This window comes from Micromonospora echinofusca (assembly GCF_017614955.1).
Classification (GTDB): Bacteria; Actinomycetota; Actinomycetes; order Mycobacteriales; family Micromonosporaceae; genus Micromonospora; species Micromonospora echinofusca_A.
In genome coordinates, this window is the sequence record NZ_WVUH01000002.1 from 1 (window position 1) to 57,671 (window position 57,671).

Below are 57,671 nucleotides of genomic sequence, written 5' to 3' on the forward strand. Positions count from 1 at the left end.
ACCGGTACCCCGCCCCCGACCCGGCCGGCCGGTACCCGACATCCGACCCGACCGACCGGTACCACCGTCCCGGCGCCGGCTACGGGACGACCCCGAGCCGTCGACGAGCGGTGGAACGGGGTCAACGGGCGCCGGCCGACGGTTACCTGCCCTCCTGGGCCTCCGGAGCCGACACCGCCGGTCGTGCCGCCGGTCCGGGGTCGTCGAGGGCCGACGGCGTCGACGGCCGTCCCCGCGCCACCGACCGCGCCGCCGACCGGGCCACCGACCGGGCCGGCTCCGCTCCCGAGGCGGGCTGGTGGCAGCGGCACGGTCCCGACTGGGCAGACAGCGACCCGACCGAGGAGGCCCCGGGGTGGTTCGACAAGGGTTCCACCCGGCTGACCGCCGAGACCACCGACGGTTGGCAGAACGTCAGCGGGACCACCGGTTGGGGTGGACCGTCCACCGCTCCAGGTGGTCGGCGTGCCGACCACACCGCTGAGTGGCGGATCGCCGCCCGGCACGCCGGACACCTACCGTCGTCCGGGGAGGCCGAGCCGGGTTCGTCGACGTCGGACGGGTGGGAGGCGCCGACGCCGGTCGACTGGCAGGACCGGACCAGCGGGGACGGGCGGTGGGACCGCCACCCGGACACCGGCCCGTGGCGCGACGGCACCGGCCCGGCCGGGCGGTACGACGACAGCGACGGGCGGCTGGTGCCGTGGAGTGACCGGACGGACACCTTCTGGTCCGGTACCCGGCTGGCCGGCGACGACCCCAGGTGGATGGCGACACCGGCCTCCGCACCCCGTTCCCCGGTGGTCAGTTGGCCGCTCCCGGAGGAGCCTCCCGCACCGGAGGCGGTGTCCGGTGTGCCGGGCCGCGCCGGGCCCGTCGTCGCCCCGGAGCGGTCCACCCGACCGGGTCCGCGTCCGGCATCCGGTTCGTCCGGAGGCGGGCGGCGGGGTACCCCGGAGCCGTCCGACGAGGAACCGACCGGTGGGGTACTCGCTGCGGTGCTCTACACGGTCGCCTGTTACCTGCTGCCGGTGGTACTCCTCGTAGGTTGGTTGTTCACCCTGGACGCCCGGGTGCCGACGGGCTGCGTGACGGATGTGACCGGCGGTGGCTGCGCGTCCCCCCGGGCCTTTGCGGTGGAGTCCATGCTGGGCGGTGCGCAGCAGTTCGGGTTGGCTCTGCTCACCAGCCTGCTGACGGCGGTGGTGTTGCGCTGGTTGAGCACGGGCTGGCGGGCGGGAAGTGTCGGCCTGGCCGCTGCGGTGGTCGGCGGTGGCATCTCCACCCTGCTGTACAGCGCGATCAGCGGTCAGCCGCTCGGTTGACGCGGCGCACCATCGCCGGTCGCTCCAGAAGGACAGCAGGGGCCGCACCCGACGGTGCGGCCCCTGCTGGTGGTGCGGGTGTTACTTGCCCTGGACGACGTTCAGGTCGAACTTGGCGGTGACCTCCGGGTGCAGCTTGACGCGCACCGCGTGGGCACCGATCGACTTGATGTGGCCGGGCAGTTCCAGCCGGCGCCGGTCGAGGGCGGGACCGCCGGCGGCCTTCACCGCGTCGACGATCTCGGCCGGGGTGACCGAGCCGAAGAGCCGGCCACCCTCGCCGGCCCGGGCCTTCAAGCTGACCTTGAGGGCTTCGAGCTGGGTCTTGACCTCGTTGGCGTGGCCGAGGTCGCGGATCTCCCGGGCGGAACGCGCCCGCTTGATCAGCGTGACCTGCTTCTCGGCGCCCTTGGTCCAGGCGATCGCGAAGCCCTGCGGGAGCAGGTAGTTCCGGCCGTAACCGTTCTTGACCTCGACGATGTCGCCGGGGGCACCGAGACCGGATACTTCCTGGGTGAGGATGATCTTCATTCCGGTGCCTCCTCTCAGCGGGCCGTGGCCGTGTACGGCAGGAGCGCCATCTCACGGGCGTTCTTGACCGCGCGGGCGATCTGCCGCTGCTGCTGCGAGGTGACGCCGGTCACCCGCCGAGCGCGGATCTTGCCGCGGTCGGAGATGAACTTGCGCAGCAGCGCGGTGTCCTTGTAGTCGATGTAGGTGATCCCGTCCTTGTCGAGCGGGTTCACCTTCTTCTTCGGCTTGCGAAGTGCCGCAGCCTTTGCCATTGCTCTTGCTCCTGGTTTGCGATCTCGGGCGCTGGGTGCCATCAGAACGGGGGCTCTTCGTCGAAGTTTCCGCCGCCCGAACCGGACCGCGAGGAGGCCGGGGCCGCAGAGGCCCAGGGGTCGTCGAAGTTACCGCCGCCGCCCTGACCGCCGCCGGAGGCACCGAAGCCTCCGCCACCGGAGCGCGACATCTTCTGAACCTTGGCCGTGGCATAGCGCAACGACGGGCCGATCTCGTCGACCTCCAGCTCGATGACGGTGCGCTTCTCACCCTCGCGGGTTTCGTAGGACCGCTGGCGCAGCCGGCCCGACACGATCACCCGGGCACCCCGCTGCAACGACTCGGCAACGTTCTCGGCGGCCTGCCGCCAAACGGTGCACGAGAGGAACAGCGGCTCGCCGTCCTTCCACTCGCCGGAGGCCTTGTCCATGAACCGGGGCGTCGAAGCGACCCGGAACTTGGCGACCGCAGCGCCGGAGGGGGTGAACCGCAACTCGGGGTCATCGGTCAGGTTGCCGATGACCGTGATGGTGGTGTCTCCTGCCATGACCATCTCCTCGCGCACTCATCAGTCTCTGCCGGTCAGGCTGCCAGAGCCGTACGACAGGGACGATGAGGCTGATCCGGGCGTGCCGGGTAGGCGCGGTTAGCGCGTCTCCGGCCGGATGACCTTGGTGCGCAGCACGGACTCGTTGAGTCGCAGCTGACGGTCCAGCTCGGCCACCGCCGCAGGCGTGGCCTGCAGGTCGATGACGGCGTAGATGCCCTCGGCCTTCTTGTTGATCTCGAACGAGAGGCGCCGGCGGCCCCACACGTCGAGCTTCTCCACCGAGCCACCCGCGGTCCGGATCACGTTCAGGTACGTGTCGAGCGACGGGGCGACGGTGCGCTCCTCGAGACTGGGGTCGAGGATCACCATGATCTCGTAATGACGCAAGACGTTCTCACCTCCTATGGGCTGGCGGCCACGGTCCTTCCGTGGCAGGAGGTCGTGCGTCGTGGTCCGACCGACCGTGGGGGAACCCAGGCGGACTCGGACAACCCGGCAAGGATACCCGGCGCAAACGATCACTCTCAGTCGGGCGGTCGAACCGGCGGGTACGACCGGTCACGGCCACCGGTTCCCCACCCCACGGGGTACGACGGAGGGCTCCCGGCCCGCCGTGAGCGGGGCGCGGAAGCCCTCCGGTACCCGGAGCCGCGGGGCGTCCCGTCCGCATTCGTTGGGTGGGACCTGGGGAGGAACGACCACACCGATGAGGTTGGACCGGGGACGCCCCGCGGAGCTTATCGTGTTGTTATTTCACGCTACTACGAATCTGGGGGCAGTTAGGGCTAATCACCGTAATTGTCCAAACTGATCCGGAAGGGTGGTGCCCTCCGCCGCACCGGGCCGCACGGCGGAGGGTCGTCCGGGCACAGCGCCCGGATCCACCAGGACCATCCGCAGCCGGACCGTCGCGGCCGGGAACTCCCCGGTCCCCGGTACCGCCGCCAGCGGCGCGTTCCCCCTGCCGAACCCGGTGCAGTCGGTGTCGGCGCGGCGTCGTAGTGGCGACAGCGGCACGTCCGTCTCCCGGGCTCGGCGTCGATGGTCCCCTGCCGGCCCGCCAAGAGCAGGCCGTCGATCTCACCCGGGGTAACGACGGCAGGCGGCTGCGGTGACGCCGCCCGGCCATCGGGCGTGCTCCGTACCCCCGATGGTCGGGCCGGGGACGTAGGCTCGCGGGCATGCGCATCGGAGCCCACGTCGATTCAGCCGACCCGCTCGCCGAGGCGTCAGCCAGAGCGGCGGACGCCGTGCAGTTCTTCCTTTCCGACCCGAAGGGTTGGAAGGCGCCGCAGCCCCGGGACGACGCAGACCGGCTGCGTGCCGCCGAGGTCGATGTCTACGTGCACGCGCCGTACGTGATCAACGTGGCGACGCCCAACAACCGGATCCGGATCCCCAGCCGGAAGCTGCTGGTCGCCCATGCCGCAGCCGCTGCGGAGATCGGCGCCCGTGGGTTGATCGTGCACGGCGGGCACGTCAACGCGGGCGACGACCTGACGGTCGGGTTCGACAACTGGCGGAAGACGTTCGCCTACGCGGCGGAGTCGGGCGGCTTCGCCACGCCGGTGCTCATCGAGAACACCGCCGGCGGCGAGAACGCCTGCGCCCGCCGGCTGGACGCCCTGGCCCGGCTCTGGGACGTGGTCGGTGAGTACGGGGCCGGGTTCTGCCTGGACACGTGCCATGCCCACGCCGGTGGCGAGGAGTTGCTCGACCTGGTCGACCGGGTCAAGGCGATCACCGGACGGATCGACCTGGTACACGCCAACAACTCCCGGGACGGGTTCGGCTCCGGTGCGGACCGGCACGACAACCTGGACAGCGGCACCATCGACCCGGAACTGCTCCTGGCGGTCATCCGGGGTGCCGGCGCCCCGGTCATCGTGGAAACCCCCGGCGGGGCCACCGGACAGGCCGCCGACATCACCTTCCTGCGCGGTCAGACCGGCATCGGGGACCGGCTGGCATGACGACCGAGGAGAAGCCGGCCAGCCGCGATCTGGCCGGAGAGAAGCCCGGCCCGGAGCCGACCAGCCCGGAGCCGACCGGCGCTGCCACCACGGGTGACCAGGCCACCAGGGACGGATCCGGGGCCGGCCAGGACACGACCGGTAACGGCGGGGCCGGCAAGAACGAGACCGGCAAGGGTGAAGCCGGCAAGGACGGGGCCGACAGCACCGGAGCCGGCACCAGCAACGACACTTCCGTCGACGACAAGCAGGAGACGAAGGAGAAGAAGGAGAAGAAGGACGGAGCCGCGAAGGAGACGGCCACCGATGCGGACCCGTGGGCGGCGTTCGCGCCCGCCCCCGAGCCGGTTCCGACCCGACTGCGACGCGTCGGCCGCGCCCTGGGCCGTTTCCTGATCCACGAGTGGACCCTCGCCGTCGTCGGGGCACTGGTCCTCGCGGTACTGATGACCTGGCCCACGCTGCGTTACCCGCTCTACACGATCCCGCAGGACTACTGGGACCCGACGCTCCAGGCGTGGCAGGTGGCCTGGTCGGGGCACATCCTGCTGACCGACCCCAACCAGCTCTGGCAGGCGAACACCTTCTACCCGGAGCGGTGGAGTTTCGCCTTCTCCGACACCCTGCTCGGGTACGCACCGGCGGGCATGATCGGCACCGGCCCCGAGGCCGCCGTCCTGCGCTACAACATCCTCTTCGTACTCGCGCACGCCCTGGCCACGCTCGGGGCGTACGCGCTCGCCCGGCAACTCGGCGCGGGCCGGATCGGCGGCGCGGTGGCCGGGGTCAGCTTCGCCTACGCGCCCTGGTTGCTCGCCCAGGCGGGTCACCTGCACGTACTGTCCAACGGGGGCATCCCGCTGGCGCTGGCCATGCTGGCCCGGGGCCACGGCTACTCGTTCCGGTACGGCTACCGCCCCGCCCGGCGGCACGCCGGCTGGGCGTTCACCGGTTGGCTGGTCGCCGCCTGGCAGCTCAGTCTCGGATTCGGGATCGGACTGCCGTTCGCCTACGTACTCGGGCTGCTCACCCTCGTGGCGGTCGTCACCTGGTACGTCCGGCGGTTCTTCCTCCGGACGGGCCGGCGGCCGTTCGGGGTACGACTGCTGCTGGCCGACGTCTTCGGTGGGCTGGCGTTCGCGGCGACCGGTGCCCTGCTGGCAGTCCCCTACTTCAAGGTCACCGAACTGCACCCGTACGCCCGGCGGACCCTCGGGGACATCGACATGTTCTCGCCCCCGGCCAGCGGGTTCCTCACCGCTCCGGGCGAGTCCCGGGTGTGGGGTTCGCTGCACGAGGGCGCCCGGGCCGGCCTGCCCTGGTCGCCGGAGATGACCCTGCTGCCCGGCTTCGCGCTCTACGCGTTGGCTGCCGGTGGGCTGTTCTTCTCGGTCTGGAAGCTGCGGCACCGGCTGTTCCTGCTGGCCGGCGTGCTGGTGACCGGGATCCTCGCGATGGGTACCAGGTTCTTCGGCGGCACCTTCACCTACGTGCCGCTCTTCGAGCATCTGCCCGGCTGGGACGGGCTGCGTACCCCCGGCCGGCTGATGCTCTGGACGACCCTGCTGCTCGGTCTGCTCGCCGCCGGTGCGCTCACCGCCTTCGCAATGCGGGTACGGGAACTGGCCGCCGAACGGATCCCGCCGTGGCCCGGCCCGTGGCTGCGCCTGGCCACCCTGCTGCCGCTGATGCTGGTCCTGGTCGAAGGGCTGAACAACACCCCGCATCCGGTGGTGCCGCAGCAGCCGGCGGCGATGCGGTCGGTGGAGGGGCCGATGCTGGTGCTGCCGAGCAACGGGAGCCTCGACCAGCCGGTGATGCTCTGGACGACCAGCCGGTTCCAGGATGTCGTCAACGGCGGCAGCGGCTTCACCCCGCAGCAGCTCAGCGACGTCCGCCGGGTCACCCAGTCGTTCCCCGACCCGACCAGCGTCGAGTACCTGCGGACGCTCGGCGTACGCAACGTGGTGCTGCTCCGGGACCACCTGGGCGGTACGCCGTGGGAGGCCACGGTCAACCTGCCGGTGGACGGGATGGGCATCACCCGCGAGGACATGGGCCAGGCCGTGGTCTACCGGCTGATGCCGTAGTAGCTGACTTTTCCCTGCAGACAATTTCAGATACAACTAAGAAAATTGTCATCCCTCATTCGAGCAAGAAACGGACACAACAACGCCAGGCGCTGACCCACCTCATGGCTAGCGACCGCCTGGCACCTCAATCTGCAAAAGGCCAAGGCGGCCGAATGCATAGAAGCACGGAAGCAAGCGGCTACGCGACCAAATCGGGCAAAGCAACAAAGGCCCGCTTGAAGGATGCTTACCAGTGGCGATTACATGTTGACACCACTCGACGGCATTGAGTAATGTCTATGCTGACACCAAGGCATCTTTTGTGAGCTTCCTGCTCACCTCACGCCATGGAGGCATGATCGACGTGCGCATCCGACAGACGCTCGCCCGGCTGACAGCAGTGGCAGTTTGCTCAACGGCCATCGCGGCAACTGCAGCTTCTCCCGCCATGGCAACAGACACCTATTTCTACGAGGAATACGTTCACCTCAGCTCCGGCGCCTCTGCAATCCAAGCCTCCGGCAACATCAACTGGCTCAACAGATCTGTCACCTTCAGTGGCATCACAATGTGGCTGAGGGCTGGAGAATGCGGCAGAATTGCGTTCACCGCCTACCAGTACGACGACGCTGACTCGGATTTCTTGGATGTTACCACAAGTCGGTGGTGCAATAGCACGACCTCAGGAAAGTATGTATACCCCGGAGACGTCACTCTGGATGGAAGCAGCATTGTCGGAGGAATTCCGGTAGTTACGATTCTCGTGGCAGATGAAACTCACGGCGAGGTGTGGCAGGAACAGACTTGCCAGACAGCTTGCAGGTACTACAGGCACTAACGGGTTCCTAGTTGGGTGTCGGCGCTCTACCGGCACCCTGCAACATCTTCCCAGAGCTATCTGCTACGACTGATGAATAGCGACAGCCTGCTGTGATGACTCCATGGCGCGTCTGGGGCGCCGTCGAGTACGCCCCCGTCGGGGTCGTCGGAATAGGTGGCGCGTACCGCGTCCTGCTCCGGGTGCAGGATCTCCCGGATCACCAGCACGCAGAGCACGACCACGGTGGTCAGCCGGAGCGTGGCGGCCAGCACGAAGACCCCCTCCGGGAAGACCGGTTTGCCCGTGCCGGCGCCGAGCAGTTCGCCGTAGAAGGCGACGAAGTAGCAGATCTCGGCGAACTGCCAGGCGAGGAACGCGCCCCACTTCGGCCGGGCCAGCACGATGAGCGGCAGCAGCCAGAGGTTGAACTGCTGGGACCACACCTTGCTGAAGATCAGGAACGCGGCGACCACCAGGAAGGCGAGCTGGGCGACGCGGGGGCGGCGGGGGGCGAGCCAGGCGAGCGCGGCCACGCCGAGGCAGGCCAGCCCGAACAGTGCGTACGACAGGTAGTTGAGTGTGGGGTCGACGTGCCCGTCGAGCCACTGGAACGGACCCTGGCTGCCCGGCTCACCGAAAATGTTGATCTTCCCATCGAGGTACCGCCCGATGTACCAGAGCGTGCCCCAGTCGATGGGCCGGGTGGTGTTCAGTTCGAAGAACCGGTCCCAGTTCTCCCGGTACGGCAGCGCCACCGGCAGATTCACCAGGATCACCGTCGCCGCTGCGGTGCCGAGCGCGGTCAGCGCGGCCCGGAGTTTGTTGGCGCGTACCGCCAGCACGAGGATCGGACCGAGGATGAACAGCGGCCACATCTTGGCCGCGCCGGCTATGCCGAGCAGGATGCCGGCGGCGGCGGGTCGTCGACGGGCCCAGGCGTAGAGGCCGAAGGCGGCGAAGCCGATCGCCAGCAGATCCCAGTTGACGGTGGCGGTGACCACGAGGGCCGGGGAGAGCGCGAAGAGCGCCGCGTCCCAGGGGCGCCGGCGCCGCAGTGACAGGATCACCGCGACCGTCGCCACCGCCAGCGCGGAGAGCACCAGGGCGTTCAGGTTGTAGAACCACATGCCCTGGTTCAGCTCGGGGCGGGACTCGCCGAGGCTGTGCACGGGCAGGCCGAGCGCACCCATGAAGTAGCCGGTCACCACCGGGTACTCGACCGGGTGGTCCCGGTAGGGGACCTTGCCCTCGTTGAGCCCTTCCGCGTAGTAGAGCGCCAGCACGTCGGTGTAGCAGAACCGGGTGTACTGGACGTTGTTCTGCCAGGCACCGTCCTGGCAGGGCGACTTCTGCACCCAGTGCAGGGCGAGGGTGAGGCAGACCAGGGCCAGCACGATCCGGCTGGCGGTCCAGAACCGGCTCTCCCGACCGGCGGGCCGGTCGATGCCGACCGCGTGGTCGCCGAGCGGGCCGCCGATCAGCTCGGCGGCACCCCGGACGAACCCGTCGGAGCGCGACGGATGGTCGGTCTTGTCAACCTCGTCGATGCCGGACGACGACTGCACGCTCATGAACAGGCATCCTGCCGTACCCGGTGCCCCCGCGTCAGCCCTGTGGTGACGTGTCGCGTACGCCGGGAAACGCCAGCGGCGGCCGGACAGTGGTCCGGCCGCCGCTGGGGTGAATTTTCAGTTGGGTCAGTCGTCCCGGGTCGTAGCGGTCGGGGACGGTAGGAGACCGCCGCCGTCCCGGGTGCCACCGCCCGGCCCGCCGTTACCCGGCCCCGGGGGGTTGCCCGGGTTGGGGCCACCCGGGTTCTGGCAGATCGGCAGCAGCGGGTTCGGGCAGCCCGGCGGGAGCGGAGCCGCGGTGGGCGGTGGTGGCCGTTCGCCGTTACCGGAGTTCGGGTCGCCGATGTTCGCCGCCGGCGGGAACTCCTCCTTCTTCATCCCCTTGTGGGCTTCCTCCATGAAGCGTTCCCAGATGTCGCCGGGCAGGTTGCCGCCGCTGATCTTCGTTCCGTCTTTCAGCTTGATCGCCTTCTGCGCCTTTTCGTTGCCGACCCAGACGGCGGTGGCGATCTGCGGGGTGTAGCCGATCATCCAGGCGTGCGCGTTGTCGTCGCTGTTGGCGTTCAACTCCCAGGTGCCGGTCTTGCTGGCCGCCTCCCGGCCGTTGGCCAGGGTGTGCCTGACCTGACCGGGGTACTTCTTCAGCACCGAGGTCACATCGGCCACCACGTCGGCCTTGATCACCCGCTTCGACTTGAGCTGCTCACCGGCGACCGGCTTCCACCTGCCGGTGCCGGCCTCCTGCTTCTCGATCTTGATGACGAAGTGGGCCTTGTTGTAGACGCCGTTGTTGGCGAAGGTGGCCACCCCGTTGGCGTGGTCGAGCACGGTGATCGGGTACTGGCCGTAGGCGACCGGGTAGTCGAACGGGTCGCGGGTGAGGTCCTTGGCGCTCTTGGTGGTCAGGTCGTAGGGCTTCTCGTCGTTGCCCCACATGGTGGTGATGCCGGCCCGCTTGGCGACGTCGACCACCTTGTCCGCGCCCATGTCCATCGTCATGTAGTAGAACGGCACGTTGTACGACTTGAGCGTCGAGTGCTCCAGCGTGCAGGCATTGCCACACTGCGGGTTGTCGTTGCCGGCGTTGCTGACCTTGTAGGTCACGCCCTCCGGGGTGAAAGCCTTGCCCTTCCAGATCGACTCCAGCGACTTGCCCTGCTCCAGGCCGGCGGCCAGGGTGTAGATCTTGAAGGTGGAGCCCGGCGGGTGGCCGCCGTAGACCTTCCCGGCCGGGTCGGTGTTCTTCCCGGCGAAGTCGGTGCCGGTGCCGTCGTCACCGCCGTAGTAGGCAAGCACCCGACCGTCCTTCGGGTGGACCGCCACCAGGGCGGCCATCAGGTTCGCCGGCTGGTCGGAGAGTTCCGAGCCCTTGCTCTTGCGCTGCACCGTCTTGATCGCCGCGTTCTGGATCTTCGGGTCGATGGTGGTGGTGATCTTGTAGCCACCGTCCTGGAGCGCGGTCTTGCAGCTCGGCTTCTTCTCGGTGATCTTCGCCGGGTCGTCGGTGCAGACGCCCAACTGCTTCATCTCGGCCTTGACGTAGTTGATGATGTTGCCGTTCGGCGTCTTGATCCCGTAGTCGATGCCGATTCCGGACTTGGAACTCCGCAGGGTCTTCGTCGGGTACTCGGCCTTGGCCCGCTCCGCCGGGTCCAGCCAACCCTTCTCGACCATGCCGTTGAGGACGTAGTTCCACCGGTTCTGCGCCTCGGGCAGGTTGATCTCCGGGTCGTAGCCCTGGTGGCCGCCCTTCTGCGGGACCGGCTGCTTGATCAGCGCGGCCAGCACGGCCGCCTCGGACGGGGTCACCGCGCTCACCGACTTGTTGAAGTACGTCTGCGCCGCCGCCTCGATGCCGTACGCCCCGCGACCGAAGTAGATGATGTTGAGGTAGTACTCCATGATCTGGTCTTTGGTGTACTCGTCGTTCAACTTGGAGGCGAAGATCGCCTCCTTCACCTTCCGGCCGTACGTGTCCTCGTTGAGGCTGTCGTACGCGTTGCGGGCGTACTGCTGGGTGATGGTCGAGGCACCCTGCTTGCTGCCGCCGGTGAAGTTGTTCCACGCGGCCCGGGCGATGCCCTTGTAGTCGACACCGGAGTGGTCGTAGAAGTTACGGTCCTCGGCCGCAGCCACCGCGTACTGCATCACCTTGGGGATCTGGTTGATCGTGACCATCGTGCGGTTCTGCTCGCCCAGCTTCGCCAACAGCGTCTTGCCGTCGCTGGCCAGCATCGTGGAGGCCAGCGGGGTCTTGAGCTTGTTCGGCAGGACCACGTTGGTCGAGTAGTAGGTGAACCCGACCACGCCGATCCCGGCGAGCATGATGAACACCGCGAAGCTGGCGATCAGGAGGTTGATCCGGCGCCGCTTCTTCGACCGGCGGACCGCGTCCGGATCGCCGGCAGCACGGCTGCGCCGACCCGGTCCGGTCGGTCCGCCGGGTCCACCCGGTCCACCGCCCGGCGCACCCGGCGACACCGGGGAGACGGCGGCCCGGCCGGCGGTCGCCCGACCCACCTGGGCCCGCCCGGCCGGCGCGCCGCCCACCGCAGCGCTGCCGACGGACGCGGCCCCGACCGTGGCACGACCGGCAGGTGCCGCACCCCCCACCGAGGCCCGACCGGCGGGGGCAGCACCGACGGACGCCCGACCGGCAGAGCCGCCCACCTGGGCCCGACCTGCCGGTGCGCCACCGGGCGCCGGGGAGACCGGTACGCTCGCCCGACCTGTCCGGGCCCGCCCGGCCGGGGCGGAACCGGAGGCCGGGCCGACCGGAGCCGAACCGGACGGCGGCGAGGCGGAGCCGCGCGGAGCGGGTGCCGAGCCACCCACCCGGGCCGAACCGACCGAGGCACGACCGCTGGGGGCGGCACCCGGGGGTGTCGCCGGACGCCGGTAGGCGTCGTCCGCCCCCGCGCCGGGATCACCGTTCGATCCGGGGATCTGGGCCCGCCCACGCGGAGCACTGGGATCGCCGTACGAATTCATTCCTCACACCCTGCCGGTCGCGGCGGGGCGCAGTAGCGCCACCACCGGTTTGCCGTGAGCCAGGCCACACTTGGCCGCGTCTGTTGGATCATTGGGCCTGAACCAGAACAACTGAGTGAAACAGATTAATCCGGGCTACGCGTGGACGAACGCTCCGGCCTCCGGCGCGGTCGCCGGTGCCGGCCGGTCGAAGTCCACTCACCGTTGCGCCTCTCGCCTTCGCCGGGCCGGACGGTTGGCCCTCGTCGTCCCCCGACCGGGGGCGTCCGGGGCGCTGCCCACCGCCGCACCCGGATCGACCACGTCCCCCGGGTGGTCGCCGGGCTCTCCGGGCCAGTCCCGACCGAGCAGGTACTGCTCGACGAGGTGGTTCCAGTTGCAGCTGCGGCACACCTCCACGACGAAGACCTGGAACTCACGCAGCGTCATCGCCAGAGCGGCCAACTCGCTCAGTGCCCGGGCCTGTCCGGCGGACTGCTTGAGTTCGTCGCCGTAAATGTAGTGGACGTGGGTGAGGTTCTCCTGCCGGCAGATCGGGCAGCGTTCCTCGGTCGGCTCGCCATGGAACCGGGCAGCGTTCTTCAGGTAGGGGGATGCGTCACAGACCTCGTACGTACCGATCCGTCCGGACTGGACCTCACGCAGCACCGACCGCCTCTGTAGCGAGTAGTCGACCACCTGGCGCTGCGTTCGCATGCCGGAAAGGGTACGCGGTCCGCCGGATCGAGGCGACCGCCGTAACAGGCTGTGACACGCCGGTTTCGATTCGGGGGTTTGCCCTGCTCGCCATCGAGGTATTAACGTGCGATGTATCGGCCCGATACATCGCGGCCGGGTTACCGGCGGACAGCCGGGGTAAGGAAGGGGATGCGGTGCTTGAGCTCGCGATCCTCGGCCTGCTCCAGGAGTCCCCGATGCACGGCTACGAGCTGCGTAAAGAGCTTACGGCCAAGCTGGGGGCGATCCGGGCGGCGATCAGCTACGGCTCGCTCTACCCGACCCTGCGCCGCCTCCAGGCCGCAGGTTGGATCGTCGAGGCCGCTGAGACGCCCGCGACGGCGGAGGAGGTTCCCGCACTGACCAGCCGGCGTGGCCGGGTGGTCTACAAAATCACCGCAGAGGGCAAGGAACGCTTCGCCGAGCTGATCGCGCAGGCCGGACCGGAGACCTACGACGACACCGGTTTCGGGGTGCACTTCGCGTTCTTCGCCCGCACCGACCAGGCGACCCGCCTCCGGATCCTGGAGGGCCGCCGCCGCAAGATCGAGGAACGCCGCGAGGGACTGCGGGACGTGTTGGGTCGGGCTGCGGAGCGCCTCGACGCGTACACCCTCGAACTACAGCGCCATGGGCTCGACGCCTGCGAGCGCGAGGTCCGCTGGCTGGAGGAGCTCATCGCCAACGAGCGTTCCGGCCGGGCCCCGACGGTCCCGCCAACCGGGTCGGCCGGTGGCGGACGAGAAGACAACAGCCCGTCTCCGCCTGGAGAGTCCAGGGAAGAGCGGCCGTGATGAAGAAGAAGGAGGCAAACGCGATGGGCTCCGTCCGCGTCGCCATCGTCGGTGTGGGTAACTGCGCCTCGTCCCTCGTGCAGGGCGTGGAGTACTACCGGAACGCCGACCCGAACGACCGCGTCCCGGGTCTCATGCACGTCACCTTCGGCGACTACCACGTATCGGACGTGGAATTTGTCGCGGCGTTCGACGTGGACGCCAAGAAGGTGGGCATGGACCTCGCGGAGGCGATCGTCGCCAGCGAGAACAACACCATCAAGCTCTGCGACGTGCCGCCGACCGGCGTCACCGTGCAGCGCGGCCCGACCTTCGACGGCCTGGGCCAGTACTACCGCGAGATCGTCCAGGAGTCGGACGCCGAGCCGGTGGACGTGGCGCAGGCACTGCGCGACGCGCAGGTCGACGTCGTCGTCTCGTACCTGCCGGTGGGCTCGGAGCAGGCCGACAAGTTCTACGCCCAGGCCGCCATCGACGCGGGCTGCGCCTTCGTCAACGCGCTGCCGGTCTTCATCGCCTCCGACCCGGTCTGGGCGCAGAAGTTCACCGACGCCGGGCTGCCGATCGTCGGTGACGACATCAAGAGCCAGGTCGGCGCGACCATCGTGCACCGCGCGCTGGCGAAGCTCTTCGAGGACCGGGGCGTCGAGCTGCTGCGCACGTACCAGCTCAACTTCGGCGGCAACATGGACTTCATGAACATGCTGGAGCGCAACCGGCTGGTCTCGAAGAAGATCTCGAAGACCCAGTCGGTCACCTCCCAGGTACCGCACGAGATGGCCAAGAGCGACGTGCACATCGGCCCGTCGGACCACGTGCCGTGGCTCGACGACCGCAAGTGGGCGTACATCCGCCTGGAGGGTCGTTCCTTCGGTGACACCCCGCTGAACGCGGAGCTGAAGCTGGAGGTCTGGGACTCGCCGAACTCGGCCGGTGTCATCATCGACGCCGTCCGGGCCGCGAAGATCGCGCTGGACCGGAAGATCGCCGGCCCGATCCTCTCCGCCTCGTCCTACTTCATGAAGTCCCCCCCGGTGCAGTACGCCGACCACGACGCCCACCAGGCCGTGGAGGAGTTCATCAAGGGTGACATCGACCGCTGACGCGGGTCGACAACCTCCGTCGAGGGCCGGGTCCGCGCGGACCCGGCCCTTCGCGTCGGTTCGTCGTCTTCCCGGGTACGACGGCAGCTCAGCTCCAGGCACGTTGCAGGGCGACCCGGGCCTCCAACTCCAGCAACTGCACCTTGCGGGGCAGCCCGCCACCGAAGCCGACCAGTTTCCCACCGGCCCCGACGATCCGGTGGCACGGCACGATCACCGGGATCGGATTGCGGTTGCAGGCCACCCCGACCGCCCGGGCCGCCCCGGGGTCGCCGACCGCCTTCGCCACGTCACCGTAGGTGCGGGTCTCGCCGTACGGGATGAGGGTCATCTGCCGCCAGACGGCCCGCTCGAATTCCGACCCCCGGCGCACCGACAACGGCACGGTGAACCCGGTCGACTCACCGGCGAAGTAGGCCCGCAACTCGGCGGTGACCGCCGCCAACCGGGGGTCGTGAACGGCGTCGGCCGCCTCGACGGCCGCCTCGACCGGCCCGAAGTGCACCCCGCACACTCCGACGTCGTCGACTGCCACGGAGAGTTCGCCGATCGGGGAGTCGACCACGGTCCAACGCATCGCCCCATTCTTCCCCAGCCGCGTCCGGCCTCTCCTGACGGCTTCCCCGCCGACAGGGGCCGGCCTGTCCGTCGACAGCGGCCGGCATCCGGCGGAAGCGGTTCACCCCGCCTGCACCAGCCGTACCCGCACCGGGACTCCTGCGGCGACTCGGCGCCGGCATCGGCGAGGTGCACCGCACGCGGCAGAAGTCGCCAGCCCCGCTGACCGGCCCGGCCCGGCGCGTACTCCCGCAGCACGTCGCGAGTGGTGACCCGGCGGGCGAGCATCGCGTCGATCAGCACGACCGCCTCCACCAGGTCGAGCCACCGGGCCAGGGGCCTGACGTCGACCACAAGGGCCCTACTTTCATGATGTAGCGCGATCTTGGCGTGCACGGAGCCGGAGTTGCCGACGGTGGCTACCGTGCGGGCCATGGCGACGGCGACGCTGGTCTTTCTCATCATCGGCGGGGTCGGGGTGGTGGTGCTGACCCTCGCCCTGCTCGGTGCCGAGCTGCTGCACCTCGCCAACCCCAACGTGGACGGCCCGGTGCCGCTGGAGGTGGCCGCCGGGTTCACCGGTGCACTGGGCTTCGGGGCGGCGATCGCCAACGAACTGCTCGGCGGGGACAGCCCGGCCGAGATCGCCGGTGCGGTCGGCCTCGGGCTGCTCGCCGCCGTACCGACCGCCTGGCTCGCCGCGAAGCTGAGCCGGGCCGCCCGGGACATGCGTACCGACGCCACGCCCACCCGTAACGACCTGGTCGGCGCGCTGGGCGTGGTGGTCACCCCGATCCCCGCGAACGGCTACGGCGAGGTGCGGGTACGCGTCGCCGGTCAGCCGGTGAAGCTCAACGCCCGCGCCGACCGGCCCGTCCCGACCGGGGCGCAGGTCTTCGTGGTCGAGTCGCTCAGCGAGACCAGCGTGCACGTCGAGACGTACTGAATTCCTACGACAGAACCGGAAACAGGGTCACATGCCACTGCTCATCGCCATCGGCGGCGCGGTACTCCTCCTCATCGTTCTCGTCATGTTCGTGCTCTCCCGGATCAAGGTGGCCGGGCCGAACGAGGCGTTCATCGTCACCGGGCGCAAGGGGCGTACCACGCAGACCGCCGAGGGCGTCCGTTCCACCGACATGTCCGGCCAGAAGGTCGTCCTCGGTGCCTCCGTCTTCGTCCTGCCGGTCGTGCAGAAACTCCAGACCCTCGACCTGTCCAGCCGCCGGATCCACGTGGAGATCCAGGGTGCGGTGAGCAAGCAGGGCATCCGGGCGAAGCTCCAGGGCGTCGCGATCGTCAAGGTCGGCGGTACCGAGGACGCGATCCGGGCCGCCGCCCAGCGGTTCCTGCACCAGCAGGCCGAGATCGACGAGTTCACCCGGGAGGTGCTGGCCGGTGCGCTGCGGTCGATCGTCGGCCGGCTGACCATCGAGGAGATCATCCGGGACCGGGCGGCCTTCGCCAGCGCGGTCGCCGAGGAGGCCGAGCACTCGATGACCAACCAGGGTCTGGTGCTGGACACCTTCCAGCTCCAGGACATCTTCGCCGAGGGGTCCTACCTCCAAGACCTCGGCCGGCCCGAGGCGGCCCGGGTCCTCAAGGACGCGGCGATCGCCGAGGCCCGCGCCCGGCAGGCCGCCGAACAGGAACGACTGCTCGCCGAGGAGAAGATCGCCGAGGCCAACCGGAACCTCGCGCTCAAGCAGGCCGACATCCAGGCCGAGATCGATGCCGCCAAGGCCAAGTCGGCGGCGGCCGGGCCGCTCGCCCAGGCCGAACGGGACCAGGCCATCCTCTCCGAGCAGCAGAAGGTGGCCGAGCGCAACGCCGAGCTCAAGCAGCGCCAGCTGGACACCGAGGTGCGCAAGCCGGCCGACGCGGCCCGGTACAAGGTCGAGCAGGAGGCCGAGGCGGCCCGCAACGCGGCGGTGCTGAACGCCGACGCGCAGCGGCAGGCCACCATCGCCGCCGCACAGGCCGCCGCCGAGCAGGCCCGGCTCACCGGTGAGGGCGAGCGGGCCCGCCGGGCGGCGCTGGCCGAGGCGAACGCGATCGAGGGCGCCAAGGAGGGTGAGGCCGAGCAGCGTCGGCGTACCGCGATCGCGGATGCGGTCGAGCGGGAGGGTCAGGCGGAGGCCGCCGCGATCCTGGCCCGGGGGCAGGCCGAGGCGGAGGCGATGGCCCGCAAGGCCGAGGCGTTCGCCGCGTACGGCGAGGCGGCGGTGCTCGACCTGCTGGTGAAGGTGCTGCCGCAGGTGGTCGAGGCGGCGAGCGCGCCGATGAGCGCGATCGACAAGATGACCGTCATCTCCACCGACGGCGCGTCGTCGCTGACCAAGTCGGTGGCGAGCAACGTCGCGCAGGGGCTCCAGCTCGGTACCGACCTGACCGGGATCGACCTGCCCGCCCTGCTGGCCCGGTTGGGCGGCGCGACGGCTGCCGTCACCGACAGCGGTAACGGCAAGCCGACCGCCGGCATCGGCAGCTAGTCCGGTACCACGGAAGCGCCGTCCCCGACCTCGGGGGCGGCGCTTCCCCGTTCAGCGGGCTCTTCCCGCTCCGGGCCGGACGGCGCTTCGCGTCCGCAGGTCAGTCGACCAGGCCCTCGGCGCGGGCCCAGCGCAGCAGCTCGGCCTCCGCCTCGTCCCGGTCCAGCGGGCCACGCTCCAGGCGTACGTCCTTGAGGTGCTTCCAGGCCCGGCCGACGATCGGACCGGGCGGTACGCCGAGCAGTTCCATGATGGCGTTGCCGTCCAGGTCCGGACGGACCCGGGCCAGGTCCTCCTCGGCGGCGATCCGGGCGATCCGCTGCTCCAGCGCGTCGTAGTCGGCGGCGAGGGCGGCGGCCTTGCGCCGGTTGCGGGTGGTGCAGTCCGAGCGGGTCAGTTTGTGCAGCCGGGGCAGCAGGTCACCGGCGTCGGTGACGTAGCGCCGGACCGCCGAGTCGGTCCACTCGCCCCGGCCGTACCCGTAGAACCGCAGGTGCAACCCGACCAGCCCGACCACCTGCGCGGTGACGTCCTTCGGGTAGCGCATCGCCTTCATCCGCTGTTTGGTCAGCCGGGCACCGACCACCTCGTGGTGGTGGAAGCTGACCCGGCCGTCCGGGCCGACCGCCTTCGTCGCCGGTTTGCCCACGTCGTGCATGAGTGCGGACATCCGGAGGACGAAGTCGGGGCCGTCCTCCTCCAGCGACACCGCGTTGCTGACCACGGTGAGGGTGTGTTCGTAGACGTCCTTGTGCTGGGCGTGCTCGTCGATCTCCAGCTTGAGCCCGGAGAGTTCGGGCAGGAACCGGTCGGCGAGCCCGGTGTCGACCAGCAGCCGCAGTCCGGTGATCGGGTCTGCGCCGCAGAGCAGCTTGGTGAACTCGTCACGGATCCGTTCGGCGGTGATCCGGTCCAGATCGGTGGCCATCTTCTCCATGGCCTCCCGGACGTCCGGGTGCACCGCGAACCGGAGCTGGGCGGCGAACCGGGCTGCGCGGAGCATCCGGAGCGGGTCGTCACCGAAGGACTCCCGGGGCGTGCCGGGGGTACGGATCAACCGGGCGGCCAGGTCGGCGAGACCGCCGTACGGGTCGGTGAACCGGTGGTCGGGAAGGCTGACCGCCATCGCGTTGACGGTGAAGTCGCGGCGCTTCAGGTCGTCCGCCAGGTTGGTGCCGTACTCGACGACGGGGTTGCGGCTGACCTGGTCGTACGCCTCGGCACGGAAGGTGGTGATCTCCAGCCGGAGCCCGTCGCGCTGGGCCCCGATCGTGCCGAACTCCCGGCCGGTCTCCCAGATCGACTCGGCCCAGCCCTTGATGATCCGCAGGGTCTGGTCGGGGTGGGCGTCGGTGCAGAAGTCGAGGTCGTCGCCGAGGCGGCCGAGCAGGGCGTCGCGTACCGAACCGCCCACCAGGTGCAGTTCGTGGCCGGCGCGGGCGAACCGGCGGCCCAGTTCGTCGGCGACCGGTGAGACGCGGAGCAGTTCGGCGACGGCGTTGCGCTGCGCGGCGGTGAGTTCGCGGTGGCTCGACGACGGCGAACTGTCGGCGGCGCTGGGCGTGGAGGCTTCGGACATGGGAACGCCAGACTATCTGGCCACCCCGGGACCCGGGCCGGCGGGCAGGTGGGCGGAGGTTGACTATGGTCTCCAGATGTGTGGGCCGGGATCCGGCCCGCAGGTACCCCTTGGGAGGCTCGATGGGCGGCGGCCTGTACCGCAGCGCGAACGCCGCGCAGGGCGGCGGCGAACCGCCCCGGGACGGGGCGACCTACATCTCCGCCGGGCCACCGCACGCGCAGCCGCCCGCCGGGTCACGGCACGCGCAGCCGGAGGCCGGTGCCGGGTACCCGACGGACGGCGCCTTCATCGCGGCGGAGCCGCTCAACCAGCCGGCGATGGAGTCGACGGCGCCGCCGCAGGAGCAGGTCGCGGAGGGCAGTGCCGCCGCGAACAGCGCGGTGATGGCGATCGGCAGCCTGGTCAGCCGGGGTACGGGGTTCCTGCGTACGTTGATGCTCACCGCCGCCCTGGGTGGTCTGCTGGTCGGTGACGCGTACACCACCGCCCAGATCCTGCCGGGGATGGTCTACGAGTTCCTGCTCGGCGGGGTGCTGACCAGCGTGCTGATCCCGGTGCTGGTCCGCCGCCGCAAGACCGACCCGGACCGGGGCCAGGCGTACACCCAGCGGCTGCTGACCCTGGCGGTGCTCACCCTCGCCGCCGCCGCCCTGCTCGCGGTGGCCGCCGCCGTACCGCTGACCTGGCTGTACGCCAGTGACGACTCCAGCGCCGCGTACCAGGGCCTGGTCACCAAGCTCTCCTACCTGATGCTGCCGATGATCTTCTTCACCGGCCTCAGCGCGCTGGTCAGCGCGGTCCTCAACACCCGGGGGCACTTCGCCGCCCCGATGTGGGCGCCGATCCTGAACAACCTGGTGGTGATCGGCACCGCCGGGCTCTACATCGCGATCTTCGGCGCGGAGATCGTCCCGCCGGAGGAGATGACCACCGGCCGGATCCTGCTGATCGGTGGCGGCACGCTGCTCGGGGTGGCGATCCAGGCCGCCGGTCTGCTGCCGGCGCTGCGCAAGGTCGGGTTCCGGTGGCGGCTCCGCTTCGACTTCGGTCAGCTCGGCCTGGCCGAGCTGGCCCGGCTCGGCGGCTGGATGTTCTGCTACGTCGCGGTCAGCCAGCTCGGCCTGATCGTGCTGTTCAACCTGCTGAACCGGGCCGGGGAGGAGAGCGCCGCCGGCCCACTGATCTACAACAACGTCTTCCTGCTGCTGATGATGGCGCACGGCATCATCGCGGTGTCGATCATCACGGCGCTGATGCCCCGGATGAGCGCCGCAGCCGCCGACGGCCGGTACGCCGACGTCGCCGCCGACCTGTCCCGGGGTACCCGGATGGTCACGGCGGTGCTCGCCCCGATCGCGGTCTGCTACGCGGTCCTCGCCGGCCCGCTCTCGGTGGCGCTGTTCAAGTACGGCGCGTTCACCCACGAGAACGCGATGTCCACCTCGCTGGTGCTGCTGGCCGCCGCGATCGGTCTGGTGCCCTTCGCGATCAGCCAGCTCTTCACGTTCGCCTTCTACGCGCTACCGGACACCCGGACCCCGGCGCTGATCAACATTCCGGTGGTCGGGCTGCGGGTGCTGGTACAGATCGGTCTCTTCGCGGCCTTCTCCGCGACCTTCGCCGCCTCCGGCATGATGATCGGCAACGCGGTCTCGTACGTCGCCGCCGCTGTCCTCTCCGCCTGGCTGCTGCGCGGTCGGGTGGGCCGGATCGGCCTCGGCCAGATCATGGCGACCATGGGCAAGGTGCTCCTGGCGTCGTTCGGCGCCGCCCTGGTCGGCCTGCTGGTGGTGAACCTGCTCCCCGGTGACGCCACCCCGGGCCGGCTCGAGGCGTTCCTCCGGCTGATGGTTGGCGGGGCGACGATCGGCGGCACCTATCTGGGGCTGGCGATGCTGCTCCGGATCAGGGAGATCACCGAGGTGGTCGGGATGGTCCGGCGCAAGCTCGGACGCTGACCGGGACCGTCGGCCGGGCGGCCACTGACCGGGATCGTGGTCCGGTGGTAACCGCCGGCCGGTCGCGTCGTTTGTTCCTGACGGAAGCCCCCCTGCCGGCTGCGCCGGCCATCCGGAAGCCCGTGCCCGACATCTGCCCTGGAAGCGCACCCGGAGTTCCTCGGCCACACCGCCCGACCTGCGGCGATGACCATCGGCGACGACTCCGGCACCCTGGGGATCGACCTGTGGAAAACTCGTCGATTCCGCTGCTCGGCAGGGTTTCCACCTGTGGATAACCGGGTCGGTGACGCAGGCATGATCCGCCCGCCGGGGGGAAACCGCGCGCCGGAGACGAAACGACCGGCACCTGTCACCCCGGATCACACCGACCCGGGGGCGGGTCCTCCGACAGTTACTTGATTCCAACCTCTAGATTGGCTAGCGCCCCGACCGGCGACACGGCTGACACCAGACGCATCCGGAGCGTGACGCACCTCTGGCAGCGGGTCCGGGTCAGGCAGCAAGATGACATGTCGGGGATTCGTCCCACCCGGGTAAGGTCGCTCTCGACGGATCCAACGAGCGCTTACGCTGTGGGTCGGCATCCAGGGGCCGGTTCCTTCGACGGCAGAGCGGGAAGCCAATGCACAGCAGCGCGGCTCCATCGATTGACACGATCACCGAGGGAGGACTGGTGACCCAGGTCGGCGAAGGTCAGCAGGCGGAAGAAAGCGCTCCGCCGGTCATGACCTTCGGTGCTCCCACGGTGGGTGAGATCCTCGCCGAACGGTACGAGCTGGCTGAGCACATCAACGACGACAGCGCCGGCCGCCAGGTCTGGCGGGGGGTCGACGTCGTACTCCGCCGTCCGGTGGCGGTGGTGCTGCGCTACCCGGGTGGCGACTCGGCCACCGAGATGTTGCAGGCAGCCGTCGCCGCCAGCCGGGTGATCCACCCGAACCTGGTCGGCGTCTACGACGCCATCGACGAGAGCGAGCGGGCCTACGTGGTCCGGGAGTGGATCGACGGTCGGTCGCTGCGCGAGGTGGTGGCCGCAGAGGGCGCGCTCGACCCGGCCCGTGCCACGGCGGTCGGACACGCGGTGGCCGGGGCGCTCGCCGCCGTCCACGCCACCGGCATGGTGCACGGGAACGTGCACCCCGGGACCGTCATGATCAGCGACGAGGGCCGGGTGGTCCTCGCGGACGCCCGCTCGGACGGCGCGGACACCCCCGAGACCGACATCCGGGCCGTCGGTGGCGTGCTCTACTTCGCGCTGACCGGGCACTGGCCACACGCCGAGGCCCCGATGCTGGGGGCGACCGCCGGGCAGGGACGGGCCGCCCTCTCCGACGCGGTCCGCGACGCCGGTGGGGCGATCGCCGCACCCCGGCAGGTCCGGGCGGGTGTGCCGGCCTACCTGGACGACCTGACCATGGACCTGCTCGACGGTCAGCTCCCGCTGCCGTCGTCCGACGTGCTCGCCGCCGAGTTGGGCCGGCTCGACGTGCCGGCCGAGGAGCAGTATCTCGACAACACCGGGCCGCTCCGGTTCGCCGCCGCCCCGGACGACGAAGGTTCCCCGCTGGTCCCGGCCGTCGGTGGCCGGAAGGTCGCCATCGGCATCGCCGGGCTGCTCACCGTCGCGCTGGTCGGTCTGTTGATCGGGATCAGCGTGCTGCGCGGTGGTGACGACGACAAGCAGCAGGTTCCGGCCGCCCAGCCCGGTGTCACCTCGTCACCGACCGGGGCCGCCGCACCGCCCGCAGGCGCGGTGAAGAAGATCGAGATCGGCCCGGACCAGGTCCGGGTGATCGACCCGGACGGTAAGAAGCGGGACGAGTTCGGGGGTATCGAGAAGGTCGTCGACGGCAACACCGACGAGGGCTGGTACACCGACGGCTACACCCGGGCCAACTTCGGCAACCTGAAACGCGGCATGGGGATCCTGATCGACCTCAAGGAGCCGAGGACGGTCAAGTCGGTCACGGTCGCGCTCAACACCTCCGGTGCCTCGGCGCAACTCCTGGCCGGCAGCATCAACCCGCCGGCCACGTCGGCCGGCGACAAACAGCTCTTCGCCGAGTTCAGCAAGAACCCGATCGGTGAGCCGTACGAGAAGGCCGGCACCACGATCGTCTTCGACGCCTTCCAGGTCGACCAGAAGTACCAGTACCTGCTGCTGTGGATCACCGAGCTGCCCGCCGTCGACTCGGGCAAGTACAAGATCGGGGTCCAGGAGATCACGGTCCAGGGGCAGTGAACGGACGTCGCCCGGGTACCGGCCGCCGCGCTGCGGGGGTCCGGCCGTGACCGGGCGTCGCGAGGATCTGGCAGTCAATCCGGCGGGTACCGCAGCAGCGGGCCCGCCGGAGCGGGTCGACGGTGCCGCCCCGGGTACCACCACCGGTGCGACTCCGGCGCCCGTCGGTCCCCCGGGCACTACGCGGACCGACGCCGAACTGCTGCACGCCCACGTTGCCGGTGACCGGGACGCCTTCGCGGAACTCTTCCACCGGCACCGGGACCGGCTCTGGGCGGTGGCCGTCCGCACCATCTCCGACCGCGAGGACGCGGCCGACGCGCTCCAGGACGCCCTGCTCTCCGCACACCGGGGAGCCGCCCGCTTCCGGGGCGAGTCGGCGGTGACCACCTGGTTGCACCGGATCGTGGTGAACGCCTGCCTGGACCGGATCCGGCGTCGCCAGGCACACCCGACGGTACCGTTGCCGGACGGTCGACGCCCGGATGACCAGGGTCCGTGGACCGGAGGCACCGAGCCGGCGGCACCCGCGCCGGACCACGACACCGCCCTGGTCGTCCGACAGGCCCTCGCCGAGTTGCCGGTGGAGCAGCGGGCCGCGCTGATCCTGGTGGACGTGCAGGGGTACCCGGTGGCCGACGCCGCCCGGATCCTCGACGTGGCCGAGGGCACGGTCAAGAGCCGGTGCGCCCGGGGTCGGGCCCGACTCGCCCTGCGGCTGGGGCACCTCCGGGGCCTGCCGGAGGGAACGGCCGGCACCGCCGGGTCAGCCGGCACCAGCGGGTCGGACGCGTCCGGCAGCCGGTCCGGGGTGCCGCAGGTCACCAGGGGGAACCGGCCCGGCTCGGACGGCGTCGGATCAGCGTCGGGGCAGCCCGGCGACGATCCGTACCGGCACGACACCACCGAGGAGCAACCGTGACCGCCGGCCCGTTCGGGGAGGTCGACTTCGACCTGCTCGCCGACTATGTCGGCGGGGCGCTGGACGGTACCCCCCAGGAGGCGGCCGTGGCCCGGCTGGTCCGCGACGACCCGGCCTGGGCGGCGGCGTACGACCTGCTGGCGCCGGCTGTGGGTGGGGTCCACGCCGATCTGGCCGGGCTGGGTGCGCAGGCCGAGCCGATGCCCGCCGAGGTGGTGGACCGGTTGACCGCCGTGCTCGCCACGGCCGGGCCCCCGACCTCCGAACGCAGGTCACCGGGCACCGGGGCACCCCGGCCGTCCCGGGTGCCGGCCCAGGCCACCGGCGGCCCGGCCCGCCCGGCGCAGGCCACCCCCGCCGGACGGCCCCGACGGCGCTGGTCCCGGCTGGTCGGGCCGGTCGCGGTGGTCACCGCGGTCCTCGGTCTGGGTGGCCTCGGGCTCGGTCAACTGCTCGGCGGCGACGTCGGCCTGACCACCGCCGACTCCTCGGTCGGTGGCGCCCGCGAACAGGACCCCGAGGCGGCGGGGGCACCCCGGCCCCATGCCGCCGGTGAGCCGCGCGCGATGCTCGCCCCGGCTGCCGCGCAGCCGCTGGCTTCCGGCACCGACTACACCCCGCAGAGTCTCACCGCGATCCGGCCCGGGACGGACGGGCCGGTGGCGGGTCCGGGTCCGTCCAAGGGGGCCGGCCCGTCCACCGGTGCTGGCCCGTCCGTGGCGAACAGCCCGGACTCCGTCGACGGACGGACCAGGTATCCGGTCGGGCTGGCCCGGCTCGCCGGCCCGGCCGCCCTGGGTCGTTGCCTGGACGAGATCGCCGGGGAGCACGGGCAGGCGGCCGTCACGGTGACCTTCGTCGACTACGCCTCCTTCAACGGCGAGCCCGCCCTGGTGGTACAGCTCACCGACGGTCCCGGGGAACGCTGGGTCTGGGTGGCCGGGCCCGAGTGCGGGGTACCCGGATCCGGCGCCGACACCCGCTTCCGTAGCCGGGTAGGGTGATTCCACGGTCACCGGTTGTTTGGCCGTCCGCGTGACGTGACCCACCGGATGACCGACTCGGGAATCCCCGCTTCGTACCATGACGTTTTGCAGTTCAGTCGTCGGTGCCAACTGGTGCCGGCCTCGGACCGGCATCGGTGCGCGCGCCGGTGACGGAATTACACAATCGGGAGACGGCAGTGGACGAGGTCCGCAACCTGATCATCATCGGCTCCGGGCCGGCCGGTTACACGGCGGCGGTCTACGCCGCGCGCGCCAACCTCAAGCCCCTGGTCATCGAGGGTGTTCAGTCCGGCGGCGCGTTGATGACCACCACCGAGGTGGAGAACTTCCCCGGCTTCGCCGACGGCATCCTCGGACCGGAACTGATGGACGCCATGCGCAAGCAGGCGGAGCGGTTCGGTGCCGAGTTCATCACCGACGACGTGACCCGGGTCGAGCTGGTCGACACGGGGACCCCGGGCAGTGGTGCGGCCAGCACCGTCTGGGTGGGTGACACGGCGTACCGGGGTCGGGCGGTCATCCTCAGCACCGGTTCGGCGTGGCGTCCGCTGGGCGTCCCTGGTGAGCAGGAGTACCTCGGCCACGGCGTCTCGTCCTGCGCCACCTGTGACGGTTTCTTCTTCCGGAACCAGCACATCGTGGTGGTCGGCGGCGGTGACTCGGCGATGGAGGAGGCCACCTTCCTGACCCGGTTCGCCGAGTCGGTGACCATCATCCACCGCCGCGACTCGTTCCGGGCCAGCAAGATCATGGCGGACCGGGCGCTGGGCAACGAGAAGATCAAGGTCGAGTGGAACACCGTGGTCGAGGAGATCCTCGGCGACGACGGCAAGGTGTCCGGCGTACGGGTGCGGAACGTGCACAGCGGCGAGTCGAAGGTGCTCGACGTGACCGGTGTCTTCGTGGCGATCGGCCACGACCCGCGCAGCGAACTCTTCCGGGACCAGGTCGAGCTGGACGACGAGGGCTACGTGAAGGTCCAGTCGCCGAGCACCCGCACCAGCGTGCCCGGCGTGTTCGCCGCCGGTGACGTCGTGGACCACACCTACCGTCAGGCGATCACCGCTGCGGGTACGGGCTGCGCCGCCGCCCTGGACGCCGAGCGGTTCATCGCCACCCTGGAAGTCTGAGAGTCCTGACCAACCCCCGAGGAGGGTTACCCGTGGGAGCAACAAAGGCGGTCACCGACGCGAACTTCGCCAGTGACGTCCTCAAGTCCGACAAGCCGGTACTGGTCGACTTCTGGGCGGAGTGGTGCGGTCCGTGCCGCAAGGTGGCCCCGCTGCTGGAGGAGATCGCCGGTGAGATGGGCGACCAGATCAGCATCGTGAAGCTCAACATCGACGAGAACCCGGAAACTGCCCGCGCGTACCGGGTGATGTCGGTGCCGACCCTCACCATCTTCAAGAACGGCGAGCCGGTGCAGTCGATCGCGGGCGCCAAGCCCAAGGGCGAGCTGGTCCGCCTGATCGAGGCCGCGCTCTGACCCAGGCCCAACCCTGACCGGTTCCGGCTCCCCCCGGACCACCGATGCGCCCGCAGTCTCCCCGACTGCGGGCGCACTGCTTCGTGCGACGCGACCGCCGGGCAAGATGCTCCTGGCGATGCGAGGGCCGCCCCACCGCTCCTGGCGACGTTACAGCCGGGCGCTTTCTGCGGTCGGGCCCCACGTCACCCCGCCAGCGCATACCGTGCTAACGGGGCCAGGGCCGGAATTACCCCGGTACGCTCCAGTACGTCACGCAGTGGGGATGACAGCTGGACCGGGTTCCGGCCGGGCGGCACGAGGCCCGGTCGGCCGGCTTTCCACGCAGAGGGGGTCCGCCATGCGTCCGATCCGTCCTGGCGACCGGGGGCCTGCGGTACGCGAGATCCGCAGCATCCTGGCCCGGCTCGACCTGCTCGCCCCGGCCGTGGGGGCGGACGAGTTCAACGCGGACACCGAACGCGCGGTACGCGCCTTCCAGCAGAGCCGGGGCCTGAGCGTCGACGGTCGGGTGGGACCGGAGACGTGGCGGGCCCTGGACGCGGCCCGCTGGCGGCTCGGCGCCCGTACCCTCTACCACGCGGTACCGGAACCGCTGGCCGGCGAGGACGTACGGACCCTCCAGGAACGGCTGCTGGAGATGGGGTACGACGTCGGCCGGGCCGACGCGGTCTACGGGGTACGGACCGCCCGTGCGGTGGCGCAGTTCCAGCGGGAGATGGGGCTGGTCCCCGACGGGTCGTGCGGACCGCACACCATGAACGCGCTGCGCCGGCTGGGACGCAAGGTGGTCGGGGGACGCCCCCAGTGGCTACGCGAGTCGGACGCGATCCGGCAGGCCGGTCCCACCCTGGTCGGCCGGACCGTGGTGATCGATCCGGGGCACGGCGGAGCCGACCCGGGTGTGGTCGTACCCGACGGGCCGCTCTGCTGGAGTGAGGCCGACCTGGTGCACGATCTGGCCAGCCGGTTGGAGGGGCGGTTGGCCGCTGCCGGAGTGCGGGTGCAGCTCACCCGTGGTCCGGCGCCCGCCGCGCCGCTGCCGGACGTGGCGCGCGCGGAACTGGCCAACACGTTGGGTGCGGACGTCTTCATCTCCCTGCACGTCGACTGTCACGTCAATCCGGAAGCCGAGGGGGTGGCCACCTACCACTACGGCACGGACAACGGCGTCACCTCGGCCACCGGGGAGCGGCTGGCCGGCCTGGTGCAGCGGGAGATCGTCGCCCGGACCGGCCTGCGGGACTGCCGTACCCATGCCAAGAGCTGGGAACTGCTCCGGTTGACCCGGATGCCGGCGGTCCGGGTGGAGGTCGGCTACCTCACCTCGCCGACCGATCTGGCCCGGCTGGTCGATCCACGGTTCCGGGACCGGGTGGTGGACGCGATCGTCGCCGCGGTGCAGCGGATGTACTTCCCCGTCGAGCGGGACGTGCCGACCGGGTCGATCAACGTGAGCGAACTGCGTGCCGCAGCGGCGGCCCGGGTGGCGACCACCGTCCGGGCCTGACCGGACCGGGCAGTCAGCTACCGGACACCGAGCTGGTGGCGGGGCGTACCGGGCGGAGCAGCGTCTCCGGGCTCATCGAGCCGAGCAGCTTCTCCAACGCGTACTCGACGTCGGACTTCCAGGACAGTGCGGTCCGCAGTTCCAGGCGCAGCCGGGGGTACCGGGGATGCGGACGGACGGTCTTGAACCCGACGGAGAGGAAGAAGTCGGCCGGGGCGACGCAACCACCGCCGCCAGGCTCGTCGGCGTCCCCGAACTTCGCGTCCCCGAACGCCTCGATCGCCTTGATGCCACGCTTGGTGAGATCCCGGGCGACCCCCTGGACCAGCATCCGGCCCAGTCCACCACCGGCGAACGCGGCGACCACGTGTGCGGTCATCAGCAGGGCGGCATCGGCGGAGACCGGCGAGGTGGGAAAGGCCATCGAGCGGGGTACGTAGGCCGGCGGCGCGAACATGACGAACCCGGCGGGCATCCCGTCGACGTACACGAGCTTGCCGCAGGAACCCCACTCCAGGAGCGTCTGGGACACCCAGGCCTCCTTCTCCAGCCCCGGGTCGCCGGCTGCGCAGGCCCGTTCTGCAGAGACCGGGTCGAGTTCCCAGTAGACGCAGCTGCGGCAGGGACGCGGCAGGTCCTCCAGGGTGTCGAGGGTCAGGCTGACCAGACGTCGCGACATGGCGCATCCCCACAGATAGGCTCGACGGTGCCGGGCACCGTGAATGTGTGCAGTGGCGGTGCGGACACCCCCGGGACTTCGCCGCCGCCCGTATACCCCCGACGTGCGATCGTACGCCGCCCCGCGACACGACGGGAGGAGTACGCCCGATCCGGCCGGTCGGCTGCCCGCCATGTGGACCCGGCTCACATACCTCGACACGCCGTGGCCTGGGCGGACTACGATCGACCAACGGACACGCGATCGAGGTGATGTCATGACCGGCACGACGCTCGACGACTACACCGACCGGTACGCCCGCCGGGTGCGCGGGATGACCGCCTCGGAGATCCGGGCACTCTTCGCGGTGGCGAGCCGGCCGGAGGTGGTCTCACTCGCCGGTGGCGCACCGTACATCGCCGCGCTCCCGCTCGACGCGGTCGGTGAGATGCTCGGGCGGCTCGCCGCCGACCACGGCCACACCACCCTCCAGTACGGCATCGGCCAGGGCACCCTGGAGCTGCGCGAGCGGATCTGCGAGGTGATGTCGCTCTCCGGCATCGACGTCGGCTGCGGCGCCTCGCCGGAGGACGTGGTGGTGACCGTCGGTGGGCAGCAGGCGCTCGACCTGGTCGCCCGGCTCTTCCTGGATCCCGGTGACGTGGTGTTCGCCGAGGGGCCGACCTACGTCGGCGCGCTCGGTGTGCTCCAGGCCGCCCAGGCGCAGGTCGTGCACGTACCGATGGACGCCGAAGGGCTGATCCCGGAGGCGCTGGAGGCGGCCATCGCGGACGCCGCGCGGGCCGGCCGGCGGGTGAAGTTCCTCTACACGATCCCCACCTACCAGAACCCGACCGGGGTGACCCTGACCGAGGAGCGGCGGGAACGGGTGCTGGACATCTGCGAGCGGGCCGGGCTGCTGGTGGTCGAGGACGACCCGTACGGTCAGCTCGGTTTCGCCGGGGACGCCCCGGCCCCGCTGCGGGCCCGCCGCCGGGACGGGGTCTTCTACCTCAGCACCTTCTCCAAGACGTTCGCACCCGGCCTGCGGGTCGGCTGGATCCTCGCGCCGCACGCGGTACGCGACAAGCTGGTGATCGCCAGCGAGGCGCAGATCCTCTGCCCGAGCGCGTACGCCCAGGCGGCGGTGACCACCTACCTGAGCACGATGCCGTGGCGGGAGCAGCTCAAGGTGTACCGGGAGGTGTACCGGGAACGCCGGGACGCGATGCTGGACGCGCTGGGCGACCTGATGCCGGAGGGCACCACCTGGACCGAGCCGGACGGTGGGCTCTTCGTCTGGGCGACCCTGCCGGACGGGCTGGACTCCAAGGCGATGATGCCGAGGGCGATCGCCGCCCGGGTGGCGTACGTGCCGGGGACGGGTTTCTACGCCAACGGCTCGGGCGCCGGGAACATCCGGCTCAACTTCTCGTTCCCGCCCCCGGAGCGGATCCGGGAGGGTGTGCGCCGGTTGGCCGGGGTGATGGAGCAGGAGATCGCCATGCGTCGGGTCTTCGGCCCCGTCGCGGGGCAGGCCGCCGGGCGCCGCCGTGGGCAGGCCGCCGCGGATGTGCCCGGTCCCGACTTGGCATGATCTCCCGCATGGGTACGTCCGCTGCCGGCACTGCCGGGCACTCCGATCCCCGCGTTCTCGTCCTGGCCGGCGGGCTCTCGTACGAGCGCGACGTGTCGCTGCGGTCCGGCCGTCGGGTGCTCGACGCGCTACGGTCGGTCGGCATCGAGGCGGAGATCCGGGACGCCGACGTGACCCTGCTCCCGGCGGTCCAGGCCGATCCGCCGGACGCCGCGGTGATCGCGCTGCACGGCGCGACCGGGGAGGACGGCTCGCTGCGCGGCGTACTCGACCTGTGCGGGGTGCCGTACGTCGGCTGTGACGCCCGGGCCGCCCGGGTGGCCTGGGACAAGCCGTCCGCGAAGGCGGTGCTGCGCGAGGTCGGCATCCCCACCCCGGACTGGGTGGCCCTGCCGCACGACCGGTTCTCCGAGCTGGGCGCGGTGGCGGTGCTGGACCGGATCGTCGACCGGCTCGGCCTGCCGCTGATGGTGAAGCCGGCGCAGGGCGGATCCGGCCTGGGGGCGGCGGTGGTCCGGGAGGCCTCCGCGCTGCCGGCGGCCATGGTGGGCTGCTTCGCGTACGGTTCGACGGCGCTGGTGGAGCGGTACGTCTCCGGCATGGACGTGGCCGTCTCCGTGGTGGACCTGGGTGAGGGTCCGCAGGCGCTGCCGGCGGTGGAGATCGTGCCCCGCAACGGCGTCTACGACTACGCCGCCCGTTACACGGCCGGTCTGACCACCTGGCACTCCCCGGCCCGGCTCGCTCCGGAGGTGGCGGCGGAGGTGGCCCGGGTGGCGCTGGCCGCGCACACCGCACTGGGGCTGCGTGACCTGTCCCGGGTGGATCTGATCGTGGACGCCGCCGGTCGGCCGCACGTGCTGGAGGTCAACGTCTCCCCGGGGATGACCGAGACCTCGCTGCTGCCGCTCGCGGTGCAGGCCGCCGGGCTGGACCTGGGTCGGGTGCTCGGTGCGATGGTCCGGCGGGCCGCCGCCCGGCCGACCACCACCGCCTGACGGCACACCCTTCCGGCCGCTGCGGGCAGCACTCTGCGCCGGCCGCTGCCGGGCGGCACGCCCCTCCGACCAGCGCTGGCGGCGGGCGTCACTCTGCTCCGGGAGCCTGGTGGATCGTCTCCAGGCGGGCCAACTCCTCGTCGGAGAGCCGGAGCGCACCGGCAGCCATGTTCTCGACCAGGTGGTCCGGGTTGCCGGTACCCGGAATGACGAGCACATTGGGGCCCCGGTTCAGCGCCCACGCCAACCTGACCTGTGCGGCTGTCACACCGTGGGCGGCGGCAACGGCACGTACCTCGTCGTGCTCGGCGTCGACCACGCCCGCCTCCCGCCCGGTGGTGGCGATGGAGAAGAACGGTACGAAGGCAATGCCCTGTTCGGCACAGGTCCGCAGCAGCGGGTCGTACCGGCGGCGGTAGCCGAGTCCGTACGGGTTCTGCACGGCGACCACCGGGGCGACAGCCTGCGCCTCGGCGAGCTGCCAGGGCTGGACGTTGGAGACGCCGAGGTGACGGATCAGCCCGGCGTCGCGCAGTTCGGCCAGGGCACCGAACAGTTCGGCGATCGGCTTCCGGCCGTGTATCCGGAGGTTCACCAGGTCGAGGTGGTCCCGGCCGAGCTGCCGGAGGTTCTCCTCGACCTGGCCACGTAGCTGCGCCGGGGTGGCCAGCGGCAGCCAGGCCCCGGACGGGTCCCGGCCCGGCCCGACCTTGGTGGCGATCACCAGGTCGTCCGGGTACGGCGCGAGCGCCCGGTTGATCAGCTCGTTGGCCGAGCGCAGCGGGGAGAAGTAGAAGGCGGCGGTGTCGATGTGGTTGACGCCGGACCCGACCGCCTGACGTAGCACCCGGATCGCCCGGTCCCGGTCGCTCGGGCTGCCGTCGGCGTTCGCGGTGAGCCGCATGGCACCGAACCCGAGCCGGTTGACGGTGCGGTCGCCGAGCTGCCAGGTACCTGCCGATGCCGCTTGTCGGCCTGCTCCGAGCCCACCGGCGGCGGGCGCCCCGAAAGTCATCGCCGGAGTGTGTCACGGGGTGGAGCCGGCTGCTGCCCCGTTGCCGGTGCGCCGGCTACGCCTCCCGGTCGTCCCGGGCCGGGGGCTTCTCCTCCGCAGTGATCGAGACCGGATCGCCGTCGCCGTAGGCCGCTGCCGCGGTCGGCTCCGCCTCTCCGCCCTCCGTGAAGCTGGCCGGGGCCTGCCAGTGGATCCGGGGCGGTTCGGCCAGCGGCCGGCCCTCGAAGTCGGCGAGCCAGGCAGCCACCATGGCAAGGTTCTCCCGCCACTGTTCCTCGGAGATCGGCGGCAGGATCGCGTCCCAGAGCGACAGGAACGTCCCGCGTAGCTGAAGCTGCCCGTACGGCCGGGCGAGGAACCACAGGTGCAGATGCGCGGAGCCGTCACCCCAACGGTTCACGTGTACCCGGGCGACCCCGTCCAGGGACCGGATCGCCCGTTCCAGTCGTACCGTCATCACGCCGAGTTCCGCGGCGAGCAGGTTGGGCAGGTCGCCGAGGTCGAGGTGGGACCGGGTCTCCAGGATGAGCACCATCGGCAGGCCGGTCGGTCGGTCCATGGCCCGCACCCGCCAACGCTCACCCACCCAGATGTACGCGTCGTCCGGGGAGGTGCAGGCGGTGCACTCGCGGGAGCCCTCGCCCTTCCGGAGCGGCTCGACCTCCACCGGGTCGTCGAGCTGACGGACCCGGAAGTTGCCCTCGAACGGGAACGAGGGCCAGTTGGTGAATTCGGGGACAGCGGGAGGGGTGTGCGGCACGACGCTGACCCTAGCCCTTTCGGGAGCGCCTGTCCCTACCCGATTCACCCTGCCACCGGTCGGCTACCGACGAGTTATCCACAGGCCGGTTGGGGACAGCGCGGCGCGTCAGCCCTCGCTTCCACGCAGTAATCCACAGGCTCCGAGGGACTTCTACGCGCTGTTTCACGTGAAACGGGGGGTGCCTGTGGATAACTCCTGTGGATAAAAGTGACCCCTGCGCCGGCCTCCCTGTGGAGAACGGCGGCAGCATCGTCGCAGTCGTCTGTGGCGTACCCGGATAGAGCAACGACGCCCCCGGCCGGATCGTCACGGGGGCGTCGCCATCGATCTGCTCAGTTTTCCGGAGCGCTCCCCGCGCGGGGGCCGCGCGGCCCGACGGTGGCCACGAACCCCCGCCAGGCCGCCGGGCTGAAGGTCAGCACCGGCCCCTGCCGGTCCTTGCTGTCCCGCACCGCCACGACCCCGGGGAGGTTGTCCGCCACCTCCACACAGGAGTTGCCACCGTTGTCGCTCCGGGTGGACTTGCGCCACCGGGCACCGCTCAGCTCCATCGCTCCTCCGCCACCTTCGCTATCAGCTCGGCGGACTGACGCCGGGACAGTGCCTCCCCGCGCACCGCCTCCCATCGCCGGTTCAGGTTAGCAACGTCCTCAGGGCGGTCGATGACCTGACCGTGCAGCGGGGTGTCCAGATGGACCACCCGGGTGCCGTCCTCGTAGCAGCCGAGCACGAACGGCCCGGCCAGTCCCGGGTACTCGCCCACGTCGGCGGGGACCACGTGGATCTGGATGTGCGGCCGCCGGCCCAGCTCCACCAGGTGCGCCAACTGCGCCCGCATCACCGCCCGGCCGCCCACCGGCCGGTGCAGGATCTGCTCGTCGAGCACCGCCACGAACTGCGGCGGCCGGTCCCGGGTGAGCACCGCCTGCCGCTGCAACCGGGAGGTGACCAGCCGCTCGGCCCGGTCCTCGGGGAGCAGACCGCCGGTGGCCAGCACCGCACGGGCGTAGTCCTCGGTCTGGAGCAGGCCGGGTAGCACCGACACCTCAAAGGACCAGAGCGCGGCCACCTCCTGCTCGACCGCCATCCACTCCCGGAACCACGGTGGCGCGGACTCGATGTGCACCAGGGCCTGCAACCGGACCAGCAGGCCGTCCGTGTCGAGCACGTCGTCGGCCCGGGTCATGAAGTCGAGACCCGGGGTACGCCGGGCCTGCTCGATCATCGAGACCAGGGACTGGGAGTAGTTGATCCGCTGGGCCAGGTCCTCCTGGGAGAGCCCGGCGGCGGTACGCGCACGGCGCAGCTCGACGGCGAGGAACTCCAGGGTCGACATCCGGGGGCCGGCCATCACACCTCCATGACGTCCGGCGCACCCGTCGACCACCGGGACGAGGGGAACGGACACGACGGACCGGGTAGCTGGGTCAGTGGCTCCGACCGTAGTGGGCGGATCAGCACACTGTGAGCGACACGCCAGCCCGTCGCCCGTACCGCGACCAGCGGTCCCGGCTCTCTGAGGAGGAGACCCGTGCCCCCGTACTCCGGTCACTACGAACCCATCCCGGCACCCCGTACCCCGCGCACTGCCGCTGCCGTACCGTCCTCGGACCACCGGCCAACATCCGACCCGGGCGACTCCGCCCCTCCCGGCGATCCGACTTCCCCGGACTGGCCGGTCCCCTCGGACGGGCCGTCGTCCCCGCCCGGTGTGCCGTCCCCGGACGGGTCGGCTTGCGCATGAAGGCCGGTCCGGTCCCGATCGAGCCACGCCACCGTCGGCTCTGGCAGCGGTGGGGACGTTGGTGCTCGTGCGGCCTCCACTGGCCCTGTCCCGACCGGGACCGGTCCACGCCTGATCGGGGCTGCTTCCTCCGCACCCGGCCCGTGCCGGATCACGACCGGTCGTCGCTGGAGCGGAGGCGGGCACCGTGGAGACGCTGACACCGGCGCTGCCGGCCCGGGTGGACGGCCACCTCCCACTGCGCCCGATCTGGCTCTGCCGCTCGTGTCAGGATCCCTGGCCCTGCGCTGCGGCCCGGCTCACCCTGCGCTGCGAGTACAGCCGGGATCGGGTGGGGCTGGCCGTCCTGATGGCAACGCAGCTACTCGACGCCCTGCCGGAGCTGGCCACACTCATTCCCGACCTGGACCCGAGGGCCGCGTTCGAGCGGTTCCTCGGTTGGACTCCGCCACATCCCCTGGCCGGGGCGAGCACCGGTTTCACGTGAAACGCACCCAGCCAGGACGGGCTCAGCGAAACAAGCGACGGTTCCGGTCCCGTGTCCGGACGCCTGGCTGCTGCGGTTCACCCACCGGGAAACGCCGCTGGCCGCGTACCCCTTCTCGGGGTGCGCGGCCAGCGGCGGTGTCTTCCGGCGACCGGGGCACGGCCTCCGGGAAGCCCGGTCAGTCCTCCTCGGGGTCGGACTGCTCGACACCGATGATGCCGACGATCCGCTCCAGGTCGTCCACCGTGGCGAACTCGATGGTGATCTTCCCCTTACTGCGCCCGATGTCCACCTTCACGCGGGTGTCGAAGCGGTCCGAGAGCCGGTCCGCCAGGTCGGTGAGCGCGGGGGCATGCGGCTTGGCGCGCCGCTTCACCGGAGCCTTCGCCGGCCCCTCGGCAAGCGCCAGTTGGACGATCTCCTCGGTGGCCCGCACCGAGAGCCCTTCGGCGACGATCCGGTGGGCGAGCTGCTCCTGCGCCTCCGGCTCGTCCAGGCTGAGTAGCGCCCGCGCATGCCCGGCAGAGAGTACGCCCGCAGCGACCCGCCGCTGGACCTGAGCCGGCAGGTTGAGCAGCCGGATGGTGTTGGAGATCTGTGGGCGGCTCCGACCGATCCGCCGGGCCAGTTCCTCGTGCGTGGCACCGAACTCCTCCAGCAACTGCTGGTAGGCGGCGGCTTCTTCCAGCGGGTTCAGGTTGGCCCGGTGGATGTTCTCCAGCAGGGCGTCCCGGAGCATCGCGTCGTCCCGGGTGTCCCGCACGATGGCCGGGATCGACTCCCGGCCGACCGCCTGGGCGGCGCGCCAGCGCCGCTCACCCATGACCAGCTCGTACTGCTCGTTCTCAAGCTGACGTACGACGATCGGCTGGAGGAAGCCGACCTCCTCGATGGAGGTCTTCAGCTCCTCCAGTGCCTCCTCGTCGAAGACCTGCCGGGGCTGCTTCGGGTTCGGCACGATCGCGTCGACCGGAATCTCGGCGAACCGTGCTCCGGGCACCGGCGCGAGCTGCGGACCGGGGTCGACGGTCGGAGGCTGTTCCACCGGCTGGGGTGCCGTCGGAACCGGAGCCGAACCGTTGGTCGTGCTATCCGGGGCGGCCTCCACCGACTCGACCGGGACCGGTTCGACAGGCGCCTCGGCGATGGCGACCGCGGACGACTGGGTCGGCCCGGTGGGGATCAGTGCCCCTAGCCCTCTACCCAGCCCGCCCCGTGGACGGTTCTTCATGCCACGCCTCCCAGCGACTTGTCCCCACTACGCATTCCGGCCGACCGGTTCCTTCACGCCACGCTCCGCGATCTCCTGCGCAGCCTCGAAGTAACTCGTCGCACCCCGTGAACCGGGATCGTAGGTCATCACCGACTGGCCATAGCTCGGCGCCTCCGAGACCCGTACGTTCCGGGGAATCACCGCCTGGAGGACCTTGTCACCGAAGTGGTTGCGGACATCCTGCTCCACGGCGTCGGCCAGCCGGGTACGGCGGTCGTACATGGTCAGCAGGATCGTGGACACGTCAAGATTCGGGTTGAGGTGCTGCCGTACCAGGTTGATGTTCTGGATGAGCTGGTTCAGGCCCTCCAGCGCGTAGTACTCGCACTGGATCGGGATCAGCACCTCCTGCGCGGCGACGAGCGCGTTGACCGTCAGCAGGCCCAAGGAGGGCGGGCAGTCGATGAAGACGTAGTCGAACTGCCCCGGATAGGCGGCGATCGCCCTGGACAGTCGTGACTCCCGGGCCACCACCGAGACCAGCTCGATCTCGGCGCCGGCCAGGTCAATGGTCGCGGGTACGCACCACAGGTTGGGGATGCCCTCGACATTCTGGGCGACCTCGGCCAGCGGCACGCTGTTGATGAGGCAGTCGTAGACGTCGGGTACACCACTGTGGTGCGGGACGTTCAACCCGGTCGAGGCATTGCCCTGCGGGTCGAGATCGATCACCAGTACCCGGTTGCCGTGCAGAGCCAGCGCCACGGCCAGGTTCACCGTGGTCGTGGTCTTGCCGACACCGCCCTTCTGGTTTGCGACGCACATGACCCGGGTCCGTTCGGGTCGAGGCATGGTCACCTCGCCACTCGGGTTCAGGATCTGCACGGCGCGCATCGCCTCCATAGCCAACGGTGGGTCATCCTCTTCGCGCGTCGGGGTTTCACGTGAAACGTACGCGGCCGGCACGGATTCCGGGGGGACCGCTCCGGCGTACGGGGTGGGCGTGTCGACCTGCGCCGCCCAGTACGGGGAGAGTTCCTCCCCGGGGGGTTGCTCCCCGATCGGCCCGGCGGAGAGGTACTCCACCGACGTCGGGGGTGCGGGCTCCGGTTGCGGTGCCGACGGCTGCTGCGGCGGACGGGCCCGGCCCGCTGCCGACCAGCCGTCGGACGCCGTTTCACGTGAAACGCCGCTACCCGGTGCGGAGGGGAAGCTCCGGGGCCGGGTCATTCCTGACTCGTCATTCCTACCGTCGTCCTGCACCCTGTCATCCCTGCCCGCTTCGGATGGTCGGCCGGATCGGCGGAGATGTCGGGGCCGTCGCCACCTGACACGGTCCGATCCACATTATCGACGCGCAGTCAGCCTACGGCGGGAAGGTGGATCAGGTCCACGGCGGTAGGGCACGTGAGTCGAGGCGCACCCTGCCGGGAGGAATCGGATCCGTCATGAGTCATCATCTGCGGAGTGCACTGTTGAGGGGTTGGAGCAGGCAGCACGAGCGCCGGCAGGAGCCGACCCGGATCGGACAGCGCCGCTGTCGACGGCGAGCCGACCCGGATCGGGCAGTGCCACAACCGGGGGAAGAGCCGACCCGGAGCAGGCAGTGCCATCCGGGATCAGCCCGGCCGCCCCGACACCGGTCATCCTCGTCCGGTCGGACGGACCCCAACCGGACCGTCGGGCGGCGTCCCCACCGCCCGCACGCCCGGCAACCGTTCCCCGCCCGCCGGTCCGATCTCGGGGGAGAACGGCGGACCCCACGGCTGGGGCGGGTACGAGCAGCCGACACCCGTCGGCGACTCATCCCCGCCGGGGCCGCCGCCCGTTCCCGGTCGACGAACTGGCCCGTCGGGCCGACCTCGACGGCTTCACCGGACGGACACCTGGCGGGTGCACGATCCGCTCCCGCACGATCTCGACCACCGTGGTCGGCGGGTCGATGATCCCGACGCCACACTGGTGCACACCGGGTTCGCCGCCCCCGAGCCGTTCCACCGCTGCGGCGTGCTCGGCGATCTCCTCCGCTGCCGACATCCCCTTCAGCGCCACCAGTCGACCGCCACGCCCCACCAGGGGCAGGCACCAGCCGGCAAGCCGGTCGAGCGGCGCGACCGCCCGGGCCGTGACGATGTCACCGACGAGCACCCCGGCACCGGTGGTACCCGCCGCCACCTCGTCGGCCCGACCCCGGACCACCCGGACCGACCGGGCCAGGCCGAGGCCCTGCACCGCCTCGACCAGGAAGGACGTACGCCGGGCCAGCGGTTCGATCAGCGCCACGGTGAGATCCGGGCGGGCGATCGCCAGGACCAGACCGGGCAGTCCGGCCCCGGACCCGACGTCCAGCACCGTCGCCCCGGTCGGGATCCGCTCGGCGACAGCGGCGCAGTTGAGCAGGTGCCGGGACCAGATCCGGGGTGCCTCCCGGGGCCCGATCAGGCCACGTACCACGCCCTCGGTCGCGAGCAGTTCGGCATAGGCGGCCGCCAGGTCGAGCCGGTCACCGAAGAGCAACCGGGCGGCACCGGCCAGCTCCGGTGGCAGGGTCACGTCACTGGCGGTGGGCGGCTCGTCCACAGCGGACGGCCCGGGTGGCGTGCCACCCGGGCCGGTCACGGCGTCAGCCGCACTGTCGTCCGTCATCAGGTCGTCAGTCCGAGGCGGGGCGGACGACGATACGCCGGCTGGGCTCGACGCCCTCGGACTCGCTCTCCACCCCGGCCATCGCGTTCACCACGTCGTGTACGCACTTGCGCTCGAATGCGGACATCGGCTCCAACCGGACTGGCTCGCCGTACTCCTTGACCTTCTCCACGGCGTTCTTGGCGACGGCGGCGAGTTCCTTGCGGCGGTTCGCCCGGTAGCCGCCGACGTCCAGCAGCAGCCGGCTCGGCGCCCCGGTCTGCCGGAAGACCGCCAGGCGGGCCAGCTCCTGCAACGCCTCCAGGGTGGCACCACGCTGACCGACGAGGGCCTGGAGCCGGCCGCCGACGACCTCCACCACCGGCCGGCCGCCGGAGACCAGCTCGTCGATGTCCCCGTCGTAGTCGAGGATGTCGAGCAGCCCTTCGATGTAGTCCGCCGCGATCTCGCTCTGCCGGAACAGGTCGGTGTCAGCCGGTGCCTTGCGGGCTGCCGCCGTCTCCTCGGCCACGTCCTCGGTGTCGTCGGTCTCCTGATCGGCGATCGGATCCGCCGCCGTCTTCAGGGAGTCCTCGGTGCGCGGGATGCTGGTGTCGGTCACGGTTCATCTCCGTACTCGTTCGGCCGGACCGTCGGTCCGTTGATCTCCCGTGACCGGGGAACTCCGCCGGTCACGGGCACGTCTGTACGGGCAGTGTCGCCCGCGACCGCGCTGGTACGCGGCAAAATCCACTTCCGGCGCCGGCGCACCTGGCGGCTGCACGGGCGTGGATTCGGTGCGGTTGCCGGCGGCGGGACCGCCGGCAACCGGTCAAGCTCAGCCCTGGCGCTTCGCCGGGCGGTTCTTCTTCGGGTTGGCCGGCTTGGCACCGGGCTTCGGCGCCAACGCCTTGTTGACCGGCTTCGCCGGAACCACCGACTGGGCCTCCGCCTTGCCCCGGCCGAAGAGACCACCGGACTTGGCCGGCTGCACCGGGTTACGGGATGCGCCCGGCTTGGCGGTGCCGGTGTTCGTCACCAGCGGCGGGAACTTCCGCAGCACCCACTGCTGCTGGCCGAGGGTGAACAGATTGTTGGTGACCCAGTAGATGATCACACCGATCGGGAAGATCGCGCCCGAGACCAGCAGGGAGAGCGGGATGCCGTAGAGCATCAGGCGCTGGATCATCCGCTGCTGCGGGTCCTCGGCCCAGCCGGTCTTGAGGATCATCTGACGGCTGGTCAGGTAGGTGGTCAGCATCATGACCAGAACCAGGACACCGGCGATGACCTTGACGGTGGTGCCGTTCGCGCCGAGCCGGGACAGTTCCTCCGCCGTCGAGCCGAACTTGCCGGCGATCGGGGCGGTGAAGAGCTTCGCCTGGGAGGCGCTGTTGAACTGGTCGACCGTCCAGCCGTAGAGGGTCTTGCCGGCCTCGCTCTTGTCCGGGTTCAGCCGGCGCAGCACGTGGAAGAGGCCGAGGAAGACCGGGATCTGGAGGAACATCGGAAGGCAGCCCATCAGCGGGTTGGCCTTTTCCTTCCGGTAGAGCTCCATCATCTCCTTCTGGAGCGTCTCCCGGTCGCCCTTGTGCTTCTCCTGCAGCTCCTTGACCTTGGGCTGGAGCGCCTGCATCGCCCGCTGGGACTTGATCTGCTTGACGAAGACCGGGAAGAGGATCACCCGGACGGTGACCACCAGGAAGATGATGGCCAGGATCCACGCCCAGTTGGTACCCACCACCGCGTCGTCCGGCACCCCGATGGCGTCCCAGGCCGAGTGCCAGAGCAGCAGGATCCACGAAATCGCATAGTAGATCCAGTCGAGACTCAATTCGGGGCTCCAGTCACGTCGGTACGGCGGGGACGGCCCGGCTCGGGCACCGGGTCATGCCCACCAGGGTGAAAGGGGTGGCAGCGCAGCAGCCGCCGGGCCGCCAGGACGGCTCCGCGGAGCGCGCCGTGCCGCGTGACCGCCTCCAGGGCGTACGCGCTGCACGACGGGTAGAACCGACAGCGGGCCGGCAGTGCCGGGCTTATCCACCGACGGTACGCGATGATGGGTCCTGCCAGCACCCGGGCACCGAGGGTGGCCGGGCGGGACGCCCCTGTCGCACCCGTCACCGGGGCCGCCGGCCCGATCCGCGCGGGGTCCGCGCAGCGGCCAGGGCGGCGTCGAGGTCGGTGCCGAGCCGGGCGTACGACGCTCCCGCCGCAGCGGGGAGTGCCCGGACCACCAGAGTGGCCCCGGTGGGCAGCGAGTCGAGCCGTTCCCGGACCAGGTGACGCAGCCGACGGCGGACCGTGTTACGCACCACGGCGTTGCCCACCGCCTTGGACACGACAAAGCCGGCACGGGCGGACCCGGAGGGATGCTCCGCGTCGATCGCCCGCGCCGGCTCTGCCGGAGAACTCACGTCAGGGGTACCGATGGAATCGGGGAGGTGCAGATGCACCACGACAGCGCCACGACCGGCACGCCGGCCGGCGCGGACCGCTGCGGCGAAGTCGACGCTGCGCCGCAGTCGCTGCGCGGCTGCCAGCACGACTGCCCACGTTCCCCGGATCGGGCCCCGTCGGCCGTCAGGCCGACAGGGTGACGCGACCCTTGGCGCGACGGCTCGACAGGATGGCGCGACCGGCCCGGGTGCGCATGCGCAGCCGGAAGCCGTGGGTCTTCGCGCGCCGGCGGTTGTTCGGCTGGTAGGTGCGCTTGCTCACGTCAGGCTCTCCGTCTTCCGTACGTCCCGGGCGCGGAAGGCGACCGGGATCGTGTGGTGGTCTGGCGTGGGCCACCAAACGGGTGACCCTTCTCGGTGCTGCCCGACGACGCATGGGCCTCGGCGATGCACGGGCGTCGACGATGCGGGATGCGACTGCGGACAGCAAGCACCCATCACCCTAGCAGAGGGCGTGAGAGCAGCCGCTCCAGCCTAGGCAGGGGGGCAATCATCGTCAAACCTCCCCGACCCCGGGCGCGGCGGACGATCCCGCCCCACCTGTCGGGGAAGGCGGCGTACCCGCTGGTCGGACCCGTGGCCCGGCCGGGCGAAGCGACGGTTTTGACGCATACCGAGAAGGCCGGTGACGCTCGCCGGTTGTAGGTGCGTGGAGAACGCTGTTACCGTGCGCGTTTGCGGTCCTCGTCCGGGGCCCGGCTGTCACCGGACCGGTCGTCACGGTGGCCCGGTGTCACTGTGGTCCGGTTATCGCGCCAGCGCAAGACCGGACAACGTGGTGAATCGTTCGGCACGGTGAACCCGCTTCGGCGCCCGTTCAGGCAGGGGCAGGTCTGACACGAGTCCGGCGGGCGGCCACAATCGGTCGATACACAGGCTGTGGATAACTTGTGGATGGTGATCGACCGACGGCTCGGTCAGGCGACGTTCAGCCTGGTCGGGCGCGGTGGCAGGCCCGGGACGGCGGCTGGGACAGCAGCGGCGGCCGGGAGCAGAGGCGAGGGGGGTGACACCAGGGTGGCCGGAACGATCGACCTCGCCGCGGTGTGGACGGCGACGACCGACGAACTCGCCGACGAGATCATTTCTGCCCAGCAGCGTGCCTACCTCCGGCTGACCCGGCTCCGGGCGATCGTCGAGGACACCGCCCTGCTCGCCGTACCCGACGCGTTCACCCGTGACGTCATCGAGTCGCGGCTGCGGCCGGCGATCACCGAGGCGCTGACCCGACGGCTCGGCCGGCCGATCCAGGTGGCGGTCACCGTACGGGTCGCCGAGGAGGGCCAGGCCCGCACCACGGGGACCGTCTACGGCGGTGAGGCGACCGGTTACCCGGCGGGCGGCTACGGCGGGTACGACGGACCGGGGGCCGGCCCGCCCACCTCGCCGGACCAGCCCCCGTTCGGACCGGGCGGCTACCCGGACGACCGTGACCTGGCCCGGGACCTCACCCACGAGCGGGACCGTGACCTCGCCCTGGAACGCGACCGCGAACTCGCCCGGGAACGTGACCGCAACCACGAGGACCTCAACCGGGATCTGGACCCGACCCGGGAGCGGGACGCCAACCGGGAACGTCCGGCGACCGGTACGACCGGACCGGGACCCGGTGGGTCCGACCCGCGCCTGTCGACGGAGACCGCGCTGCGACCCGGCCTGATCCCGGCCAGCCGGGACGGGCAGGAGGCACTCTTCTCCGCCCCCTACCTGGAACCCCGCCGCCCACCCGGGCAGGACCGACGGGGCCGGGACGACCGGGTCGGCGCCGGGTCACCGGTGTTGCCACCCCCGGACCCCCGGGCCTTCGAACCGCGGTACCGCGACGACGCCGGGGTGCTGCGCGACCAGCCCACCCTGCGGGGACTGGTCGGCGACAGCGGAACGGACAACGGGCCGGGACGCGGGCCGGCCCCCACCGAGCACCGACCCGGCGGCCGGGACGACCGGCGGCCCGCCATCGGCGTGGACACCGGGGGCAACCGGCTCAACCCGAAGTACATGTTCGAGACCTTCGTCATCGGCTCGTCCAACCGGTTCGCCCACGCGGCGAGCGTCGCGGTCGCCGAGTCGCCGGCCAAGGCGTACAACCCGCTCTTCATCTACGGTCACTCCGGGCTGGGCAAGACCCACCTGCTCCATGCCATCGGCCACTACGCCACGACCCTCGGTCATGCCCGCTCCGTGCGGTACGTGTCGACCGAGGAGTTCACCAACGACTTCATCAACTCGCTGCGCGACGACAAGACCAGTGCGTTCCAGCGCCGCTACCGCGACGTCGACATCCTGCTGATCGACGACATCCAGTTCCTGGAGAACCGCGAGCGGACCCAGGAGGAGTTCTTCCACACCTTCAACACGCTGCACAACGCCAACAAGCAGATCGTCATCACCTCGGACCGGTCGCCGAAGCAGCTCGCCACCCTGGAGGACCGGCTCCGGACCCGCTTCGAGTGGGGCCTGCTGGCCGACATCCAGCCACCGGACCTGGAGACCCGGATCGCGATCCTCCAGAAGAAGGCCGCCCAGGAGCGTCTGTACGCGCCACCGGACGTACTGGAGTTCATCGCTTCACGGGTGGCCAGCTCGATCCGCGAACTGGAGGGCGCCCTGATCCGGGTCACCGCGTTCGCCAGCCTGACCCGCTCCTCCGTCGAGTTGTCCCTCGCCGAGGAGGTGCTCCGGGACTTCATCCCGGACGGATCCGGGCCGGAGATCAACGCGGACCAGATCATGATCTCCACCGCGGACTACTTCGGGGTCAGCCTGGAGGACCTGCGGGGGCACTCCCGGTCCCGGGTACTGGTCAACGCCCGGCAGGTGGCGATGTACCTGTGCCGGGAACTGACCGATCTCTCCCTGCCCCGGATCGGGCAGGCGTTCGGTGGTCGGGACCACACCACGGTGATGCACGCCGACCGGAAGATCAGACAGCAGATGGCGGAGCGGCGGTCGCTCTACAACCAGATCGCCGAGCTGACCAACCGGATCAAGCAGAACGCCTGACGCGTCGCCGCGTACCCCCTGACCTGTCGCCCCGGAAGGTGGCCCGGCCGTCGAGCCGGGCCATCACTGTTTCCAGCCGCGCCCTGCGCCCACCGCGATCCGCCCGGCGCAGTTGCCACAGACGCCGGTTTCCGGCCGCGCCCTGCGTCCACACCTCTTCCGGCCGTTCCCGGTCCACCGCCTCCGGCACAGGTTCTCCACAGCGGGACGTACTTGTCCACACCGGCTGTGCGTCGAGCTGTGGACAACTGCTGGTGTCCCGTGACCCGGTAACCCACAACCTGTGGACAAGTCCTGGGGACAACCCTGTGGACGGGCTGACACCTTCGGCGCGTCGTCCACCGGTCCACGGTCCCCTGTGTACAGCCTGTTGAAGGTTCTGGGGACAAGTGGTCCGGAAGCCGATCCGGTTTTCCACAACACTGGGGAGAAAGTCGGTGGATAACCGGTGGATGAGCTGTGGACGACGGTGGAAAACCTGTGCATCCCGGAGCACCTGTGGAGAAGTGGAGGGGTTTTACCCCAGGTAATCCACAGCTAAACCACCGGTGGATAATCGCCTGACCTGCGAAAACGCGGGTTCTCCACAGTATGCACAGCACCTATGAAGACGATGGTTCTTATCTCTTCTAAGAAACAAAAACCAATCATCACCGTTGGGCTTTCTGTGGATCCCGCTCTCCGCACCGGCCGGGCCGGCAGCGGCAGCGGAATCGGAGGGGCCGGACGCACAGCCGATGGCCGAGCGCCCTAAGGTGCGAGGGTGACCTGCACGGTCGGGCGGGTCGGTAGGCAGCGGTCGGCATGAGAGAGTTGTCGCTGACGTCGACGCGGAGGCATGCATGAAGTTCCGAGTAGAGCGCGACGCGCTCGCCGATGCGGTGGCGTGGACCGCGAAGAGCCTGCCCAACCGGCCATCGGTACCGGTGCTCGCCGGGGTGATGCTGCGGGTGGCCGACGGCAGCCTCCAGGTTTCCGGCTTCGACTACGAGGTCTCCAGCCAGGTCACCGTCGAGGTGCAGGGGGACGCCGACGGCTCGGCCCTGGTCTCCGGTCGGCTGCTCGCCGAGATCACCAAGGCCCTGCCGGCCAAGCCGGTGGACATCGCTGCCGACGGCGCCCATCTGGAGCTGGTCTGCGGCAGCGCGCGGTTCACCCTGCCCACCATGCCGGTGGAGGACTACCCGAGCCTGCCGGAGATGCCGGCCAGCGCCGGGACGGTCGACGCGGCCGCGTTCGCCGCCGCAGTCGCCCAGGTCGCGGTAGCCGCCGGCCGTGACGAGACCCTGCCGATGATGACCGGGGTCCGTATCGAGCTGGTCGGGGACACCCTGGCGATGCTCGCCACCGACCGCTACCGGCTGGCGTTGCGGGAGATGCGCTGGAACCCGGAGGACCCGGACGTCAGCATCAACGCTCTGGTCCCGGCCCGGACGCTGAACGACACCGCCAAGACCCTCGGCCCGCTCGGCGGCGAGGTGACCATGGCGCTGGCCCAGGGCGGCGCCGGCGAGGGCATGATCGGCTTTGCCGGTGGTACCCGACGGACCACGAGCCGGCTGCTGGACGGCGCCAACTACCCGCCGGTGCGGTCGCTCTTCCCGGCCAGCCACAACGCCGAGGCCCGGGTGACGGTCTCCACCCTGGTCGAGGTGGTCAAGCGGGTGGCGCTGGTCGCCGAGCGCACCACCCCGGTGCTGCTGAGCTTCAGCTCCGACGGGCTCATCGTCGAGGCCGGCGGTACCGAGGAGGCCCGGGCGAGCGAGGGGATGGACGCCACCTTCAGCGGCGACCCGCTGACCATCGGTTTCAACCCGCAGTACCTGATCGACGGGCTGGCGAACCTCGGTGCGCCGACCGCGCTGCTGCACTTCGTCGACGCGTTCAAGCCTGCGGTGATCTCCCCCGCCGGTGAGGATGGCGAGGCCGTTCCGGGGTACCGCTATCTGATCATGCCGATCCGGGTAACCCGCTGATCGCGCTGGCCTGACACGTACCGGAGGGGATTGACATGCAGCTCGGCCTGGTAGGACTCGGCCGGATGGGCGGCAACATGCGGGAGCGGTTGCGTGCCGTCGGCCACGAGGTGGTGGGCTTCGACCAGAACCCGGAGGTGAGCGACGTCGCCAGCCTTGCCGAGCTGGCCGACAAGCTCGCCGCGCCGCGTGCGGTCTGGGTGATGGTGCCGGCCGGGGTCACCGACGCCACCATCGACTCCCTGGCCGAGGTGCTCGGCGACGGCGACATCATCATCGACGGCGGCAACTCGCGGTTCAGCGACGACGGCCCCCGGGCCGAGCGGCTCGCCACCCAGGGCATCGGCTACCTCGACGTGGGCGTCTCCGGTGGCGTCTGGGGCAAGCAGAACGGGTACGCCCTGATGGTCGGCGGCGCACAGGAGCACGTCGACCGGCTGATGCCGATCTTCGAGTCGCTGAAGCCGGAGGGCGAGTTCGGCTTCGTGCACGCCGGTCCGGTCGGTGCCGGCCACTACGCCAAGATGGTGCACAACGGCATCGAGTACGGCCTGATGCACGCCTACGCCGAAGGCTACGAGCTGCTGGCCAAGTCCGAGCTGGTCACCAACGTCCCCGGGGTGTTCAAGTCGTGGCGGGAGGGGACCGTCGTGCGGTCCTGGCTGCTCGACCTGCTCGACCGGGCACTCGACGAGGACCCGGAGCTGGCCACCCTGCGCGGGTACGCCGACGACACCGGTGAGGGCCGGTGGACCGTGGACGAGGCGGTCCGGCTCGCCGTGCCGATGAACGTGATCGCCGCCGCCCTCTTCGCCCGGTTCACCTCGCGTCAGGACGACTCCCCGGCGATGAAGGCAATCGCCGCGCTGCGCCAGCAGTTCGGCGGCCACGCCATCCACAAGCGCTGACCGTGTACGTCCACCGGCTCGAACTGGTCGACTTCCGCTCGTACGAGCGGGTGGCGATCGATCTTGAGCCGGGGCCGAACGTGTTCGTCGGGGCCAACGGGGTCGGCAAGACCAACCTGATCGAGGCGTTGGGTTACGTGGCGACCCTGGCCAGCCACCGGGTCGCCATGGACGCCCCGCTGGTCCGGATGGGCGCTTCGGCGGCGGTGATCCGGTGCGCGGTGGCACACGAGGGCCGAGAGCTGCTGGTCGAGCTGGAGATCGTGCCCGGCCGGGCCAACCGCGCCCGGCTGGGTCGGTCCCCGGTCCGGCGGGCCCGGGACGTGCTGGGTGCGCTGCGGATGGTGCTGTTCGCCCCCGAGGACCTGGAACTCGTCCGGGGTGACCCGGCCGAACGGCGGCGCTACCTCGACGAGCTGCTGGTCACCCGGCAGCCCCGGTACGCCGGGGTGCGCGCCGACTACGAGCGGGTGGTGAAGCAGCGCAACGCCCTGCTGCGGACGGCGTACCTGGCCCGGAAGACGGGTGGCTCCCGGGGGGCCGACCTGTCGACGCTGGACGTCTGGGACGCCCACCTGGCCCGGCACGGTGGCGAGCTGCTGGCCGGCCGACTGGAGCTGGTGGCCGCGCTGGGCCCGCACGTGGCCAAGGCGTACGACGCGGTGGCCGCCGGCCGGGGCGCGGCGGCGATGGCCTACCGGCCCACCGTCGAGCTGGGTACCGCCCCGGTGGACCGGGCGACGTTGCAGGAGGCCCTGGCCACCGCGTTGACCGACTCCCGGGCGGCCGAGGTGGAGCGGGGCACCACCCTGGTCGGCCCGCACCGGGACGAGTTGGCGCTCAGCCTCGGCCCGCTACCCGCCAAGGGGTACGCCAGCCACGGTGAGTCCTGGTCGTTCGCGCTGGCGCTGCGGCTGGCCGCGTACGACCTGCTGCGGGCCGACGGCATCGAACCGGTACTCGCGCTCGACGACGTCTTCGCGGAGCTGGACGCCGGCCGGCGGGACCGGCTGGCGGAGCTGGTCGGTGGGGCCGGCCAGCTCCTGGTGACCTGTGCGGTGGACGACGACGTGCCGGCGGCCCTGCGGGGCACCCGTTACCAGGTGGAGGAGGGGGCGGTACGCCGTGCCGGATGAACCCGTGACACCACCGCCGTCCCCGGCCGGGGCGAGCGGACCGGAGCTGGCCCGGGCGGTGCTCGACGCGGCGCGGGCCCGTCGGGAGGCGGCCCGTCCGCGTCGACGTAACCCGGGCGACCCGGCGTCCGGTGGCGCCGACGGCCGGGGTGGCACCGGACGCCGGCTGCGTGGCTATTCCGGTCCCGGGCCGGACCCCCGGGACCCGCAGCTGCTCGGGACGGTGCTGGCCCGGCTGATGAAGGCGCGCGGCTGGCAGCAGCCGGCCGCGGAGGCGACCGTCTTCGGTGCCTGGGAGCGGGTGGTCGGTCCGGAGATCGCCAAGCACAGCCGGCCGGTGAAACTGGAGGACGGCGAGCTGACCGTGGAGGCGGAGTCCACCGCCTGGGCCACCCAGCTCCGGCTGCTCACCGCTTCGCTGCTCACCCGGATCGCCCGTGAGGTGGGGCACAACGTCGTCCGCCGGCTGCACATCCACGGCCCGGCCGCGCCGTCCTGGTCACGGGGGCCGCGTCGGGTACGCGGCCGGGGCCCCCGCGACACCTACGGCTGACCGGTGGCCGGCTGCGGCCGTAGCCCGGATCTTCCGCTGCGGCCCCGGCCCGGATCTTCCGCTGCGGCACGTCGCCGGTCCGACGCGGGTCGCTGCCCGCGTCGGACCAGTGACGGTCAGGAGTTCGCGTAGACCGCGAAGCCCTTGTCGGCGCAGCGACGGTAGAAGCGGGCCAGGATGCCCAGCTCGGAGCGGGTGAAGTTCCACTGCGGCGGCGCGCCGGCCTTGTCCCGCAGGGCGTCGAGCCGGTTGTCCAGCCAGCGGAGTTGCTGGTCGGCGAGACGCCCGTCGGCCAGCGCGGCACGCAGGACGACGCCGACGCTGTCGAACGTGATCTCCTCGCCGTGCTCCCGGTGGCCCTCGACGAAGCGTTCCAGCCCACCGGCGATCCAGGCACAGCCGTCCGGGTCGATCACCGGGTCCTCGTCCTCGACGGCTGCTTCTGTGGCGTAGAGCACATTGTCCAGGCCGAGCAGGAGGTCGACCAGTTCGGTGTACGCGGTGGCCCGGACGGTGCCGGTCTGTGCGATCAGCCCGGCGAGGGCACCGGCGGGCGCGGGGATGCCGGGGTACTCGGCGATCGTGCCGAAGTCGACGAACTCGGCGGGGGCCACCGGTTCGTAGAAGCGGCCGGTCCTCGGCCAGTGCACCGCGACGTTGTCCAGCCCCATCGGGGGTCACCTTCCTGAAGGTTCTCGAACCGGGTGGGTCGATCGTCCGGTTCCGGGTCGGTGGATTGTGGACCCGCCGGACGGCGCCGCCAAATTACGGCACGGCCCGGACTCCGCGCGACCCCCGGGATTCCATGATCGGTTGCGGGATGTGTAGGGGGAGTCGCGGGCAGCGCAGTTCGGGCCGCTACGAACGTCTCAGCGCCCGTTACAGGGGTGCCGAGTGGTGGTTTCGTCACCGCCGCACAGTAGGATTGACGGCAGAGACGAGGACACGGTGCGGAGCGATGACGCGGGCTGAGCAAGTCCGGGCCACCGGTTCCCCGCCGGGTCCGAGCCGATCGCGATCCGCGGGCGACCGCGGCGACCGACGCATTCGGCGGCAATCCGGAACTGTATCGGGGCGCCGGTCCGTGCGCCGACGTCGCGTCCTGTCCGCCGTACCCGCACCCCCGTGCGCCCTGGCGCCGGGGGCGCGAGAAAGTGGCCCATGGTGTCAGCGCAGAACAAGCAGGAGTACGGCGCCGAGTCGATCACCGTTCTCGAAGGCCTGGAGGCGGTGCGCAAGCGGCCCGGTATGTACATCGGGTCGACCGGTGAACGGGGTCTGCACCACCTGGTCTGGGAGGTCGTCGACAACGCCGTCGACGAGGCACTTGCCGGGCACTGCGACACCATCGACGTGGTCCTGCTCGCCGACGGTGGGGTCCGGGTCACCGACAACGGCCGTGGCTTCCCGGTCGACCTGCACCCGAAGCTGAAGAAGCCGGGTGTCGAGGTCGCGCTCACCGTCCTGCACGCGGGCGGCAAGTTCGACGGCAAGGCGTACGCCGTCTCCGGTGGTCTGCACGGTGTGGGCGTGTCCGTGGTGAACGCCCTGTCGACCCGGATGGCCGTCGAGATCCACAAGTCGGGGTACGTCTGGCGGCAGAAGTACACCAACTCCAAGCCGTCGCCGCTGGAGAAGGGCGAGACCACCGACACGACCGGCTCGGCCGTGTCGTTCTGGCCGGACCCGGACGTCTTCGAGACGGTCAACTTCGACTTCCAGACCATCTACCGCCGCCTCCAGGAGATGGCCTTCCTCAACCGTGGCCTCACCATCCACCTGCTCGACGAGCGGGTCGAGGAGGAGGAAGGCCGGATGCGCGAGGTCACCTTCTGCTACAAGGGCGGCATCGCCGACTTCGTCCGGCACCTCAACGCCTCCAAGAACCCGATCCACAAGTCGGTGGTCGAGTTCGGCGCCGAGGAGGAGGGCATGTCGGTCGAGATCGCCATGCAGTGGAACGAGTCGTACGGCGAGTCGGTCTACACCTTCGCGAACACGATCAACACCCACGAGGGCGGTACCCACGAGGAGGGCTTCCGGGCCGCGTTGACCGGTGTGGTCAACAAGTACGGCACCGAGAAGAAGCTGCTCAAGGCCGACGAGAAGCTCTCCGGCGAGGACATCCGGGAGGGGCTGGCGGCGATCATCTCGGTCAAGCTGGCCAACCCGCAGTTCGAAGGGCAGACCAAGACCAAGCTGGGCAACACCCCGGTGAAGAGCTTCGTGCTGCGGGTCTGCAACGAGTGGCTGGTCGACTGGTTCGACCGTAACCCGGCCGAGGCGAAGCAGATCATCACCAAGGCGACCCAGGCCGCCCGGGCCCGGATCGCCGCCCAGCAGGCCCGCAAGCTGGCCCGGCGCAAGTCGCTGCTGGAGTCCGGTTCGATGCCGGGCAAGCTGGCCGACTGCCAGTCCACCGACCCGCGCGAGTCGGAGGTCTTCATCGTCGAGGGTGACTCGGCCGGTGGCTCGGCGAAGCAGGGGCGCGACCCACGGACCCAGGCGATCCTGCCGATCCGGGGCAAGATCCTCAACGTCGAGAAGGCGCGGATCGACCGGGTGCTGAAGAACAACGAGGTCCAGGCGCTGATCACCGCCCTGGGCACCGGCATCCACGACGACTTCGACATCGAGAAGCTGCGGTACCACAAGATCGTCCTGATGGCCGACGCGGACGTGGACGGGCAGCACATCCAGACCCTGCTGCTCACCCTCCTCTTCCGGTTCATGCGTCCGCTGGTGGAGTTGGGGCACGTCTACCTGGCCGCCCCGCCGCTCTACAAGATCAAGTGGAACAAGAAGGGCGACGACGCGCAGTACGCGTACTCCGACCGGGAGCGGGACGGCCTGATCGCGCTGCGCCAGCAGAAGAAGCCCAACGCCAAGCCGGACGACATCCAGCGGTTCAAGGGTCTCGGTGAGATGAACTACCCCGAGCTGTGGGACACCACGATGAACCCGGCCACCCGTACCCTGCGCCAGGTCACGCTCGACGACGCCGCAACCGCCGACGAGCTGTTCAGCGTTCTGATGGGTGAGGACGTCGAGGCGCGCCGCTCGTTCATCCAGCGCAACGCCAAGGACGTGCGCTTCCTGGACATCTGACCGGTGGCGCGGTGGTGGTCGGAGCTCTCCCGGTCCCCACCGCGTCCACATGGTTATCCACAGCTTCGTTGCTTCTCCACAGCGTTATCCACAGCACAAATGCGACTCTGATTCTGATAAGGGTTAACAGTGACTGATACTCCCGAGCCCAACCCGAGCGAAGCGGGCGCGACAGAGACCGGCGGCGCCGCGATCGTGGCGCACGACCGCATCGAGCCGGTCGGGCTCGAAGTCGAGATGCAGCGTTCCTACCTCGACTACGCCATGAGTGTCATCGTGGGTCGCGCGCTGCCGGACGTCCGGGACGGTCTCAAGCCGGTCCACCGCAAGATCCTCTACGCCATGTTCGACTCCGGCTACCGCCCGGACCGGGGGTACGTGAAGTGCTCCCGGGTCGTCGGGGACGTGATGGGCCAGTTCCACCCGCACGGCGACTCGGCCATCTACGACGCGCTGGTCCGGATGGCCCAGCCCTGGTCGCTGCGGTACCCGCTGGTCGACGGCAACGGCAACTTCGGTTCGCCCGGAAACGACCCGGCTGCGGCCATGCGCTACACGGAGTGCAAGCTCGACCCGCTGGCCATGGAGATGCTGCGGGACATCGATGAGGACACCGTCGACCTCCAGGACAACTACGACGGCCGGGCCAAGGAACCCACCATCCTGCCGTCGCGCATCCCCAACCTGCTGATCAACGGCTCCGAGGGCATCGCGGTGGGGATGGCCACCAAGATCCCGCCGCACAACCTGCGCGAGATCGGCGCGGCCGTGCAGTGGTGCCTGGAGCACCCGGACGTCGACGAGGCGACCACCCTCGACGCGCTCATCGAGATCGTCAAGGGCCCGGACTTCCCCACCTACGGCCTGATCGTCGGTACCCAGGCCATCCAGGACGCGTACCGCACCGGCCGTGGCTCCATCCGGATGCGCGCCGTGGTCGAGGTCGAGGAGGACAAGCGGGGCCGTCCCTGCCTGGTGGTCAGCGAGCTGCCGTACCAGGTCAACCCGGACAACCTGGCCGAGCGGATCGCCGAGCTCATCAAGGAGGGCAAGCTCGCCGGCATCGCCGACATCCGGGACGAGTCCTCCGGGCGTACCGGTATGCGGATCGTGCTGGTGCTGAAGCGCGACGCGGTCGCCAAGGTGGTGCTCAACAACCTCTACAAGCACACCCAGCTCCAGGAGACCTTCGGCGCCAACATGCTGGCCCTGGTCGACGGGGTGCCACGCACGCTCAACCTGGCCCAGTTCATCCGGTACTACGTCGAGCACCAGATCGACGTGATCCGTCGGCGGACCGCGTTCCGGTTGCGCAAGGCGGAGGAGCGGGCGCACATCCTGCGCGGTCTGGCCAAGGCACTCGACGCCCTGGACGAGGTGATCGCCCTGATCCGGCGCTCGCCCACGGTCGAGGACGCCCGGCAGGGTCTGATCCGGCTGCTGGAGATCGACGAGATCCAGGCGACCGCGATCCTGGACATGCAGCTGCGCCGGCTGGCCGCCCTGGAGCGGCAGAAGCTCCTCGACGAGCTGGCCAAGCTGGAGCTGGAGATCGCCGACCTGAAGGACATCCTGGCCAAACCGGAACGGCAGCGGAAAATCGTTTCGGAGGAGCTCGGCGAGATCATCGCCAAGTGGGGTGACGAGCGGCGGACGAAGATCGTGCCGTTCGACGGCGAGGTCTCGATGGAGGACCTGATCGCCCGCGAGGACGTGGTCGTCACGATCACCCGGACCGGGTACGCCAAGCGGACCAAGGTCGACCTGTACCGCTCCCAGCGGCGCGGCGGCAAGGGGGTCAGCGGGGCCACGCTGCGGCAGGACGACATCGTCAGCCACTTCTTCGTCTGCTCGACCCACGACTGGATCCTGTTCTTCACGAACAAGGGTCGGGTGTACCGGGCCAAGGCGTACGAGTTGCCGGAAGCCAGTAGGGTGGCCAAGGGCCAGCACGTGGCCAATCTGCTTGCTTTCCAAGCGGACGAGCAGATCGCGCAGATCATCGAGATCCCGGACTACCAGGTGGCTCCCTATCTGGTACTGGCCACGAAGAACGGCCTGGTGAAGAAGACGAAACTGGAGGAGTTCGACTCCAACCGGTCCGGCGGCATCATCGCGATCAACCTGCGCGACGAGGACGAGCTGGTCGGTGCCGCCCTGGTCGCGCCCGAGGACGACCTGCTGCTGGTCTCCAAGAACGCCCAGGCGATCCGCTTCAACGCCACCGACGAGGCACTGCGGCCGATGGGCCGGGCGACCTCCGGTGTGATCGGCATGCGCTTCACCGACGACGACGTCCTGCTGGCCATGGAGGTGGTCCGCGAGAACATGGACGTTCTGGTGGCGACGAACGGGGGATACGCAAAACGTACCCCGATTGAGGAATACCCGGTCCAGGGCCGGGGAGGCAAGGGTGTGCTGACTGCGAAGATCACGGAACGACGTGGCGGGCTGGTCGGTGCAGTGGTGATCAACCCGGATGACGAACTGTTCGCGATCACCAGTAACGGTGGCGTCATCCGGACTCCGGTGAAGCCTGTACGCCGTACGCGTGACCGGAACACAATGGGGGTCAAGCTGATGGACCTCCCGGACGGCGTGACTATCGTGGCGATTGCTCGAAATGCCGACGAGCCTGACGAACAGGACTAGTTGATGACGGAGACACAGGCGAAGTCGGGAGCTGCGGGGACCCCGGCCAACCCGGTCGACGGGGAGGGCGCCAAAGGCGGCACCCCGGCAGCCGGCCGGGCGGCTGTGGGTCGCGCGGCAGTTCCCGCCGATGCGCCTGCCCCCAAGTTCACCCGGGCTCCCGGCATGGCACCGCCGCCGGACCAGCCTGCCGAGGAGACCGGAGTGCAGCAGCCGGAGAAGACCGGCGGTGATGGCGCCGCCACCGCCACACCCACCGCCGCTGCCGCTACCCCTGGAGTCACCGTGCCGGCCGGACCGAACACCACCGCTGCGCTTCCCCGGGACGCCCAGGCGACCGGTACCCTGCCGCGCATCGACGGGGCGCGGGCCCCGATGGGCGCCGCGCGGCCCAACAACGGCGGCAGTCTGCCGCCCGGGGTGGGTGCGGGTGGGGCCGCGGTCGGGGCGGCCCGGGTGAACGACGCGGTACGCGCGGCGCGGAGCACGGTCAGCTCCGCCGCGTCGCGGGGTCCGCGCCGGGCCCGGCTGAACCTCAAGCGGATCGACCCCTGGTCGGTCATGAAGTTCGCGTTCGCGGTGTCCCTGGTGCTGTTCATCGTGGTCGTCGTCGCGACCTCGGTGCTCTACCTGGCGTTGGACGCGATGGGGGTGTTCGCCAGTGTCAACGACAGCCTGACCGACCTGGTCAGCGCGGGTGGTGGGCAGGGGACCAGCGGCTTCCGGATCACCGCCAAGGGGGTCATCCTCAGCTCGGCGCTGATCGGCCTGGTCAACGTGGTGCTCTTCACCGCTCTGGCCACCCTCGGGGCCTTCGTCTACAACGTCTGCGCCGACCTGGTCGGTGGGATCGAGTTGACCCTCGCCGAGCGGGACTGAGCCGGTCGTCGTCGCAGTACCGGCACATCGGGGCGCCGCGAAAGCGGTCGCCCCGATGTGCTGTTTCCGGGTACTCTCGCCCAGGTCGGGGGTGCTCGGGGACCCCGATTTGAGGACTGGCGGGCGGGTGCGATAGCCTTGCTCGTCGCTTACGGGGCTATAGCTCAGTCGGTTAGAGCGCAGAGCTGATAACTCTGAGGTCGCTGGTTCGATTCCAGCTAGCCCCACTTCACACCCGTCCGACAACGGTCGAGCGCAAGGGGTCGCCCCATGGTCAAGAAGCTGCTGTTGCTTGTCGGCATCGTGGGTGTAGCCGCACTGGTCGTCAAGAAGGTCAAGGACGCGAACGACGAGCGCGCCCTGTGGCACGAGGCGACCACCTCGCCCGACCTGCGCTGAATCCCGCTGGACGCACCTGCCCCACCGGGTGGGTGCAGTCCGCGCCCGGGGCCGTAGCTCAACTGGCAGAGCACTGCCTTTGCAAGGCAGGGGTTAGGGGTTCGAGTCCCCTCGGCTCCACTTCTCCACTTCTCTACAGGCGTTCCGCCTGACCCAAGAGCATCCAGAGCAACGTCGGTACAACCCATCGTTGATCTTGGAAACAGTGGCCCGGTTCGCGGCCGACCGAAGCGCGGCACCGACGACGCGAGGCGGTTCCGCTGTGGCGACCGCCCTGGGGGCGTGACCGGGTTGCTGGTGGGCCGTGGCCGGGTGAACGGCATGCCGCCCCTCGACGCGGGTGAACGGCGGCATGCCGTTGGTCGACGACGTCACGGTCGTGGGCCGTGCCCGACCCGGCGGGACCGCCGGGTACGCCGTGGACCGTCGGTCAGTTGGCGCAGGTGGCGTACGCCCGGACCTTCCAGTTGCTGCTGAAACCGGTCTCGTCCTCGACCGCGCTCACCGTGACGGTGGTGTCGGAGCTGGCGAAGACGGCGGTGAGGCGTACCTGGCCGTCTCCGCCGACGATCTCCGCCCCGACGCCGTGCACCTTCTTGCCGGAGGTGCAGCTGACGTTGATGCTCTTCGAGGTGGCGGAGTCGTAGGCGCTGTCGTCGAGCCGAACCTCGTACCCGGCGGGCTGGGTGGCGCAGATGGCACGCGCCTGTACCTGCCAGTTGCTGTCGAATCCGGTCTCGTCCTCTGCGCCGGCCACCGTGACACTGGTGCCGTTGATCCGCAGATCCTCCAGGATCAGCTCGCTGTTCCCGGCGCCGTTGACCGCGCCACCCACGCCGATCGCGACGGTACCGATGGGGCAGGAGACGGTGTGCCAGTTCGTCGACGACGACATCCAGGCCGAGCTGCCGGACACGACGGTGTAGCCGGCGGGCGCCGGGGCGCAGACCACGGCGGAGGTCAGCAGCCAGTTGGCCGAGGTACCCGTCGCGTCCTCACGGCCGGTCACCGAGAACGCGGTGTTGCCGGACAACGG

Annotated in this window: 50 protein-coding genes, 2 tRNA genes and 1 pseudogene (1 of these 53 running past the window's edge); 29 read left to right on the plus strand and 24 right to left on the minus strand. The window is 70.3% G+C overall.

Going from position 1 to position 57,671, the window contains the following annotated elements; all coding sequences use genetic code 11:
* On the plus strand, positions 1-1,325 hold a 1,325-nt coding region (locus tag GSF22_RS00420), incomplete at its 5' end, for a hypothetical protein (protein ID WP_208810568.1).
* An 81-nt stretch (positions 1,326-1,406) separates the two neighbouring features.
* Here the strand turns inward: GSF22_RS00420 and rplI are convergent.
* The 4 genes from rplI to rpsF all read right to left on the minus strand — a co-directional run bounded on the left by rplI (position 1,407) and on the right by rpsF (position 3,048).
* The gene (rplI, locus tag GSF22_RS00425; RefSeq protein ID WP_208810569.1) at positions 1,407-1,856 is read right to left on the minus strand and encodes a 50S ribosomal protein L9; all 450 of its coding nucleotides are present in this window, start codon (positions 1,854-1,856) and stop codon (positions 1,407-1,409) included.
* Between the two features lie 14 nt (positions 1,857-1,870).
* Positions 1,871-2,110: a 30S ribosomal protein S18 gene (rpsR, locus tag GSF22_RS00430; RefSeq protein WP_007073789.1), complete on the minus strand. Its 240-nt coding sequence runs from the start codon at positions 2,108-2,110 to the stop codon at positions 1,871-1,873.
* Positions 2,111-2,151: 41 nt separating this feature from the next.
* The gene (locus tag GSF22_RS00435) at positions 2,152-2,676 is read right to left on the minus strand and encodes a single-stranded DNA-binding protein (RefSeq protein WP_208810570.1); all 525 of its coding nucleotides are present in this window, start codon (positions 2,674-2,676) and stop codon (positions 2,152-2,154) included.
* Positions 2,677-2,757: 81 nt separating this feature from the next.
* Positions 2,758-3,048, minus strand: a complete 291-nt coding sequence (gene rpsF, locus GSF22_RS00440) for a 30S ribosomal protein S6 (protein ID WP_208810571.1) — start codon at positions 3,046-3,048, stop codon at positions 2,758-2,760.
* A 794-nt stretch (positions 3,049-3,842) separates the two neighbouring features.
* Between rpsF and GSF22_RS00445 the strand changes: the two genes are divergently transcribed.
* From GSF22_RS00445 to GSF22_RS00455, 3 genes are all read left to right on the plus strand, one after another.
* Positions 3,843-4,634 (plus strand): deoxyribonuclease IV, encoded by a 792-nt coding sequence (locus GSF22_RS00445; RefSeq protein WP_208810572.1) that lies wholly within the window; start codon positions 3,843-3,845, stop codon positions 4,632-4,634.
* Positions 4,631-6,724: a hypothetical protein gene (locus tag GSF22_RS00450; RefSeq protein WP_244365650.1), complete on the plus strand. Its 2,094-nt coding sequence runs from the start codon at positions 4,631-4,633 to the stop codon at positions 6,722-6,724. The genes GSF22_RS00445 and GSF22_RS00450 overlap by 4 nt, the downstream gene beginning before the upstream one ends.
* A gap of 304 nt (positions 6,725-7,028) precedes the next feature.
* A complete protein-coding gene (locus tag GSF22_RS00455; RefSeq protein ID WP_208810573.1) occupies positions 7,029-7,544 on the plus strand; it encodes a hypothetical protein in 516 nt (171 codons plus the stop codon).
* A gap of 56 nt (positions 7,545-7,600) precedes the next feature.
* Here GSF22_RS00455 and GSF22_RS00460 read toward each other — a convergent pair whose 3' ends face one another.
* The 3 genes from GSF22_RS00460 to GSF22_RS00470 all read right to left on the minus strand — a co-directional run bounded on the left by GSF22_RS00460 (position 7,601) and on the right by GSF22_RS00470 (position 12,784).
* Positions 7,601-9,097 carry a glycosyltransferase family 87 protein gene (locus GSF22_RS00460; protein ID WP_208810574.1) on the minus strand — a complete coding sequence of 499 codons (1,497 nt, stop codon included), beginning with the start codon at positions 9,095-9,097 and terminating at the stop codon, positions 7,601-7,603.
* Between the two features lie 126 nt (positions 9,098-9,223).
* On the minus strand, positions 9,224-12,088 hold the full coding sequence (locus tag GSF22_RS00465) for a transglycosylase domain-containing protein (RefSeq protein ID WP_208810575.1): 2,865 nt from the start codon (positions 12,086-12,088) through the stop codon (positions 9,224-9,226).
* A 198-nt stretch (positions 12,089-12,286) separates the two neighbouring features.
* Entirely contained in the window at positions 12,287-12,784 is a 498-nt protein-coding gene (locus GSF22_RS00470; protein ID WP_208810576.1) for a DUF5318 domain-containing protein, read from the minus strand.
* Positions 12,785-12,960: 176 nt separating this feature from the next.
* Here GSF22_RS00470 and GSF22_RS00475 point away from each other — a divergent pair, with 176 nt between their 5' ends.
* On the plus strand, positions 12,961-13,599 hold the full coding sequence (locus tag GSF22_RS00475) for a PadR family transcriptional regulator (RefSeq protein ID WP_208810577.1): 639 nt from the start codon (positions 12,961-12,963) through the stop codon (positions 13,597-13,599).
* A 23-nt stretch (positions 13,600-13,622) separates the two neighbouring features.
* The gene (locus tag GSF22_RS00480; RefSeq protein WP_208810578.1) at positions 13,623-14,702 is read left to right on the plus strand and encodes an inositol-3-phosphate synthase; all 1,080 of its coding nucleotides are present in this window, start codon (positions 13,623-13,625) and stop codon (positions 14,700-14,702) included.
* A gap of 88 nt (positions 14,703-14,790) precedes the next feature.
* On the opposite strand, the gene GSF22_RS00485 is transcribed toward GSF22_RS00480, so the two are convergent.
* Positions 14,791-15,279: a methylated-DNA--[protein]-cysteine S-methyltransferase gene (locus tag GSF22_RS00485; RefSeq protein WP_208810579.1), complete on the minus strand. Its 489-nt coding sequence runs from the start codon at positions 15,277-15,279 to the stop codon at positions 14,791-14,793.
* A gap of 414 nt (positions 15,280-15,693) precedes the next feature.
* Here GSF22_RS00485 and GSF22_RS00490 point away from each other — a divergent pair, with 414 nt between their 5' ends.
* Together GSF22_RS00490 and GSF22_RS00495 are read left to right on the plus strand one after the other, a co-directional pair.
* Positions 15,694-16,206 (plus strand): hypothetical protein, encoded by a 513-nt coding sequence (locus GSF22_RS00490; RefSeq protein WP_208810580.1) that lies wholly within the window; start codon positions 15,694-15,696, stop codon positions 16,204-16,206.
* Positions 16,207-16,237: 31 nt separating this feature from the next.
* The gene (locus GSF22_RS00495; protein ID WP_208810581.1) at positions 16,238-17,752 is read left to right on the plus strand and encodes a flotillin family protein; all 1,515 of its coding nucleotides are present in this window, start codon (positions 16,238-16,240) and stop codon (positions 17,750-17,752) included.
* A 100-nt stretch (positions 17,753-17,852) separates the two neighbouring features.
* Here the strand turns inward: GSF22_RS00495 and GSF22_RS00500 are convergent, their stop codons facing one another.
* The gene (locus GSF22_RS00500; protein ID WP_208810582.1) at positions 17,853-19,331 is read right to left on the minus strand and encodes a CCA tRNA nucleotidyltransferase; all 1,479 of its coding nucleotides are present in this window, start codon (positions 19,329-19,331) and stop codon (positions 17,853-17,855) included.
* Positions 19,332-19,453: 122 nt separating this feature from the next.
* On the opposite strand from GSF22_RS00500, the gene murJ reads away from it, so the two are divergent.
* The 7 genes from murJ to GSF22_RS00535 all read left to right on the plus strand — a co-directional run bounded on the left by murJ (position 19,454) and on the right by GSF22_RS00535 (position 28,462).
* A complete protein-coding gene (gene murJ, locus GSF22_RS00505; RefSeq protein ID WP_208810583.1) occupies positions 19,454-21,292 on the plus strand; it encodes a murein biosynthesis integral membrane protein MurJ in 1,839 nt (612 codons plus the stop codon).
* Positions 21,293-21,917: 625 nt separating this feature from the next.
* The gene (locus GSF22_RS00510) at positions 21,918-23,537 is read left to right on the plus strand and encodes a protein kinase family protein (protein WP_208810584.1); all 1,620 of its coding nucleotides are present in this window, start codon (positions 21,918-21,920) and stop codon (positions 23,535-23,537) included.
* A gap of 46 nt (positions 23,538-23,583) precedes the next feature.
* Positions 23,584-24,459, plus strand: a complete 876-nt coding sequence (sigM, locus tag GSF22_RS00515) for an RNA polymerase sigma factor SigM (protein WP_307803656.1) — start codon at positions 23,584-23,586, stop codon at positions 24,457-24,459.
* Positions 24,456-25,463: a hypothetical protein gene (locus GSF22_RS00520; RefSeq protein WP_208810585.1), complete on the plus strand. Its 1,008-nt coding sequence runs from the start codon at positions 24,456-24,458 to the stop codon at positions 25,461-25,463. The genes sigM and GSF22_RS00520 overlap by 4 nt, the downstream gene beginning before the upstream one ends.
* 179 nt (positions 25,464-25,642) lie before the next feature.
* The gene (gene trxB, locus GSF22_RS00525; protein WP_208810586.1) at positions 25,643-26,596 is read left to right on the plus strand and encodes a thioredoxin-disulfide reductase; all 954 of its coding nucleotides are present in this window, start codon (positions 25,643-25,645) and stop codon (positions 26,594-26,596) included.
* Positions 26,597-26,628: 32 nt separating this feature from the next.
* On the plus strand, positions 26,629-26,952 hold the full coding sequence (gene trxA, locus GSF22_RS00530) for a thioredoxin (RefSeq protein ID WP_208810587.1): 324 nt from the start codon (positions 26,629-26,631) through the stop codon (positions 26,950-26,952).
* A gap of 340 nt (positions 26,953-27,292) precedes the next feature.
* Positions 27,293-28,462, plus strand: coding sequence for an N-acetylmuramoyl-L-alanine amidase (locus tag GSF22_RS00535; protein WP_208810588.1), 1,170 nt, complete (start codon positions 27,293-27,295; stop codon positions 28,460-28,462).
* Between the two features lie 13 nt (positions 28,463-28,475).
* Here the strand turns inward: GSF22_RS00535 and GSF22_RS00540 are convergent, their stop codons facing one another.
* A complete protein-coding gene (locus GSF22_RS00540; protein WP_208810589.1) occupies positions 28,476-29,141 on the minus strand; it encodes a GNAT family N-acetyltransferase in 666 nt (221 codons plus the stop codon).
* Positions 29,142-29,397: 256 nt separating this feature from the next.
* Between GSF22_RS00540 and GSF22_RS00545 the strand changes: the two genes are divergently transcribed.
* On the plus strand, positions 29,398-30,717 hold the full coding sequence (locus GSF22_RS00545) for an aminotransferase-like domain-containing protein (protein WP_208810590.1): 1,320 nt from the start codon (positions 29,398-29,400) through the stop codon (positions 30,715-30,717).
* Between the two features lie 8 nt (positions 30,718-30,725).
* Positions 30,726-31,715 (plus strand): D-alanine--D-alanine ligase family protein, encoded by a 990-nt coding sequence (locus GSF22_RS00550; RefSeq protein ID WP_208810591.1) that lies wholly within the window; start codon positions 30,726-30,728, stop codon positions 31,713-31,715.
* Between the two features lie 88 nt (positions 31,716-31,803).
* Here the strand turns inward: GSF22_RS00550 and GSF22_RS00555 are convergent, their stop codons facing one another.
* The 4 genes and pseudogenes from GSF22_RS00555 to GSF22_RS00570 form a co-directional block, all read right to left on the minus strand.
* Entirely contained in the window at positions 31,804-32,730 is a 927-nt protein-coding gene (locus GSF22_RS00555; protein WP_208810592.1) for an oxidoreductase, read from the minus strand.
* 76 nt (positions 32,731-32,806) lie between these two features.
* A pseudogene (locus tag GSF22_RS00560) lies at positions 32,807-33,490 on the minus strand (hypothetical protein); the annotation flags it as partial.
* 335 nt (positions 33,491-33,825) lie between these two features.
* Positions 33,826-34,044, minus strand: a complete 219-nt coding sequence (locus GSF22_RS00565; protein WP_208810593.1) for a DUF397 domain-containing protein — start codon at positions 34,042-34,044, stop codon at positions 33,826-33,828.
* Entirely contained in the window at positions 34,035-34,844 is an 810-nt protein-coding gene (locus GSF22_RS00570; protein WP_244365652.1) for a helix-turn-helix domain-containing protein, read from the minus strand. The genes GSF22_RS00565 and GSF22_RS00570 overlap by 10 nt, the downstream gene beginning before the upstream one ends.
* 580 nt (positions 34,845-35,424) lie before the next feature.
* On the opposite strand from GSF22_RS00570, the gene GSF22_RS00575 reads away from it, so the two are divergent.
* A complete protein-coding gene (locus tag GSF22_RS00575) occupies positions 35,425-35,724 on the plus strand; it encodes a hypothetical protein (protein ID WP_307803657.1) in 300 nt (99 codons plus the stop codon).
* Between the two features lie 178 nt (positions 35,725-35,902).
* Here GSF22_RS00575 and GSF22_RS00580 read toward each other — a convergent pair whose 3' ends face one another.
* The 8 genes from GSF22_RS00580 to rpmH form a co-directional block, all read right to left on the minus strand.
* Positions 35,903-36,955, minus strand: a complete 1,053-nt coding sequence (locus tag GSF22_RS00580) for a ParB/RepB/Spo0J family partition protein (protein ID WP_208810594.1) — start codon at positions 36,953-36,955, stop codon at positions 35,903-35,905.
* Between the two features lie 27 nt (positions 36,956-36,982).
* A complete protein-coding gene (locus tag GSF22_RS00585) occupies positions 36,983-38,200 on the minus strand; it encodes a ParA family protein (protein WP_439957722.1) in 1,218 nt (405 codons plus the stop codon).
* 540 nt (positions 38,201-38,740) lie between these two features.
* Positions 38,741-39,586, minus strand: coding sequence for a 16S rRNA (guanine(527)-N(7))-methyltransferase RsmG (gene rsmG, locus GSF22_RS00590; RefSeq protein WP_244365677.1), 846 nt, complete (start codon positions 39,584-39,586; stop codon positions 38,741-38,743).
* Positions 39,587-39,590: 4 nt separating this feature from the next.
* A complete protein-coding gene (locus tag GSF22_RS00595) occupies positions 39,591-40,184 on the minus strand; it encodes a R3H domain-containing nucleic acid-binding protein (RefSeq protein WP_208810596.1) in 594 nt (197 codons plus the stop codon).
* 216 nt (positions 40,185-40,400) lie between these two features.
* Positions 40,401-41,396, minus strand: a complete 996-nt coding sequence (yidC, locus tag GSF22_RS00600; RefSeq protein ID WP_208810597.1) for a membrane protein insertase YidC — start codon at positions 41,394-41,396, stop codon at positions 40,401-40,403.
* The gene (gene yidD, locus GSF22_RS00605) at positions 41,393-41,638 is read right to left on the minus strand and encodes a membrane protein insertion efficiency factor YidD (RefSeq protein WP_439957723.1); all 246 of its coding nucleotides are present in this window, start codon (positions 41,636-41,638) and stop codon (positions 41,393-41,395) included. The genes yidC and yidD overlap by 4 nt, the downstream gene beginning before the upstream one ends.
* 44 nt (positions 41,639-41,682) lie before the next feature.
* On the minus strand, positions 41,683-42,108 hold the full coding sequence (gene rnpA, locus GSF22_RS00610) for a ribonuclease P protein component (RefSeq protein WP_208810599.1): 426 nt from the start codon (positions 42,106-42,108) through the stop codon (positions 41,683-41,685).
* Positions 42,109-42,145: 37 nt separating this feature from the next.
* On the minus strand, positions 42,146-42,283 hold the full coding sequence (rpmH, locus tag GSF22_RS00615) for a 50S ribosomal protein L34 (RefSeq protein WP_208810600.1): 138 nt from the start codon (positions 42,281-42,283) through the stop codon (positions 42,146-42,148).
* A gap of 632 nt (positions 42,284-42,915) precedes the next feature.
* On the opposite strand from rpmH, the gene dnaA reads away from it, so the two are divergent.
* The 5 genes from dnaA to GSF22_RS00640 all read left to right on the plus strand — a co-directional run bounded on the left by dnaA (position 42,916) and on the right by GSF22_RS00640 (position 49,597).
* Complete coding sequence (gene dnaA, locus GSF22_RS00620) at positions 42,916-45,024, plus strand: chromosomal replication initiator protein DnaA (RefSeq protein ID WP_244365658.1); 2,109 nt, start codon at positions 42,916-42,918, stop codon at positions 45,022-45,024.
* 842 nt (positions 45,025-45,866) lie between these two features.
* Positions 45,867-47,000 (plus strand): DNA polymerase III subunit beta, encoded by a 1,134-nt coding sequence (gene dnaN / locus GSF22_RS00625; protein WP_208810602.1) that lies wholly within the window; start codon positions 45,867-45,869, stop codon positions 46,998-47,000.
* A 35-nt stretch (positions 47,001-47,035) separates the two neighbouring features.
* On the plus strand, positions 47,036-47,908 hold the full coding sequence (gene gnd, locus GSF22_RS00630) for a phosphogluconate dehydrogenase (NAD(+)-dependent, decarboxylating) (protein ID WP_208810603.1): 873 nt from the start codon (positions 47,036-47,038) through the stop codon (positions 47,906-47,908).
* A gap of 2 nt (positions 47,909-47,910) precedes the next feature.
* On the plus strand, positions 47,911-49,044 hold the full coding sequence (gene recF, locus GSF22_RS00635) for a DNA replication/repair protein RecF (RefSeq protein WP_208810604.1): 1,134 nt from the start codon (positions 47,911-47,913) through the stop codon (positions 49,042-49,044).
* The gene (locus GSF22_RS00640; RefSeq protein WP_208810605.1) at positions 49,034-49,597 is read left to right on the plus strand and encodes a DciA family protein; all 564 of its coding nucleotides are present in this window, start codon (positions 49,034-49,036) and stop codon (positions 49,595-49,597) included. Before recF ends, GSF22_RS00640 begins: the two co-directional genes overlap by 11 nt.
* 116 nt (positions 49,598-49,713) lie before the next feature.
* Here the strand turns inward: GSF22_RS00640 and GSF22_RS00645 are convergent, their stop codons facing one another.
* Positions 49,714-50,268, minus strand: coding sequence for a hypothetical protein (locus GSF22_RS00645; protein ID WP_208810606.1), 555 nt, complete (start codon positions 50,266-50,268; stop codon positions 49,714-49,716).
* 493 nt (positions 50,269-50,761) lie between these two features.
* Here GSF22_RS00645 and gyrB point away from each other — a divergent pair, with 493 nt between their 5' ends.
* From gyrB to GSF22_RS00675, 6 genes are all read left to right on the plus strand, one after another.
* Positions 50,762-52,705, plus strand: coding sequence for a DNA topoisomerase (ATP-hydrolyzing) subunit B (gene gyrB / locus GSF22_RS00650; RefSeq protein WP_208810676.1), 1,944 nt, complete (start codon positions 50,762-50,764; stop codon positions 52,703-52,705).
* 129 nt (positions 52,706-52,834) lie between these two features.
* Positions 52,835-55,357: a DNA gyrase subunit A gene (gene gyrA / locus GSF22_RS00655; RefSeq protein ID WP_208810607.1), complete on the plus strand. Its 2,523-nt coding sequence runs from the start codon at positions 52,835-52,837 to the stop codon at positions 55,355-55,357.
* 3 nt (positions 55,358-55,360) lie between these two features.
* The gene (locus GSF22_RS00660; RefSeq protein ID WP_208810608.1) at positions 55,361-56,236 is read left to right on the plus strand and encodes a DUF3566 domain-containing protein; all 876 of its coding nucleotides are present in this window, start codon (positions 55,361-55,363) and stop codon (positions 56,234-56,236) included.
* Between the two features lie 153 nt (positions 56,237-56,389).
* A tRNA-Ile gene (locus GSF22_RS00665) sits at positions 56,390-56,463 on the plus strand.
* A gap of 43 nt (positions 56,464-56,506) precedes the next feature.
* Positions 56,507-56,635: a DLW-39 family protein gene (locus GSF22_RS00670; RefSeq protein WP_208810609.1), complete on the plus strand. Its 129-nt coding sequence runs from the start codon at positions 56,507-56,509 to the stop codon at positions 56,633-56,635.
* A gap of 47 nt (positions 56,636-56,682) precedes the next feature.
* Positions 56,683-56,755: transfer RNA gene (locus GSF22_RS00675), tRNA-Ala, on the plus strand.
* A 310-nt stretch (positions 56,756-57,065) separates the two neighbouring features.
* Here the strand turns inward: GSF22_RS00675 and GSF22_RS00680 are convergent.
* On the minus strand, positions 57,066-57,671 hold the 3' portion of the coding sequence (locus GSF22_RS00680; RefSeq protein ID WP_208810610.1) for a hypothetical protein. 261 nt of this gene lie beyond the right edge of the window; 606 of the gene's 867 nt are visible here — the last part of the coding sequence; its start codon lies off the right edge, out of view; its stop codon occupies positions 57,066-57,068.

What these genes read in the sequence shown, in the direction of transcription:
- rplI (WP_208810569.1), bottom strand. Translation starts at nt 1,856, where the DNA reads ATGAAGATCATCCTCACCCAGGAAGTATCCGGTCTCGGTGCCCCCGGC.
- rpsR (WP_007073789.1), bottom strand. Translation starts at nt 2,110, where the DNA reads ATGGCAAAGGCTGCGGCACTTCGCAAGCCGAAGAAGAAGGTGAACCCG.
- GSF22_RS00445 (WP_208810572.1), top strand. Translation starts at nt 3,843, where the DNA reads ATGCGCATCGGAGCCCACGTCGATTCAGCCGACCCGCTCGCCGAGGCG.
- GSF22_RS00450 (WP_244365650.1), top strand. Translation starts at nt 4,631, where the DNA reads ATGACGACCGAGGAGAAGCCGGCCAGCCGCGATCTGGCCGGAGAGAAG.
- GSF22_RS00460 (WP_208810574.1), bottom strand. Translation starts at nt 9,097, where the DNA reads ATGAGCGTGCAGTCGTCGTCCGGCATCGACGAGGTTGACAAGACCGAC.
- GSF22_RS00465 (WP_208810575.1), bottom strand. Translation starts at nt 12,088, where the DNA reads ATGAATTCGTACGGCGATCCCAGTGCTCCGCGTGGGCGGGCCCAGATC.
- GSF22_RS00470 (WP_208810576.1), bottom strand. Translation starts at nt 12,784, where the DNA reads ATGCGAACGCAGCGCCAGGTGGTCGACTACTCGCTACAGAGGCGGTCG.
- GSF22_RS00480 (WP_208810578.1), top strand. Translation starts at nt 13,623, where the DNA reads ATGGGCTCCGTCCGCGTCGCCATCGTCGGTGTGGGTAACTGCGCCTCG.
- GSF22_RS00485 (WP_208810579.1), bottom strand. Translation starts at nt 15,279, where the DNA reads ATGCGTTGGACCGTGGTCGACTCCCCGATCGGCGAACTCTCCGTGGCA.
- GSF22_RS00490 (WP_208810580.1), top strand. Translation starts at nt 15,694, where the DNA reads ATGGCGACGGCGACGCTGGTCTTTCTCATCATCGGCGGGGTCGGGGTG.
- GSF22_RS00495 (WP_208810581.1), top strand. Translation starts at nt 16,238, where the DNA reads ATGCCACTGCTCATCGCCATCGGCGGCGCGGTACTCCTCCTCATCGTT.
- GSF22_RS00500 (WP_208810582.1), bottom strand. Translation starts at nt 19,331, where the DNA reads ATGTCCGAAGCCTCCACGCCCAGCGCCGCCGACAGTTCGCCGTCGTCG.
- murJ (WP_208810583.1), top strand. Translation starts at nt 19,454, where the DNA reads ATGGGCGGCGGCCTGTACCGCAGCGCGAACGCCGCGCAGGGCGGCGGC.
- GSF22_RS00510 (WP_208810584.1), top strand. Translation starts at nt 21,918, where the DNA reads ATGCACAGCAGCGCGGCTCCATCGATTGACACGATCACCGAGGGAGGA.
- GSF22_RS00535 (WP_208810588.1), top strand. Translation starts at nt 27,293, where the DNA reads ATGCGTCCGATCCGTCCTGGCGACCGGGGGCCTGCGGTACGCGAGATC.
- GSF22_RS00540 (WP_208810589.1), bottom strand. Translation starts at nt 29,141, where the DNA reads ATGTCGCGACGTCTGGTCAGCCTGACCCTCGACACCCTGGAGGACCTG.
- GSF22_RS00545 (WP_208810590.1), top strand. Translation starts at nt 29,398, where the DNA reads ATGACCGGCACGACGCTCGACGACTACACCGACCGGTACGCCCGCCGG.
- GSF22_RS00550 (WP_208810591.1), top strand. Translation starts at nt 30,726, where the DNA reads ATGGGTACGTCCGCTGCCGGCACTGCCGGGCACTCCGATCCCCGCGTT.
- GSF22_RS00555 (WP_208810592.1), bottom strand. Translation starts at nt 32,730, where the DNA reads ATGACTTTCGGGGCGCCCGCCGCCGGTGGGCTCGGAGCAGGCCGACAA.
- GSF22_RS00565 (WP_208810593.1), bottom strand. Translation starts at nt 34,044, where the DNA reads ATGGAGCTGAGCGGTGCCCGGTGGCGCAAGTCCACCCGGAGCGACAAC.
- GSF22_RS00570 (WP_244365652.1), bottom strand. Translation starts at nt 34,844, where the DNA reads ATGGCCGGCCCCCGGATGTCGACCCTGGAGTTCCTCGCCGTCGAGCTG.
- GSF22_RS00580 (WP_208810594.1), bottom strand. Translation starts at nt 36,955, where the DNA reads ATGAAGAACCGTCCACGGGGCGGGCTGGGTAGAGGGCTAGGGGCACTG.
- dnaA (WP_244365658.1), top strand. Translation starts at nt 42,916, where the DNA reads ATGGTGATCGACCGACGGCTCGGTCAGGCGACGTTCAGCCTGGTCGGG.
- dnaN (WP_208810602.1), top strand. Translation starts at nt 45,867, where the DNA reads ATGAAGTTCCGAGTAGAGCGCGACGCGCTCGCCGATGCGGTGGCGTGG.
- gnd (WP_208810603.1), top strand. Translation starts at nt 47,036, where the DNA reads ATGCAGCTCGGCCTGGTAGGACTCGGCCGGATGGGCGGCAACATGCGG.
- GSF22_RS00645 (WP_208810606.1), bottom strand. Translation starts at nt 50,268, where the DNA reads ATGGGGCTGGACAACGTCGCGGTGCACTGGCCGAGGACCGGCCGCTTC.
- GSF22_RS00660 (WP_208810608.1), top strand. Translation starts at nt 55,361, where the DNA reads ATGACGGAGACACAGGCGAAGTCGGGAGCTGCGGGGACCCCGGCCAAC.
- GSF22_RS00670 (WP_208810609.1), top strand. Translation starts at nt 56,507, where the DNA reads ATGGTCAAGAAGCTGCTGTTGCTTGTCGGCATCGTGGGTGTAGCCGCA.